Source organism: Streptomyces sp. NPDC099050 (assembly GCF_044759865.1).
Taxonomy (GTDB): Bacteria; Actinomycetota; Actinomycetes; order Streptomycetales; family Streptomycetaceae; genus Streptomyces.
The window spans coordinates 1-54,675 of sequence record NZ_JBIWAE010000037.1 but is presented as its reverse complement, the minus strand read 5'-3'; the positions used below and the strand labels follow the sequence as shown (position 1 = coordinate 54,675).

The 54,675-nt window shown below is 72.2% G+C and carries 57 protein-coding genes and 2 pseudogenes (1 of these 59 only partly in view); 27 read left to right on the top strand and 32 right to left on the bottom strand.

The features are described from left to right. Window positions 1-81: the 3' portion of a geranyl diphosphate 2-C-methyltransferase gene (locus ACIQV3_RS37495; RefSeq protein ID WP_403720923.1), read on the top strand. The gene continues 816 nt to the left of window position 1, outside the view; the window shows 81 of its 897 coding nt (coding positions 817-897); its start codon lies off the left edge, out of view; the stop codon is at window positions 79-81. Window positions 82-154: 73 nt separating this feature from the next. On the opposite strand, the gene ACIQV3_RS37490 is transcribed toward ACIQV3_RS37495, so the two are convergent. From ACIQV3_RS37490 to ACIQV3_RS37465, 6 genes are read right to left on the bottom strand one after another with little or no spacing between them, the layout of a single operon-like run. Beyond that, window positions 155-910 carry a DsbA family protein gene (locus ACIQV3_RS37490; protein WP_403720919.1) on the bottom strand — a complete coding sequence of 252 codons (756 nt, stop codon included), beginning with the start codon at window positions 908-910 and terminating at the stop codon, window positions 155-157. A gap of 4 nt (window positions 911-914) precedes the next feature. Beyond that, window positions 915-2,219, bottom strand: coding sequence for a methyltransferase domain-containing protein (locus ACIQV3_RS37485; RefSeq protein WP_403720917.1), 1,305 nt, complete (start codon window positions 2,217-2,219; stop codon window positions 915-917). Continuing rightward, window positions 2,216-3,055 (bottom strand): iron-containing redox enzyme family protein, encoded by an 840-nt coding sequence (locus ACIQV3_RS37480; RefSeq protein WP_403720915.1) that lies wholly within the window; start codon window positions 3,053-3,055, stop codon window positions 2,216-2,218. Before ACIQV3_RS37480 ends, ACIQV3_RS37485 begins: the two co-directional genes overlap by 4 nt. After that, window positions 3,049-3,828 carry a dihydrodipicolinate synthase family protein gene (locus ACIQV3_RS37475; RefSeq protein WP_403720912.1) on the bottom strand — a complete coding sequence of 260 codons (780 nt, stop codon included), beginning with the start codon at window positions 3,826-3,828 and terminating at the stop codon, window positions 3,049-3,051. The genes ACIQV3_RS37480 and ACIQV3_RS37475 overlap by 7 nt, the downstream gene beginning before the upstream one ends. Before the next feature lie 10 nt (window positions 3,829-3,838). Beyond that, window positions 3,839-4,351: a DUF6190 family protein gene (locus ACIQV3_RS37470; protein ID WP_403720909.1), complete on the bottom strand. Its 513-nt coding sequence runs from the start codon at window positions 4,349-4,351 to the stop codon at window positions 3,839-3,841. Then, window positions 4,341-5,525, bottom strand: a complete 1,185-nt coding sequence (locus tag ACIQV3_RS37465; protein ID WP_403720907.1) for an aminotransferase class I/II-fold pyridoxal phosphate-dependent enzyme — start codon at window positions 5,523-5,525, stop codon at window positions 4,341-4,343. Before ACIQV3_RS37465 ends, ACIQV3_RS37470 begins: the two co-directional genes overlap by 11 nt. A gap of 382 nt (window positions 5,526-5,907) precedes the next feature. Here ACIQV3_RS37465 and ACIQV3_RS37460 point away from each other — a divergent pair, with 382 nt between their 5' ends. Then, window positions 5,908-6,495: a TetR/AcrR family transcriptional regulator gene (locus ACIQV3_RS37460; RefSeq protein WP_403720904.1), complete on the top strand. Its 588-nt coding sequence runs from the start codon at window positions 5,908-5,910 to the stop codon at window positions 6,493-6,495. A gap of 78 nt (window positions 6,496-6,573) precedes the next feature. Here the strand turns inward: ACIQV3_RS37460 and ACIQV3_RS37455 are convergent, their stop codons facing one another. After that, window positions 6,574-7,152 carry a YceI family protein gene (locus tag ACIQV3_RS37455; protein ID WP_403720903.1) on the bottom strand — a complete coding sequence of 193 codons (579 nt, stop codon included), beginning with the start codon at window positions 7,150-7,152 and terminating at the stop codon, window positions 6,574-6,576. Window positions 7,153-7,190: 38 nt separating this feature from the next. Next, complete coding sequence (locus tag ACIQV3_RS37450) at window positions 7,191-7,523, bottom strand: rhodanese-like domain-containing protein (protein WP_403720901.1); 333 nt, start codon at window positions 7,521-7,523, stop codon at window positions 7,191-7,193. Between the two features lie 93 nt (window positions 7,524-7,616). Between ACIQV3_RS37450 and ACIQV3_RS37445 the strand changes: the two genes are divergently transcribed. After that, window positions 7,617-8,072 carry a MarR family winged helix-turn-helix transcriptional regulator gene (locus ACIQV3_RS37445; RefSeq protein WP_403720899.1) on the top strand — a complete coding sequence of 152 codons (456 nt, stop codon included), beginning with the start codon at window positions 7,617-7,619 and terminating at the stop codon, window positions 8,070-8,072. Between the two features lie 99 nt (window positions 8,073-8,171). Here the strand turns inward: ACIQV3_RS37445 and ACIQV3_RS37440 are convergent, their stop codons facing one another. Then, a complete protein-coding gene (locus tag ACIQV3_RS37440; RefSeq protein ID WP_403720897.1) occupies window positions 8,172-8,582 on the bottom strand; it encodes a Fur family transcriptional regulator in 411 nt (136 codons plus the stop codon). A 391-nt stretch (window positions 8,583-8,973) separates the two neighbouring features. Between ACIQV3_RS37440 and katG the strand changes: the two genes are divergently transcribed. From katG to ACIQV3_RS37425, 3 genes are all read left to right on the top strand, one after another. Then, complete coding sequence (gene katG, locus ACIQV3_RS37435) at window positions 8,974-11,205, top strand: catalase/peroxidase HPI (protein WP_403720895.1); 2,232 nt, start codon at window positions 8,974-8,976, stop codon at window positions 11,203-11,205. Between the two features lie 522 nt (window positions 11,206-11,727). After that, window positions 11,728-12,078, top strand: a complete 351-nt coding sequence (locus ACIQV3_RS37430; protein WP_403720893.1) for a hypothetical protein — start codon at window positions 11,728-11,730, stop codon at window positions 12,076-12,078. 121 nt (window positions 12,079-12,199) lie between these two features. After that, window positions 12,200-14,167 carry a potassium channel family protein gene (locus tag ACIQV3_RS37425; protein ID WP_403720935.1) on the top strand — a complete coding sequence of 656 codons (1,968 nt, stop codon included), beginning with the start codon at window positions 12,200-12,202 and terminating at the stop codon, window positions 14,165-14,167. Here the strand turns inward: ACIQV3_RS37425 and ACIQV3_RS37420 are convergent. Further along, the gene (locus ACIQV3_RS37420) at window positions 14,146-14,712 is read right to left on the bottom strand and encodes a hypothetical protein (RefSeq protein WP_403720890.1); all 567 of its coding nucleotides are present in this window, start codon (window positions 14,710-14,712) and stop codon (window positions 14,146-14,148) included. The two genes, ACIQV3_RS37425 and ACIQV3_RS37420, sit on opposite strands and share 22 nt — an antisense overlap. 311 nt (window positions 14,713-15,023) lie before the next feature. Further along, window positions 15,024-15,314, bottom strand: a complete 291-nt coding sequence (locus ACIQV3_RS37415; protein WP_403720889.1) for a hypothetical protein — start codon at window positions 15,312-15,314, stop codon at window positions 15,024-15,026. 208 nt (window positions 15,315-15,522) lie between these two features. On the opposite strand from ACIQV3_RS37415, the gene ACIQV3_RS37410 reads away from it, so the two are divergent. Both ACIQV3_RS37410 and ACIQV3_RS37405 read left to right on the top strand, forming a co-directional pair. Then, window positions 15,523-16,560 (top strand): sulfite exporter TauE/SafE family protein, encoded by a 1,038-nt coding sequence (locus ACIQV3_RS37410; protein WP_403720887.1) that lies wholly within the window; start codon window positions 15,523-15,525, stop codon window positions 16,558-16,560. Beyond that, window positions 16,557-16,772 carry a cation transporter gene (locus ACIQV3_RS37405; RefSeq protein WP_403720885.1) on the top strand — a complete coding sequence of 72 codons (216 nt, stop codon included), beginning with the start codon at window positions 16,557-16,559 and terminating at the stop codon, window positions 16,770-16,772. Before ACIQV3_RS37410 ends, ACIQV3_RS37405 begins: the two co-directional genes overlap by 4 nt. A gap of 12 nt (window positions 16,773-16,784) precedes the next feature. On the opposite strand, the gene ACIQV3_RS37400 is transcribed toward ACIQV3_RS37405, so the two are convergent. From ACIQV3_RS37400 to ACIQV3_RS37350, 11 genes are all read right to left on the bottom strand, one after another. Next, the gene (locus tag ACIQV3_RS37400; RefSeq protein WP_403720882.1) at window positions 16,785-17,819 is read right to left on the bottom strand and encodes an oxidoreductase; all 1,035 of its coding nucleotides are present in this window, start codon (window positions 17,817-17,819) and stop codon (window positions 16,785-16,787) included. Window positions 17,820-17,906: 87 nt separating this feature from the next. Further along, window positions 17,907-19,355 carry an ammonium transporter gene (locus ACIQV3_RS37395; protein ID WP_403720879.1) on the bottom strand — a complete coding sequence of 483 codons (1,449 nt, stop codon included), beginning with the start codon at window positions 19,353-19,355 and terminating at the stop codon, window positions 17,907-17,909. After that, entirely contained in the window at window positions 19,352-20,725 is a 1,374-nt protein-coding gene (locus ACIQV3_RS37390; protein WP_403720876.1) for an ammonium transporter, read from the bottom strand. The genes ACIQV3_RS37395 and ACIQV3_RS37390 overlap by 4 nt, the downstream gene beginning before the upstream one ends. A 48-nt stretch (window positions 20,726-20,773) precedes the next feature. After that, entirely contained in the window at window positions 20,774-21,838 is a 1,065-nt protein-coding gene (locus ACIQV3_RS37385; protein ID WP_403720932.1) for an urease accessory protein UreD, read from the bottom strand. A 5-nt stretch (window positions 21,839-21,843) separates the two neighbouring features. Beyond that, a complete protein-coding gene (ureG, locus tag ACIQV3_RS37380; RefSeq protein WP_403720874.1) occupies window positions 21,844-22,467 on the bottom strand; it encodes an urease accessory protein UreG in 624 nt (207 codons plus the stop codon). Window positions 22,468-22,551: 84 nt separating this feature from the next. After that, on the bottom strand, window positions 22,552-23,277 hold the full coding sequence (locus ACIQV3_RS37375; protein ID WP_403720872.1) for an urease accessory protein UreF: 726 nt from the start codon (window positions 23,275-23,277) through the stop codon (window positions 22,552-22,554). Next, window positions 23,274-24,998, bottom strand: a complete 1,725-nt coding sequence (gene ureC, locus ACIQV3_RS37370; RefSeq protein ID WP_403720869.1) for an urease subunit alpha — start codon at window positions 24,996-24,998, stop codon at window positions 23,274-23,276. Before ureC ends, ACIQV3_RS37375 begins: the two co-directional genes overlap by 4 nt. 2 nt (window positions 24,999-25,000) lie before the next feature. Continuing rightward, complete coding sequence (locus tag ACIQV3_RS37365; protein WP_403720867.1) at window positions 25,001-25,561, bottom strand: urease subunit beta; 561 nt, start codon at window positions 25,559-25,561, stop codon at window positions 25,001-25,003. A gap of 23 nt (window positions 25,562-25,584) precedes the next feature. Then, on the bottom strand, window positions 25,585-26,514 hold the full coding sequence (locus ACIQV3_RS37360) for a sirohydrochlorin chelatase (RefSeq protein WP_403720866.1): 930 nt from the start codon (window positions 26,512-26,514) through the stop codon (window positions 25,585-25,587). Window positions 26,515-26,517: 3 nt separating this feature from the next. Further along, window positions 26,518-26,823: an urease subunit gamma gene (locus ACIQV3_RS37355; RefSeq protein ID WP_243332378.1), complete on the bottom strand. Its 306-nt coding sequence runs from the start codon at window positions 26,821-26,823 to the stop codon at window positions 26,518-26,520. An 80-nt stretch (window positions 26,824-26,903) separates the two neighbouring features. Then, window positions 26,904-27,860 carry an urea transporter gene (locus tag ACIQV3_RS37350; protein WP_403720862.1) on the bottom strand — a complete coding sequence of 319 codons (957 nt, stop codon included), beginning with the start codon at window positions 27,858-27,860 and terminating at the stop codon, window positions 26,904-26,906. Window positions 27,861-28,199: 339 nt separating this feature from the next. Here ACIQV3_RS37350 and ACIQV3_RS37345 point away from each other — a divergent pair, with 339 nt between their 5' ends. Both ACIQV3_RS37345 and ACIQV3_RS37340 read left to right on the top strand, forming a co-directional pair. Then, complete coding sequence (locus ACIQV3_RS37345; protein WP_403720859.1) at window positions 28,200-29,147, top strand: tellurite resistance/C4-dicarboxylate transporter family protein; 948 nt, start codon at window positions 28,200-28,202, stop codon at window positions 29,145-29,147. Between the two features lie 566 nt (window positions 29,148-29,713). Then, window positions 29,714-31,591 carry an APC family permease gene (locus ACIQV3_RS37340; protein ID WP_403720856.1) on the top strand — a complete coding sequence of 626 codons (1,878 nt, stop codon included), beginning with the start codon at window positions 29,714-29,716 and terminating at the stop codon, window positions 31,589-31,591. 136 nt (window positions 31,592-31,727) lie between these two features. On the opposite strand, the gene ACIQV3_RS37335 is transcribed toward ACIQV3_RS37340, so the two are convergent. Then, window positions 31,728-32,039, bottom strand: coding sequence for an EthD family reductase (locus tag ACIQV3_RS37335; RefSeq protein ID WP_403720854.1), 312 nt, complete (start codon window positions 32,037-32,039; stop codon window positions 31,728-31,730). A gap of 217 nt (window positions 32,040-32,256) precedes the next feature. Between ACIQV3_RS37335 and ACIQV3_RS37330 the strand changes: the two genes are divergently transcribed. The 3 genes and pseudogenes from ACIQV3_RS37330 (at window position 32,257) to ACIQV3_RS37320 (ending at window position 33,046) form a co-directional block, all read left to right on the top strand. Continuing rightward, a complete protein-coding gene (locus tag ACIQV3_RS37330; protein WP_403720852.1) occupies window positions 32,257-32,553 on the top strand; it encodes a winged helix-turn-helix transcriptional regulator in 297 nt (98 codons plus the stop codon). 58 nt (window positions 32,554-32,611) lie between these two features. Then, window positions 32,612-32,804: pseudogene (locus ACIQV3_RS37325) on the top strand (hypothetical protein); the annotation flags it as partial. A 65-nt stretch (window positions 32,805-32,869) separates the two neighbouring features. Further along, window positions 32,870-33,046: a hypothetical protein gene (locus tag ACIQV3_RS37320; protein WP_403720850.1), complete on the top strand. Its 177-nt coding sequence runs from the start codon at window positions 32,870-32,872 to the stop codon at window positions 33,044-33,046. Window positions 33,047-33,199: 153 nt separating this feature from the next. Here the strand turns inward: ACIQV3_RS37320 and ACIQV3_RS37315 are convergent, their stop codons facing one another. From ACIQV3_RS37315 to ACIQV3_RS37305, 3 genes are read right to left on the bottom strand one after another with little or no spacing between them, the layout of a single operon-like run. Beyond that, window positions 33,200-33,391, bottom strand: coding sequence for a VOC family protein (locus tag ACIQV3_RS37315; protein ID WP_403720847.1), 192 nt, complete (start codon window positions 33,389-33,391; stop codon window positions 33,200-33,202). Between the two features lie 39 nt (window positions 33,392-33,430). Next, the gene (gene lysA / locus ACIQV3_RS37310; protein WP_403720845.1) at window positions 33,431-34,765 is read right to left on the bottom strand and encodes a diaminopimelate decarboxylase; all 1,335 of its coding nucleotides are present in this window, start codon (window positions 34,763-34,765) and stop codon (window positions 33,431-33,433) included. A 14-nt stretch (window positions 34,766-34,779) separates the two neighbouring features. After that, entirely contained in the window at window positions 34,780-35,169 is a 390-nt protein-coding gene (locus tag ACIQV3_RS37305) for an SAV_915 family protein (protein ID WP_403720843.1), read from the bottom strand. Window positions 35,170-35,594: 425 nt separating this feature from the next. Here ACIQV3_RS37305 and ACIQV3_RS37300 point away from each other — a divergent pair, with 425 nt between their 5' ends. Together ACIQV3_RS37300 and ACIQV3_RS37295 are read left to right on the top strand one after the other, a co-directional pair. Continuing rightward, window positions 35,595-36,236, top strand: a complete 642-nt coding sequence (locus tag ACIQV3_RS37300) for a recombinase family protein (protein WP_403720840.1) — start codon at window positions 35,595-35,597, stop codon at window positions 36,234-36,236. Window positions 36,237-36,581: 345 nt separating this feature from the next. Further along, entirely contained in the window at window positions 36,582-37,142 is a 561-nt protein-coding gene (locus ACIQV3_RS37295) for a hypothetical protein (RefSeq protein ID WP_403720837.1), read from the top strand. Between the two features lie 81 nt (window positions 37,143-37,223). Here ACIQV3_RS37295 and ACIQV3_RS37290 read toward each other — a convergent pair whose 3' ends face one another. Continuing rightward, window positions 37,224-37,937, bottom strand: coding sequence for a YoaK family protein (locus ACIQV3_RS37290; RefSeq protein WP_403720834.1), 714 nt, complete (start codon window positions 37,935-37,937; stop codon window positions 37,224-37,226). A gap of 200 nt (window positions 37,938-38,137) precedes the next feature. Here ACIQV3_RS37290 and ACIQV3_RS37285 point away from each other — a divergent pair, with 200 nt between their 5' ends. From ACIQV3_RS37285 to ACIQV3_RS37265, 5 genes are all read left to right on the top strand, one after another. Beyond that, window positions 38,138-38,572, top strand: a complete 435-nt coding sequence (locus ACIQV3_RS37285; protein ID WP_403720831.1) for a VOC family protein — start codon at window positions 38,138-38,140, stop codon at window positions 38,570-38,572. 61 nt (window positions 38,573-38,633) lie between these two features. After that, window positions 38,634-39,341, top strand: a complete 708-nt coding sequence (locus ACIQV3_RS37280; RefSeq protein ID WP_403720828.1) for an epimerase — start codon at window positions 38,634-38,636, stop codon at window positions 39,339-39,341. A gap of 72 nt (window positions 39,342-39,413) precedes the next feature. Continuing rightward, entirely contained in the window at window positions 39,414-40,628 is a 1,215-nt protein-coding gene (locus ACIQV3_RS37275; RefSeq protein ID WP_403720825.1) for an RNA ligase, read from the top strand. A 4-nt stretch (window positions 40,629-40,632) separates the two neighbouring features. Beyond that, window positions 40,633-41,601 (top strand): AAA family ATPase, encoded by a 969-nt coding sequence (locus ACIQV3_RS37270; protein ID WP_403720822.1) that lies wholly within the window; start codon window positions 40,633-40,635, stop codon window positions 41,599-41,601. Window positions 41,602-41,653: 52 nt separating this feature from the next. After that, window positions 41,654-42,028, top strand: coding sequence for an NTP pyrophosphohydrolase (locus ACIQV3_RS37265; RefSeq protein ID WP_403720819.1), 375 nt, complete (start codon window positions 41,654-41,656; stop codon window positions 42,026-42,028). A 42-nt stretch (window positions 42,029-42,070) separates the two neighbouring features. Here ACIQV3_RS37265 and ACIQV3_RS37260 read toward each other — a convergent pair whose 3' ends face one another. Further along, the gene (locus ACIQV3_RS37260; RefSeq protein WP_403720816.1) at window positions 42,071-42,595 is read right to left on the bottom strand and encodes a hypothetical protein; all 525 of its coding nucleotides are present in this window, start codon (window positions 42,593-42,595) and stop codon (window positions 42,071-42,073) included. 236 nt (window positions 42,596-42,831) lie between these two features. Here ACIQV3_RS37260 and ACIQV3_RS37255 point away from each other — a divergent pair, with 236 nt between their 5' ends. Both ACIQV3_RS37255 and ACIQV3_RS37250 read left to right on the top strand, forming a co-directional pair. Beyond that, on the top strand, window positions 42,832-43,206 hold the full coding sequence (locus ACIQV3_RS37255) for a YbjQ family protein (protein ID WP_112451056.1): 375 nt from the start codon (window positions 42,832-42,834) through the stop codon (window positions 43,204-43,206). A gap of 273 nt (window positions 43,207-43,479) precedes the next feature. Next, on the top strand, window positions 43,480-46,917 hold the full coding sequence (locus ACIQV3_RS37250) for an endo-alpha-N-acetylgalactosaminidase family protein (protein ID WP_403720813.1): 3,438 nt from the start codon (window positions 43,480-43,482) through the stop codon (window positions 46,915-46,917). Here ACIQV3_RS37250 and ACIQV3_RS37245 read toward each other — a convergent pair. Continuing rightward, window positions 46,895-47,860 (bottom strand): helix-turn-helix domain-containing protein, encoded by a 966-nt coding sequence (locus ACIQV3_RS37245; RefSeq protein WP_403720811.1) that lies wholly within the window; start codon window positions 47,858-47,860, stop codon window positions 46,895-46,897. The two genes, ACIQV3_RS37250 and ACIQV3_RS37245, sit on opposite strands and share 23 nt — an antisense overlap. A 32-nt stretch (window positions 47,861-47,892) precedes the next feature. Continuing rightward, window positions 47,893-48,951 carry a DMT family transporter gene (locus tag ACIQV3_RS37240; RefSeq protein ID WP_403720808.1) on the bottom strand — a complete coding sequence of 353 codons (1,059 nt, stop codon included), beginning with the start codon at window positions 48,949-48,951 and terminating at the stop codon, window positions 47,893-47,895. A 29-nt stretch (window positions 48,952-48,980) separates the two neighbouring features. Between ACIQV3_RS37240 and ACIQV3_RS37235 the strand changes: the two genes are divergently transcribed. The 3 genes from ACIQV3_RS37235 to ACIQV3_RS37225 all read left to right on the top strand — a co-directional run bounded on the left by ACIQV3_RS37235 (window position 48,981) and on the right by ACIQV3_RS37225 (window position 51,908). Then, entirely contained in the window at window positions 48,981-50,534 is a 1,554-nt protein-coding gene (locus ACIQV3_RS37235; RefSeq protein ID WP_403720803.1) for a PLP-dependent aminotransferase family protein, read from the top strand. A 181-nt stretch (window positions 50,535-50,715) separates the two neighbouring features. Continuing rightward, window positions 50,716-51,237: an LPXTG cell wall anchor domain-containing protein gene (locus ACIQV3_RS37230; RefSeq protein ID WP_403720801.1), complete on the top strand. Its 522-nt coding sequence runs from the start codon at window positions 50,716-50,718 to the stop codon at window positions 51,235-51,237. An 8-nt stretch (window positions 51,238-51,245) separates the two neighbouring features. Further along, window positions 51,246-51,908: a SigE family RNA polymerase sigma factor gene (locus tag ACIQV3_RS37225; RefSeq protein WP_403720798.1), complete on the top strand. Its 663-nt coding sequence runs from the start codon at window positions 51,246-51,248 to the stop codon at window positions 51,906-51,908. Here ACIQV3_RS37225 and ACIQV3_RS37220 read toward each other — a convergent pair. Next, window positions 51,847-52,608 carry a hypothetical protein gene (locus ACIQV3_RS37220; RefSeq protein ID WP_403720795.1) on the bottom strand — a complete coding sequence of 254 codons (762 nt, stop codon included), beginning with the start codon at window positions 52,606-52,608 and terminating at the stop codon, window positions 51,847-51,849. The two genes, ACIQV3_RS37225 and ACIQV3_RS37220, sit on opposite strands and share 62 nt — an antisense overlap. Window positions 52,609-52,690: 82 nt before the next feature. On the opposite strand from ACIQV3_RS37220, the gene ACIQV3_RS37215 reads away from it, so the two are divergent. Then, a complete protein-coding gene (locus tag ACIQV3_RS37215; RefSeq protein ID WP_403720792.1) occupies window positions 52,691-53,677 on the top strand; it encodes a helix-turn-helix domain-containing protein in 987 nt (328 codons plus the stop codon). Between the two features lie 9 nt (window positions 53,678-53,686). Then, window positions 53,687-54,217 carry a GNAT family N-acetyltransferase gene (locus ACIQV3_RS37210; protein ID WP_403720789.1) on the top strand — a complete coding sequence of 177 codons (531 nt, stop codon included), beginning with the start codon at window positions 53,687-53,689 and terminating at the stop codon, window positions 54,215-54,217. A 263-nt stretch (window positions 54,218-54,480) separates the two neighbouring features. Here ACIQV3_RS37210 and ACIQV3_RS37205 read toward each other — a convergent pair. After that, window positions 54,481-54,675 (bottom strand): annotated as a pseudogene (locus ACIQV3_RS37205) (IS4 family transposase); the annotation flags it as partial.

Genomic DNA, 54,675 nt, shown 5'->3' with positions numbered 1-54,675 from the left:
ACCGGCATCGAGGAGGCGTTCATCGAGTCCTACAAGGACGGCTCCTTCCAGTACGTCCTGATCGCGGCCGACCGCGTCTGACGACACCGACCGCGTCCGACCACACCGCCCGGGTCCGGGCCCGCCCCCGGCGGGCCCGGACCCGGGCGCGGCCTCAGAGCAGCCGGGCGGCGTGCGCGAGGAGTTCCGCGTACACCTGCGGACGGTCCCGGTCGATCACGGGGAAGCCCTCGCCGAAGTCGCCGTTCACCCAGCGCGCCTCGATGCCGGGATTGGCCATGCCGGTGCCGTCGTGGAGGAACACGTGCGGGCTGCAGTTGACCCGGCCCTCGCGCGCCGACTCGTACTGGGCCGTCACGGCGGCCCGCGCCGAGCCGGTGTCCAGGGCGTGCGCGAGTCCGTCCACTTCGACGGCGCCCGTCCCGGCGGCCACGTCCAGGATGACGTGGCGCATCGAGATGCAGCGGCCCTCCGCCCAGAAGGCCCGGCGCAGCGCGCGGTCGAGCCGTTCGCTGGCCTCCATGGACTCGGACTTGGCCGCGTGCACCGCTTCGAGCGCGGGCAGGGTGGTGACCGGGTAGGTCCAGTCGGGCCCTTGCCACAGCCGCCAGCCGGCCTCCGGTTCGAGCGCGCCGAGCACCGAGATCTCGGAGTCGACGCCGGGGCGGGCGTTGACCTCCCGGTTGAACAGTTCCAGGGGGAAGGCCCGGAAGTCGAACCAGATCCGTCCCTCCAGGCCCAGCTCGCGCCGGGTCTCGTGCAGCCGGTGCACGGCCACGTGGGCGAAGGAGCAGTTCAGATCGGTGTAGACACTGATCGTGTCGGGCGTCGCGGGCAGCCGCGGGTCGGCGAGCGGGCCGCCCGCCGTGCCGGCCGTGGTCGCCGGGCTCGCTGCGGTCGTCGTGGTCACGGGTTCAGCCTTCCTGGTCGGGCCGGGTGCTGTGCGCGAACCGGGCCACGGTGACGTCCCCGGAGACGACCGAGCCCTCCCAGCCGTAGACCTGCCCGAAGGATCCGGATCCGGTGTCGGCCGGGTGCCGCCTGGAAAAGGTGAGCGCGATCCGGTCGCCCGGCCGTACCGGCACGGCGTCCCGGACCGGCAGGTAGGCGTGCTTCCAGCTGTCCGAGGTCGTACGGGCCCGCGGATCGTCCGCCGCCACCTCGTCACCGGAGATGTCCAGGGCCACCGTGTCCGAGAGGGTGGCCACGAAGTAGCCCTTGAAGCCGGTGAACAGCCCCGCCCGCTGGACGGTGTACACGAGCGGAACCTCGTACGAGGTCTCGTGCGCGCCGTGCGCCCCCTCGAAGGCGTACCGGCGCACGACCCGCGGTGCCGAGAGCTGGCCGCCGACCGGGATGATCGCGTCGTAGTAGAGGTCGAAGGCGTCCCGTGCCCCGCGGCCCTTCAGCAGCTCGGCGAACTCGGCCGGGCCCCCGGCGTCCTGCGGCGATCCGTCGCGCACCGCTCCGTGCGCCGCCTCCGCGGTGACCGGTACGAGATAGCTCTCCACGGCCACCGGAAGCATCGCGCCGCCCGGCCGCAGGAAGCGGCTGCGGGCGTCGTCCAGGATCGCGACGCAGTTCTCGTTGTCGGCGAGGTTGCCCATGATCTCGGAGATGATCAGGTCCACCCGCTCGGGCAGCTCGATGCCGAAGGAGAACCCGCGCAGCGGATGGAAACGGCTCCCGAACCCGGCTTCGGTGAGCCGCCGCGCCGCGGTTCGGAGGATGTTCTCGTTGAGGTCGATGCCGTAGACCCGGGCCGCTCCCGCCTCCAGAGCCCACTGGGCCAGGATGCCGGTACCGGTGCCCAGGTCCAGGACGGTGGCGCCGGGCCGCACGGCCTCGGTGATCGCCGCCTTGTACGCGGCCATGCGCAGCCGGTCGCCCAGCATCAGGTCGTGGAAGCCGTCGTCCCATTCGAGGAGCCGCTCGGAGGCGGGCAGCCAGACGTCCTGCTGCGCGTACAGCTGCCCGAGCACGCCCGTGTGGTGCACCGTCAGCGGATCCGCGGACGGGCCGGCCACCGGGCAGCCGGTGGCGAGGTCGAAGCCGGTGCCGTGCAGCGGGCACGTGATGCGCAGGGTGCGCGCGTTGACCTGTCCGTGCACGAGCCGGCCGAGCCGGTGCGTACAGGCGGCGTCGATCACGAACTCCCGGCCCGCGACGCGGACCCGTACCCGGTCGCCCGGCAGCTCTTCCAGCACGGCGTCGCTCATGCCACCTCCCGCGCACGCTCGACGGCGGCGTCGAAGGCGCCCCCGATCAGTCCGGACAGCAGCCGCGCCCCGATCCACAGCTTCGTCGCGTCGAGACCGCGCGCCGCTTCGTACTCCTTGATCGCGGTCTGCATCTCCCGCATGTGGAAGGTGTCGATGTGCAGGTGCTCGGTGTAGTACCCGCCCCGCGCGATCCCGAGCCGGGCGCAGGCGCGGGCCTGCACCGTGAAGGCGTCGGGGATGCTCGCCTCCAGGTAGGCGAGTGCGCCGAGGAAGTACTCGACGTCCGCGGCGCGCTGGGTGAGCCAGTAGAAGACGTTGAGGAACGCGTACGTCTCGTCGCCGGTGGTGTCGAGGAAGCTCTCCAGCTCCTGGGGGAGACCCAGTTCGGCGAGCAGGTCGAGGTAGAGCTTGGAGTGGGTCTGCTGGAGGTTGCCGCAGCCGAACTCGTCGATGAGCACCCGCATCACGGCCATCTGCGCGCGGATCGGCAGCCGGGGTATCGCCGGGAAGAAGTTCTGCGCCTCGGTCAGTCCGTCGAGCGCGAACTCCCGCACCACGTGGGCGAACTGTGCCCGGGTGGCCTTCTCGGCGAGATAGCTTCCGGCCGGGCTGCCCGTGCGCTCCAGGGCCAGCAGTCCGGCGAGCCGCTCCTTCCACTCGGCGCGGCCGGCGAGCGGCGGAGTGCGGTCGGTGAGGTCCTCGACGAGGGGATCGATCCAGGCCGCCTCCAGATCCTCGATCCGGGCCAGCACCGTGGAGCTCTGGAGGGCGCGGTTGTGGAGGAACAGCCGTTTGTGCGGGCTGTCGGCGGGCTTCGGTGTCACGTTCAGCACGGGACCTCCCGGTCGGTCTCGATCACGGAGCGCCGTAGCAGTTCGGTCTTCAGCGAGCGGTACCAGTCGTCCCGGTCCAGTCCGTACCGTGCGTACGCGGCGTGCAGCTGCGCCGCCCGCCCCTCGCCGCGGTCGGTCAACAGGGCCTTGCAGAGCTCCGGTTCGACGTTGGCCAGCGCGACGACCCAGCCGTCGACGGGGCCGGACTCCAGCAGCAGGTGTTCGAGCCCCTGGGCCACGGGTACGCCCGGGCCGGCGGCGATCAGCGCGCGGGTGAACTCGGGTTCCCCGGCGGAGTCCTTGACCCCGGCCACCCCCGGCAGGGCGCAGACGCGCAGCAGGGTGCCGAGTTCGAGGACGTTCCCGGAGACGGCCGACTCGTGGTAGACGATCACGGGGAGTCCGGCTGCGGCCACGGCCTCGAAGTGGCGGAACATCTCCTCCTGGGTCACGTCCGCCCCGTACGGGGTGGTGACCACGACCGCGGCGGCGCCGAGCCCGGCCGCGCCGCGGGCGAGGTCCAGGGCCCCGGCCGTGGTGGGCCGCAGGATGCCGGCGAGGACCGGCAATCCGCCGGCGTACCGGACGGCGGCGGTCAGCGCGTCCCGCCACTGACGGTCCGACAGGGAGCCCCCCTCGCCGGTGCTCAGTGCCGGCAGCAGGGCGTCCGCGTAAGGCCGTACGGTCGCGATCAGGCGGGCCGTGCTCTTCTCGTCGATCTCTCCCGCCGCGTCGACCGGGGTGACGAGCGCGGTGGTCAATCCGGTGATCATCGGTCCTCCGTCACAGGGCTTCGGCCGGCACGCGCAGGGCGAGGGACTGCTGGTAGAGGCTTTCCAGCGGCTCGGGGAAGCGGGCTTCCGGCCCGTCGCCGCCGGTCACGGCGCGCAGCGCGAACCCGGTCGTGGCCGCGAGGCGCGGGCTGGCCGTGTGCAGCAGTCCCTTGCGGCACTCGACCATGCCGAGGAGCAGCCGCTCGTGCACCGGCAGGGTCCGGGGCAGCTCCGCGCCGGTGGCGCGCAGCACGTCGGCCTCCTCGTAGCCGAGCCGCCGGATGTCCATCACGGTGTGCAGGTTGTCCATGAAGGGGTAGTAGGCGTCCTGGAGTTCGCGGGAGAAGCCCCAGATGATGTCGTCGCAGCGGCCCACCTGTTCCAGGCTCATGACGATCCGGCCGTCGAGCCGCTCCACGAAGAAGGCCTTGCAGGCGCGGCGTACGTCCTCGTCCTCGCCGTTCATGCCGAGGAAGAGCGCGGCGTCGGCGTACTCCTCACGGACGTGCGTGTCAGAGGGCATGGCGGTCGAGCACCTCGCGCATCCGGGCCATGGCGTCGGAGAACACCTGCGGGTCGCGGGCGAGGGCGAAGCGGACGAAGGCCTCGCCGCGGTCGGGCTGGCTCCAGTAGAAGAACCGGCCGGGCAGGACGTACACCTCGGCCTCGGCCAGGAGCCGCTGCAGTTCGGTCGCGGTCAGCTCCGGGTGGTTGATGCGCGCCCAGGCGACGCTCACTCCGGCGACGGGCTCCTGGTACTCCAGGATCGTGCCGTCGATCGCCTTGCGTATGGCCTCGCGGTTCTGGGTGAGGACCTCGCGGACGGAGGCGAGCCGGTCGCGGGTGGAGTCCTGGACGTACTGGGTCAGCATGTTGAGCACGAAGGGCGAGACGTTGAGGAGCACGCTGGTGTGCAGGTTGTAGACGTCCTCGCGGATGTCGTCGCTGGCCGTGATCATGGCCGCCTTGGCGTCCTGGACCGGCCAGGTCTTGCCCGTGTCCTCGATGGCCAGGTAGGAGATGCCGGAGCCTTCGAGCAGCTCGTAGATGTCGAAGCGGGCCAGCTTCTCGTCGTAGAGCGTGAACGAGGCGAAGCAGAAGTCGATGACCAGCAGCTTGTTGTGGTCCTTGCAGAACCGGACCACCTCTTCGAAGCCCTTGCGGCCGTGCTGGAGCAGCGTGAAGCCGGTGGGGTTGTTCGGGTCGACGAGGAACAGGGCGTCGGTGCGGACCAGGCGCTTGAGCTCGGAGTAGATCCGGTCCGGGTCGTGGAGCGCCGACTCCTCGATCGGGTACATCGGCACGCCCATGTTGTTCAAGACGTCGTAGAGGTTGTCGAAACAGGGCTCGACCAGCGTGACCGACTTGCGCTGCTGCTTGAGGTACATGCCGGCGACCATCGTCGAGATCGACGCGGCGTACGAGAGCAGGGTCTTGTTCTTGGCCAGGGCGGTGTCCTGGCGGTGCAGGGTGAAGAAGGCCTCGATGAAACGCTCCTCGGCTGTCGCCTGCAGGCCGCGCTCCGCCTCGTACCAGAGCTCGGGCAGCCGGGCGACGATCTCGCGCTGGCTGTCCGACTGCTGCTGGTGGGTGTGGGCGTCGGCGAGGTTGAACCTGGTGCGCAGCGCCTGGATCTCGTGCTGGGTCAGGTCGAGGAGCTGGTTGTCCGGGCTGGTCGGGCTGGGATGCGTGGTCATGCTTCCTCCGGTCGGGGCGGGCGTGCCAGGGGGAGTGGTGCGCGCTCGGGCGGGCTGTGCTCGCGGTGGGCGGGATCAGCTGCCGCTCGGGCTGACGGAACTCTCCCGTGGGCGGCCGGCTCCTGAAGGGAACGCAGTGCGGCGGCCCTTGAGCTGTGTCATGGTGGTCCCCCGTAAGCGGACTGCGGTCCGTTTCGGCAACGACCCTGACACATCGTGTTCACGCGGGCAAGCAAACGAACGGCGAAGAACGGCAGTTGGGGGTTAGGTGTGCTCGTCGCCCGCCAGGCGCAGGTGATGTCCGAGATGGGTACACTCGCGACGACCGACGGACCTACGACGTCACGGACGAAGACACCGCATGACCAGAGGGTCACCTGAAGTGACCGAACTCATCCGGAAGCCGGTCCGCGAGCGGGCGGACGCGGCGCGAAACCGTGACCGCATCCTGGCGGTCGCCGCCGAACTCTTCGGGGAGCACGGCGTCGAGAACGTGTCCCTCGACGCCATCGCGGCACGCGCGGGCGTGGGCAAGGGAACGCTGTTCCGCCGGTTCGGAAGCAAGTCCGGGCTCGCCGTGGCCCTGCTCGACGCCCAGGAGAGCGAGCTCCAGGGCAGGATGCTGTTCGGGCCGCCGCCCCTGGGGCCCGGCGCCGACGCGGGCACGCGGATCACCGCCTTCTTCGATACGTATCTGGACCTGCTCGACACGAACCTGGAGCTGGTGCGGCTCTCGGAGACCACCGCGCCCGGCGTCCGGTACCAGATCGGCTCCTACTGCCTGTGGCAGCGCCACCTGTCCGTCCTGCTGGCCGAGGCACGGCCGGAGCTGGACGCCCAGGGCACCTCGCACCTGCTGCTCGCCATGGTCGACGCGGACCTCCAACAGGCGCTGCGCAGCAGCGATTTCACCCCCGGGCGGATCCGGGGGGCACTCGGCGAGATGGTGCGGCGGGTCCTGGAGGCCTGATCGGGACGGAGCCGCGGGCAGGGGTGGTCCCGGCACGGCGGAGGCCGTGCCGGGACCGGCAGGTCGGCGTGCGGGACGTCAGACCTCCCTGACCGCCTCGATCTCCAGCGAGAGCTCGATCTCCTTGGAGACCAGGAAGCCGCCGGTTTCCAGGGCCATGTTCCAGGTCAGGCCCCAGTCCTCACGGTTGATCTTGCCGTGGGCCGAGAAGACCGTGCGGTCGTTGCCCCACGGGTCCTTGGCGTGCCCCAGGTAGTCGACGTCGAGCTCCACGCGACGGGTGAACCCCTTGATCGTGAGATCGCCGGCGAGCGTACCGCTCGTACCGTTCCAGCTCACCGACGTGGAGGTGAACGTGGCCCGGGGGTGCTCGGCCACGTCGAAGAACTCGGCGGACCGCAGGTGGTCGTCCCGGGCCCTGTCTCCGCTGTTGACGCTGGCCATGTCGATCACCGCGGTGACCTTGCTGTCCTCGGGCCGCTCGCCGATGTAGACGGTGGCGTCGACGCCGGTGAACCGGCCGCGCACCTTCGTGAGCATGAAGTGCCGGCCGAGGAAGCCGACCTCGGCGTGCCCCGGGTCGACCTTCCAGTCGCCCACGGCCGGGAGTTCGACCCCGTCCACGGTGCGGGTCGGGGATGTCGCGCTACTGGTCATCGTCCGTTCCTCCTGCTCGTGTGTGGGCGTGCTGCCGCTCAGACGCCGGACTCGGTCGGGAGCCCGCCCCCGATCCAGTCCTCCTTGCCGTCCTTGTAGGTGAAGACCTTCGAGTAGCCGAGCTCCGCGAGGCGCTCGGCCGCGATCCCCGAGTTGGAGCAGGTCGTACCGGTGCAGTAGACGATGACCTCGGCGTCCTTGTCCGGCAGCAGGCCGGGGGCCAGCTGGTCGACGTCGTCGACGGGGAGGAGCAGCGCCCCCGGCAGGTGCGCCTCCTTGTAGTACTGCTCGGGCAGGGCCTCGACGACCGCTGCCCTGCCGCCGTCGAGCTTCTGCTTGACCTCGTCGCGGGAGAGGTTCTGAACCGCCATGTGCCAGCCTCCGAAAATCAAGGATCAATAAGTGCGTACGCACGCACCTTAACAAGTATGTGCGGGCGCACGCAATGGGAGTAGGATCGCGGTGTGACCGAACGGGATGATCGACTCGAGGCGTGGCGGGCGATGCTCCTCGCGCACAACACCGCCGTACGCGCCATCGAGGGCGACGTGCAGCGCGACGGCCGGATCCCCTTGACGTGGTACGACGTACTGCTCGAACTCAAGGCGGCCGGGAAGCACGGGCTGCGCATGCAGGAAGTGGCCAACCGGGTGGTGCTCAGCCGGACCCGGGTCAGCCGCCTGATCGACGAGATGGTGCGCGCCGGCCTCGTGGACAAACTGCCGGACCCGCATGACAAGCGGTCCTCCTGGGCGGTGATCACCCCGGCGGGTGCCGAGGCCCACCGGGCGACGGCCCCGGTCTACATGCGCAGCATCCAGAAGCACTTCTCCGCGCACCTCACCGACGAGGACGCCGCGGTGATCGCACGGGCGCTGTTCAAGGTCGCGCAGCCGGACTCCGACATCCAGCTGGGCTGACGTCCGGCCGGCCGGCGTCCACCTCGTTCACCGTGCGCGGGTACCCGTACGGGCGTCATCGGCCGGGCCCGCCGCATCGCGCGGCGGGCCCGGCCCGTTTCATGCGCAGGAGGAGCAGAGTCCCCGGTAGGTGACCTCGACCCCGGACACCGTGAAGCCGAACCGCTCCTCGGCCGCGAGGCCGGCCAGCGGATCGCCGGTGGGGTGGACGTCGCGGATCAGGCCGCAGCCGGAACACACCAGGTGCTGGTGCGGGTGGTGCGCGTTGGGGTCGTACCGTTTGGCGCGGCCGTCGGTGGTGACCTCCATGACCTCGCCGAGGGAGACCAGCTCGCCCAGGGCGTTGTAGACGGTGGCCCGGGAGATCTCGGGCAGCCGTTCCACGGCGCGGGCGTGCACCTCGTCGGCCGTGAGGTGCACGTGGTCGCCATCGAGCACCTCCGCGACCACGCGCCGCTGGGAGGTCATCCGCCAGCCGCGCTCGCGCAGCCGCTCCAGTAGGTCACTCATATCGGCTCACCACTTTTCATCTTCGGAGGGGCCACGTTCGGTGGGGCCACTTTCGGAGGGGCCGCGGTCGGAGGGGCCGCGTTGGGCGGGGCGGCCCGGCGTGACCCCCGGAATGTACCGCCTGTGGTCCGTGATCCGACTCGATGCGGGCTTGGTGTCGTTCTTGACTTGGATTGAGTCCATCGTAGGATCGGATGCGTTGACAGCCAAGGGACAGGAACGGTTCGGAGCAGCGTGAGACTGGACGTGAGACCGTCCGCGACGGTGACCGCCCCGGCGTCAGGACGACCGTGAAACCGGGGCCCGCCACCGGGTTCCCGTGCCCCAGAAATGTTCCATCACATGCAGTTCCTGATCACCGTGACCCCCGGTCCGGTCCGGAAGGATTCCCATGTCTGAGAACCATGACGCAATCGTCACCGATGCGAAGGCGGAGGGCGGCGGCGGCTGCCCGGTCGCGCACGAGCGGGCCCCGCACCCGACCCAGGGCGGCGGAAACCGCCAGTGGTGGCCGGATCGGCTGAACCTGAAGATCCTCGCCAAGAACCCCGCCGTGGCCAATCCCCTCGGTGAGGAGTTCGACTACGCCGCGGCGTTCGGCACGCTCGACCTCCCGGCGGTCAAGCGGGACATCGCCGAGGTGCTGACCACCTCGCAGGACTGGTGGCCCGCCGATTTCGGCCACTACGGCCCGTTCATGATCCGCATGGCGTGGCACAGCGCCGGCACCTACCGGATCAGCGACGGCCGCGGCGGCGCCGGAGCCGGCCAGCAGCGGTTCGCCCCCCTCAACAGCTGGCCGGACAACGGCAACCTCGACAAGGCGCGCCGCCTGCTGTGGCCGGTCAAGAAGAAGTACGGCCAGAGCCTCTCCTGGGCCGACCTCATGATCCTCACCGGCAACGTCGCGCTGGAGGCGATGGGCTTCGAGACCTTCGGCTTCGCCGGCGGCCGCGCTGACGTCTGGGAGCCGGACGAGGACGTCTACTGGGGTCCCGAGAGCACCTGGCTCGACGACGAGCGCTACACCGGCGACCGCGAGCTGGAGAACCCGCTCGGCGCCGTCCAGATGGGCCTCATCTACGTCAACCCGGAGGGCCCCAACGGCACCCCGGACCCGCTCGCCGCGGCGCGCGACATCCGCGAGACCTTCCGCCGGATGGCGATGAACGACGAGGAGACCGTCGCCCTGATCGCGGGCGGCCACACCTTCGGCAAGACCCACGGCGCGGGTCCGGCGGAGAGCGTCGGCGACGACCCCGAGGCCGCCCCGATCGAGGCGCAGGGCCTGGGCTGGGCCAACTCCTACGGCAGCGGCAAGGGCGGCGACGCCATCACCAGCGGTCTGGAGGGGATCTGGACGAACACCCCGATCGCCTGGGACAACACCTTCTTCGACATCCTCTTCGGCTACGAGTGGGAGCTGTTCAAGAGCCCCGCCGGCGCGCACCAGTGGCGGCCGAAGGCGGGCGCCGGGGCGGGCACCGTACCCGACGCGCACGACCCGTCGAAGACCCACGCCCCGACGATGCTCACGACCGACCTGTCGCTGCGCATCGACCCGGCCTACGAGCAGATCTCGCGGCGTTTCCACGAGAACCCGGCCGAGTTCGCCGACGCCTTCGCCCGCGCCTGGTACAAGCTCACCCACCGCGACATGGGCCCGATCGTCCGCTACCTCGGCCCCGAGGTCCCCTCCGAGGTCCTGCTGTGGCAGGACCCGCTCCCCGCGGTGACCCACTCCCTCGTCGACGACGCCGACGTCGCCGCCCTCAAGGCCAAGGTCCTCGCCTCGGACCTGACGGTGTCCCAGCTCGTCTCCACCGCCTGGGCCGCGGCCTCCTCCTTCCGCGGCAGCGACAAGCGCGGCGGCGCCAACGGCGCGCGCATCCGCCTCCAGCCGCAGAGCGGGTGGGAGGTGAACAACCCCGACGAGCTGGCCACCGTACTGCGCACGCTGGAGGGGATCCGGGAGTCCTTCAACTCGGCTCAGACCGGCGGCAAGGAGGTCTCGCTGGCCGACCTGATCGTCCTCGCGGGCGGCGCGGGCGTCGAGCAGGCCGCCAAGGACGCCGGTGTCGAGATCCGGGTGCCGTTCGCTCCGGGACGCGTGGACGCCTCGCAGGAACAGACCGACGTGGAGTCCTTCGCCGCGCTGGAGCCGCTCGCCGACGGGTTCCGCAACTACCTCGGGAAGGGCAACCGCCTGCCGGCCGAGTACCTGCTGCTCGACAAGGCGAACCTGCTGAACCTCAGCGCCCCCGAGACGACCGTCCTGGTGGGCGGCCTGCGGGTACTCGGGGCGAACCACCAGCAGTCGCCGCTCGGCGTCCTCACCGCGACCCCCGGGTCCCTCACCAACGACTTCTTCGTCAACCTGCTCGACCTGGGGACGACCTGGAAGCCGACCTCCGAGGACGCCAACACCTTCGAGGCCCGTGACGACGCCACGGGCAAGGTCAAGTGGACCGGCAGCCGGGTCGACCTGGTCTTCGGCTCGAACTCCGAGCTGCGCGCGCTCGCGGAGGTCTACGCGAGCGACGACGCGAAGGAGAAGTTCGTCAAGGACTTCGTCGCCGCCTGGGACAAGGTGATGAACCTGGACCGGTTCGACCTCGTCTGACCCCGGCATCCGGCCCGGGCCGGCCGCGCACCCCGCGGCCGGCCCGGGCCGTTCTTTCACGGCTCAGCCGGCGGGCGTTCCCGCCGAGGCGTCCTGCAGCGTGCCGCGCAGCAGGGCGAGAGTGGCGGCGAACCGCTCCAGCGAGCCGGCCGTCAGCGGCCCGGTGAGCCAGGAGCGCAGGCCGTCCTCGAACGTGGGCGTGGCGGCGGCCAGCCGTTCGCGGCCCGGCTCCGGCCGGGGTGGTCGTCACCCCCTCCGTCCTCGGCGGGCGTCCCGCCCTGACCATCGTGCCGCGTGCTGGACGAGGCCGACGCGGCCCTGGACCGCGCCGCACGTTTCGTCACCGCCGCACTGGCCCGCGCCTGAGCCGTTCCCCGGGGAGCCGGGCACCCGGGCGCCCGGGTGAGTGCGCCGCGCCGCGGGCCGCGTTCACCCGGACGGCCGAGCAGCGGGAGCCGCGCGCGCCGCGCCGGGGCAGTCTGTGCGTAGGACCGCCACCACCGCACAGACGAGGACCGCGCCATGTCCCACAGCAGGCGTATCAGCATCATCGCGGGAACGGCAGCGCTGCTGCTGACGGCCACCGCCTGCTCGGGCCTGGGCCGGAGCACCGTCGGGATGCTCGAGTTCCGCGGCCACGACTCGCCGGTCGAGGTGAGCTACATCAACACCTCGGTCAAGGGCTGCCACCGGATCGCCCTGCCGAAGGGGGCGACGCACGTGGAGAACAACACCCTCGTGGACGTGGTCCTGTACCGGACGGAAGACTGCCGCAAGCTCGACCGGGGCGACGGCACCTACGTGGCCACGACCCTCTCGAACGTCACCGCACCCGAGGCCCTGCCCTGGCGCAGCTTCACCGTCATCCACTGACGGATCCCGTCGGCGGACCTCCACCGACGGACCGGCCGCCGGGCCCCGGCGGCCGACACGGCATGCTGGGGCGGTGTCCTCTCCTTCCGCGCATCCCCAACCAGCCGAATCCGCCGACCTGATGGTCGTGTGCGGGGACGACGGGCTCGCCCGCCGGTTGGCCGCCGAGCTCCGCGAGGTGTACGAGGAACGGGTGACGCTGGTCGTGCCGGCCGCCCGCGAGGTGCGCCCCGGAGCGGGGCCCGTGCGGGACCGGACCCGCGCCCGGGTCGGGGCCGGGCGCGCGCTGCTGGGGCGGTTCCCGGCCGCGCGGATCCGTACGGCCGCCGGGGACCGGGCCGCCGCGGGGGAGGACCTCGTACCCGAACTGCGGGTGCTGGAGGCTCCCGCCCCCGACGAAGAGGCCCTGGCCGCCGCCGGGGTCGCCCGGGCGGCCGCGCTGGCGCTCGTCTACGAGGACGACGAGACCAACGTACGGGCCGCCCTCGTGGCCCGGCGGCTGAACCCCAGGCTGCGGCTCGTCATCCGCCTCTACAACCGCAAACTCGGCCAGCACCTCGAGGAGTTGCTCGATCAGGCCGCGCTCGTCGCGGAACCCGGCATCGACCTGCGCGCGCTGGACTCCGCCACGACCGTGCTCTCCGACGCCGATACGGCCGCCCCCGCACTGGCCGCCTCCGCCGTCGCGGGCACCAGCAAGGTGGTCCAGGCCGACGGCCTGCTCCTGCGCGCGGTCGAACGCACGCCCCCCGGCCGGGGCGAGGTCGCCGACCCGGGCCTGTGCACCCTGGCCCTGCTGTCCGCCACCTCCGTCGATCCGGCCGGCGCGGACGGATCGGAGATCGGCGGGGACCTGGGCCCGCAACTGCTCCCGGACGACCGGTCCGTGGCGGCCGCGACCGGGCGGGGGACCGTCGCGCTCGAAGCGGTCTCCCACGCCACGCCGGCGCCGGACGGCCGACGGCTCAACCAGGTCTCGCTGCCAGTCGGTTCACTGTTCTCCCGCAGGCTCCGCTGGTCGCTCGCCGGGATCACGGCAGCCGTCGGCGCCCTCGCCGTGGCCTCCTCCCTGGTCACGGGGGACACCCCGCTGCACGCCGTCTACCTGACCCTGCTCGACGTCTTCGCGATCAACGACCCCGCGCTCGACCAGCCGACCGAGCGTCAACTCCTGCAGATCCTGGCCGGGTTCGTCGGGCTGCTCCTGCTGCCCATCCTGGTCGCGGCGGCCCTCGAAGCCCTGGGCGCCTTCCGCACCGCGACGGCTCTGCGCAGGCCGCCGCGCGGACTCTCCGGCCACGTCGTGCTGCTCGGCCTCGGCAAGGTCGGTACCCGGGTGCTCGCGCGGCTGAGGGAGCTGGGGATCCCCGTGGTGTGCGTGGAGTCCGACCCCCTGGCCCGCGGCATCGCCCTCGCGCGCCGCCTGCACGTGCCCGTCGTGGTCGGCGACGTCACCGACGAAGGGGTCCTGGAGTCCGCCCGGATCCACCGCGCCCACGCCCTGCTGGCGGTGACCAGCTCGGACACCACCAACCTGGAGGCAGCGCTCTACGCCCGCTCGGTGAAGCCCGACGTACGGGTGGTGATGCGGCTGTACGACAACGAGTTCGCCACCGCGGTGTACCGCACCCTGCGCGAGGCCCACCCGGCGGCCCTCACCCGGAGCCGCAGCGTCTCCCATCTGGCCGCGCCCGCCTTCGCCGGGGCGATGATGGGCCGCCGGGTGCTCGGCGCCATCCCGGTGGAGCGCAGGGTGCTCGTGTTCGCGGCCCTGGAGGTGGCCGATCACCCCCTGCTGGAGGGCCGCACCATCGAGGAATCCTTCCGGCCCGGTGCCTGGCGGGTGATCGCCCTGGACACCGCCGCCCCGGGCAACCGCCGCCCCGACCTCCGGACGCAGCCGGGCCACGACGAGGCCCGGAAGCCCGCCCTGGTCTGGGACCTGCGCCCGGGCTACGTCCTGCGGCCGCAGGACCGCGTGGTCGTGGCCGCCACCCGGCGGGGCCTGGCGGAACTGCTCGGCCGCGCGCAGGCCCGTACGGCCGGAGCCGCGGACACCGGAGGGGGTCAGGCGGGCTCGTCCGGCTGAGCCCGGTAGTTCCGGTAGTCCCGGTGGTCCCGGTACTGCTGGTGCTCCTCGTACTCCCGGTGCGCCTGATCGGGGCGATCGGCTTGATCAGCCTCATCCGCCGGCGCCGGCGCCGGCGGCCCGGACGGGGCGGGGTCGGTGCGCAGGAGGACGTGGTGCGAGCCGTGCCCGGTGGCGTCGACGTGCACCACGTGGTTGCCCACCCGCACGGTCTGGGTGCCCGCGGCGAACCAGCAGCCCGTGGGGCCCTGGGCGTACGGCAGGGGGGACCACACCTCCAGGAAGGTGCTGCCGTCGGGGTTGGTGCCCATTTCGACCAGGCGGTTGCCCTCGGGACGCAGGACTCCGACGTCGTGGCCGGGGGCGCCCACGTGGTGGTGGAAGGTGACCCGGCGGCCGTCGTACGAGGTGGTTCCGGCGAACCCGCGGCTGTCCGCGTAGAGGGTGTCGGTCTGGACCCACACGACGTGCTCGGTTTCCCGGAGCGGGCCGCCGTCCCGGCTGATTCCGGTCCGCAGCCAGGCGCCGTGGAGGGGCGCGTCCATGGCGGGGGCCTCAGGCCCGGTCGCCGGGGACGCCGGTGGACTTCACCCGTGCGGTGGTGGAGGTCTCCATGGCGACACAGTAACGGCGCAGCGGCCTGCGCGACGGGTGTCGGAGAGTTTGCGCCGCCCCGGTCCGGGAGGGCGCCGGGCGGCTGTCGTAGCATCGCGGACATGCAGCCCATAGGCCCCCTTCGCCGTGCCTCGGCCGTCGCCGCGGGCGTGGTGGCGGTGCTGCTGCTCGTGTGCGGCGGGCTGTTCACGCATCCCGCTTCGGCGGGGCACGAGGCGGGCATGCGGCCGGCCGGGACGGCTCAGACGGCCGGCACGGCCGGGATGCCTGCGCTGGCGGGGATGGCCGGGATGCCTGCGCCGGCGGGGATGTCTGCGATGGCGGACCCGTCCGCCACGTCTGCCACGGCCGGGCCTCCCGCGATCGCCGGGACGCCCGCGCGGGACAGGGGCCCGGAGCGCGCCTCGGGCAGGGCCACGGGCGCGGGTACCGACTGGGGCTGTTCCGCCTTGGGGCGGGACTGCCCGCTGGCCTCGGCGTACGCGCCCACCGTGCCGGCCGGTCCCGCGGGAGATCTCGCCGGTTCCGCCATATGGGGGACGACGTCCGTGGCTCACGGCCACACGGGCCCCGCGCCGTGCCCGGAACGCTCCCGCCCGAGAGCACCCGATCTCGACTCCCTCTGCGTCAGCCGGACCTGACCGGTCCCGCACCCGTACCCGCCCGCACACCGGGCGACCGGAGTGCTTCGCCGTGTCCTGATCCACTGCCGCACTCGATGTACAGGGAGTCCGTTCCCCATGGCTTCGTCCACCGCGTTGTTCGTCACCGGTGTCTCCACCGGTCTGTTCGCCGGCGGCGCCTCCTGCGCCGCCGTCCAGGGAGGTCTGCTCGCCGGGGCCGTCGGCCGCCGGTCCACGGAGTGGTCCCAGGAGAGGTGGCGGCGCAGCGGCCTCTTCGCCCCCGTCGGGGCCTTCCTCGGCGCCAAGCTCCTGTCCCACACGCTCCTCGGCGCCGCCCTCGGCCTGATCGGAGCCGCGGTCCAGCCCGGTCCGCGCACCCGGGCCGTGCTGATGCTGTGTGCGGGCGTACTGATGCTCCTGTTCGCCCTCGACATGTTCGGGGTGCGCGGGGTACGCCGCTTCGTGCCGCGCACGCCCGCCTCCTGGGGCCGGCGGGTCCGCCGCTCGGCCCGGAGTACGGCCGTCACCACCCCGGCCGTACTCGGCTTCCTGACCGTGCTGATCCCCTGCGGGGTGACCCTGAGCGTCGAGCTCCTCGCCGTCACCTCCGGCGGCCCGCTCGCGGGCGCGGCCGTCATGGCCGGCTTCGTCCTGGGGACCGGCCCGCTCTTCGCCGTCCTCGGCTTCTTCCTGCGCTCCGCGGCCCGGCTGTGGCAGGGGAGGCTTACCCTGGCGACCGCCGTCGTCGTGCTGCTCGTCGCGGTGTGGACCCTCGGCAGCGGGCTGCGGCTCGGCGGCTGGTGGCCCGCCGCGGCCCCGGCGGCGGTCGCCGCCGAGGTGGCGCCCGAGACGGTGGTGCTCCACCCGGACGGCACCCAGACCGTGACCGTCCGGGCCCGTACGAACGCCTACGCCCCGGCCGACGTCACGGCGAAGGCCGGTGTCCCCACCACCCTGGTCGTCGCCACGCAGGGGACGGGCGGTTGCGTCCGCGCCTTCGTCATCCCGGACCTCGGCATCCAGAAGATCCTCCCCACGACCGGGACCACCGGCATCGACCTGGGGGCCCGGCAGCCGGGGACGCTGGAGTACAGCTGCGGCATGGGCATGTACGGCGGCCGGATCACCTTCGAGAGCCAGGAGGCCACCTCGTGAAGGAACGCATGGAGTTCACCGTGACCGGCATGCACTGCGACAGCTGCGGCCTGCTGATCGACGACGAGGTGGAGGAGCTGGCGGGAGTGGTCGCCAGCGCGACCAGCGTCCGCAGGGGCCGCACCGTCGTCGACGCGGACCGGCCCCTCGACCCGGCCGCCGTCATCGCGGCCATCGCCTCCGCGGGCTACCGGGCGGAACGAGCACGGTAGCCCGAACGGGCCTCAGCCGGCATCGGCCCCTGCCCCTGCCCCTACGCCTGCCCCTGCCCCGGCCGCGAGCGCGTCGAGCAGTTCGCGTTCGCGGCCGGGGCCGAGGCCGGCGCGCCTGGTCCGGTCCAGGCCCTGGGCGCGCTCCCAGCGCAGCGTGTCGGCCAGCAGTTCGGCGCGCGGGCGGTGGCGCAGGCCCGCCGCGCGCGCCGCCGCCCCGCTGCGTGCCGCCCAGCTTTCCCAGCCCTTCTCGATCACCCACATCGGCAGCGAGCCGGGGCCCATGTACTCGGCCACGCCGTGGGCGAGCAGCCACTCGGAGCCGGCGCGGACCACCGGACCGGTGTGGCCTCCGGCCGCGCGGGACAGTTCGATCCACCGCGCGAAGGGAACCACAGGGCCGACCGCGTCGTAGGTGCCGGTGGTTCCCTTCGCCGCGCAGTCGAGGAGCCAGCCGGTGAGGTCCCGTACGTCGACGGCCTGGGTGGCGAGGTCCGGTTCGTCGGGGACCAGCATCGGCCCCACCGGATCGGCGGCCGCGCGGGCCGCCCAGTAGCCGGAGCGGTCACTGTGATCGCCGGGGCCGCCGATCAGGCCGGCGCGGGCGATCAGCAGCCGGTCGCCGACGGCGGCCGCGGAGGCCAGTTCGCAGGCGACCTTGGCCTCGCCGTACACCGGGCGGTCGGCCTCGCTCGTTTCGATCGGGGTCAGCAGGGCCGCGGACTCGTCGGCGTCCGGGACCCCGTGGGAGGCGTAGGCGCTGACGGAGGAGACGTAGGTCCAGTGCCCCGCCCGGTCCGCGAGCGCGGCCAGCGCCCCGCGTACGAAACCGGGCTGCCAGGACACCTCGACGACCGCGTCCCACGCGCGGTCCAGGAGGGGTTCGTACGCCGAAGGGGCGCGCCGGTCGGCCACCACGAGCCTCGCCCCGTCCGCGACGGGGCCGCTCTCGCCGCGTGCCAGGCAGGTCACCCGGTGACCGCGCTCGATCGCCTGCAGGGACAACTCCCGGCCCAGCCATGCCGTTCCGCCCAGAATGAGGATCTCCATGGCGCCAGCCAAGCACCGCCCGCGCCGTTTGCCGAGGCCGGTTCGCCGACAGCGGAGCGGGGGCCGGGGCCCTCCGTACGGCCGTTCTCAGCCGCGGTGGCCGCCGCCCGGCCGGTCGCCGCCGCCCGGCCGGTCGCCGCCGTCCGGCCGGTCGCCGCCGCCCTGCGGGGCGGTGAGCAGGACCTCGCGCAGCCGGGCGACCAGGGCGGAGGCGCTCTCCGGCTCCTCACCGACTGCCTCGGCGCGGGAGTCGCCGGTCGACAGCTGCTCCAGGTTGTCGGAGAGGGCGTCGGCGTAGGCCTGCTCCTTCTCCACCATTCCGCCGGGCTGGCGCAGCCCGATGGTGACCTCGATGGCCTTGCCGATCAGTGCGGTCATCACGAACGAGAACAGGCCGAGCACCACCGTGGCGGTGAGCTGCCTGCTCAGCAGGTCCCAGGAGCCGCCGTAGAACAGGCCCTTGTGGCCGGTCAGGGTGCCGGTCGCGCAGAGGCCGGCCATGACCATGCCGACGATGCCGCCCCAGCCGTGGATGCCCACCACGTCCAGGGTGTCGTCCACGCCCAGCCGGTACTTCCAGCTGATCGCGAACGCGCAGGTCAGCCCGGCGAGGAAGCCGATGACGGTGGCCCAGACCGGACTCACCCCGCCGGCCAGCGGGGTCATGGCGACCAGTCCGGTGACGGCGCCCATGCACATGTCGAGCAGGCCGACCTGCCGGGTGCGCCACCAACTGGTCACCGCCCAGCCGGCCATCGCGGCGCCCGCCGCGAGCTGGCTGTTGAGGAAGGCCATCGCCGCGCCGCCCGGGGTTTCCAGGGAGGAACCGGTGTTGAAGCCGAACCAGCCGAACCACATGAGCGAGAGCCCGATGACCACGAGCGGCAGGTTGTGCGGCCGGATGCCCTGGCGGTCGAAGTCGGCCCGCTTGCCGGCGACGATGGCGAGGGCGAGTCCGGCGGCCCCCGATCCGATCTCCACGACGGTGCCGCCGGAGAAGTCGACGGCGCGGAGCTGCTTGGCGACCCAGCCATCCGGATCGAACACCCAGTGGGCCATGGGGATGTAGACCAGCAGGGTCCACGCGATGACGAAGGCGATCCAGCCGCCCATCTTCGCGCGGCCCGCGATGGAACCGGCGATCAGTGCCACGGTGACCACCGCGAAGGACAGGTGGAACACCACGAAGGTGACCGTGGGCACCGAGCCGGTCAGCGAATCGGCGTCGATCCCGCGCAGGAAGGCGTGGTCGAGCGTTCCGATGACCCCGAGCCCGCCGGCGTCGGGGCCGAAGGCCAGGGAGTAACCGATCGCGAACCAGAGGACCGTGACGATCACCATGCAGAAGAAGATCATCTTGAGCATGGCGACGATCTGGCCGGTGCGGACCATGCCGCCGTAGAAGAAGGCCACTCCGGGAGCCATCAGCAGCACCAGGGCCGTGGCCATCATCAGCCAGGACGCGTTGCCGGAGTCGGCGACGGCGGGTGCGGCGGAGACCGTGGAGACGGTCGCGGCAATCGTGTGCGCGGTCACTTGTCACGCTCTCGTCGGTCCAGTACGGATACGATTTCGGCGAGCAGCGCGGCGTCCCGCTGCTCCGCCCCGTCTTTGGAAGCTCCCACCGCGGCGGGCTCGCGCGGAGAGGTCGCGGCTCCGCCGATCCGGTCGCGGATCTCGTCCAGGGTCGCGTTGTCGTAGGCGACCTCCTCCTCCCGGCCGGGTACGTTCTCGTACTCCTCCGAGGCGCGGAAGCCGACGGCCTTGTCGATGGCCTTGGCGATGAGCCAGGTCATCGCGAAGGCGAAGGACCCCACCGCCAGGACGCCGACGGCCTGACGCCAGAGCTGGTCCAGGCCGCCCCCGTAGAAGAGGCCCTTCTTCCCGCTCATCGCGGCCGTCGCGAAGAAGCCGATGGAGAGGACGCCGACGATGCCGCCCCAGCCGTGCACGCCGACCACGTCCAGGGTGTCGTCGACACCGATCTTGAACTTCATGTTGATGGCGAAGCAGCAGACCACACCGGCGGTGAAGCCGATGATCAGCGCGCCGAGCGGGGAGACCTCGCCGCAGGCCGGGGTGATGGCCACCATGCCGGCGACCGCGGCCGAGGCCACGCCCAGCATCTCCACGTGCCCCAGGCGCCACTTCTCGATGATCGGCCAGCCGATCATCGCGCCCGCGGCGGCCAGTTGCGTGTTGAGGAAGGTGGTCGGTGCGCTGCCCTCGACCTGGAGCGCGGAGCCCGCGTTGAAACCGAACCAGCCGAACCACAGCAGTGCCAGACCGATGACGACCAGGGGCAGGTTGTGGGGGCGGATCGTCTCGCGCTCGAAGTCCTTGCGCTTGCGCAGCACGATGGCCACCGCGAGCCCCGAGGCGCCCGAGCTGAGCTCGACCGGCAGGCCGCCGGCGTAGTCGAGCGCGCCCAGGGACTTCTGGATCCAGCCGTCGGGGGCGAACACCCAGTGCGCGGTGGGCACGTAGACCAGCATGGTCCAGGCGACGACGAAGACCAGCCACCCCTTCATGGTGGCGCGGCCCGCGATCGAGCCGCTGATCAGGGCCACCGTGATGATCGCGAAGGACATCTGGAAGCAGGCGAAGATCACGGTGGGGATGGATCCGTGCAGGGAGTCCATTCCGATGCCACGGAAGAAGGCGTAGTCGAGATTGCCGATCAGGCCGCCGCCGGAGTCCTTGCCGAACGCGAGGGAGTAACCGACCGCGACCCACAGGATGGTCACCAGCGACAGGCAGGCGAAGCTCATCTTGAGCATCACCAGCACATGCTTGGTTTGGACCATGCCCCCGTAGAAGAAGGCGAGGCCGGGGGTCATCAGCAGCACCATGGCGGTGCTCGCCATCATCCAGGCGGTATTACCCGTATCGTAGCCACTGGGCATCTGGTGGAGCTCTCTCTGGTCGTGAACAGCCGGAAGAGGGTGGGGAGTTCAGGTCTTGCGCAGGTCCGGGGCGGGTACGCCGATCAGCCTGCGCCGCACCGCGTCCCAGACGGCCCCGAGCGCCCGGGTCACGGCCTCGGTGTGCTCCCCGAGCACCCGCACCCAGGCCCCGCAGTCCTGCGGCAGCACGCTGACCCCGTACGACAGCCCGCGGCCGGCCAGGGGCGCGTGCAGCAGGTCGGCGAGCTCGCGGGCGGGGGCGAGCGGGCTGACCGCGAAGAAACAGGCCATCACCGAACGGCCGGCCAGCACGGCGGGCCCGTCGACGGAGCCGAAGGCGCAGCCGGAGCCCGAGCCCGAGCCGGAGCGGCCGGTGGAACCCGCGGCCCCGCCCGGCTCCAGTCGTACGGTGTCCAGTGCGACCAACTCACCGTCCGGTCGGCGCAGTTCGAAGTCGGAGGCGAAGACCTGGTAGGCGTTGCGCTCCCCGCGCGCGAGCCGGCCGGACAGGACGGTCTCGCTCACCAGGACGGTGGCCGTGGGGTCGGCGGTGATCACCGTGCGCTGGTAGAAGCGCGAGTCGACGTACGGGATGACCGGGTCCGGCAGGTATTCGACGTACGCGTCCGGGCCGGCGGTCAGCAGGGTCTGGGCGACGGCGTAGTCGTGTTCCATCCGGTAGACCTTGGTCGCCGCCTGGGTGGTGACGTGCGCAGAAGTACCGGGGCCGAAGGACAGGTCGGTGCGCAGCCGGTCGGCCTGGATGACCCCGCCGCCCGTGGACATCAGGAAGGTGATGGGCAGGTCCGGGCGGTACGGGTCGAAGTAGAGCGGCCGCATGATCTGGAGCGGGGACTTCTGGTAGTGCCGCACCAGCTCGGTGCGCCCGCCGACCCGCTCGAAGGCCAGCTCCAGCAGGCCGACCTTGCCGGGGCGCCCGACACCGAGGGTGTCGGGCACCGAGGAGTGCCGCAGAACCTCCAGGGGGACGCGCGGCGGTTCGTAGTGCGCGGCCTCCAGGCGCGCCGGCGGCAGGAGGGCGCGGGGCGGAGTGTGGGGCGCCGCCGGGTCCGCCGCCGGGGTCGCCGCCGGGGTCGCCGCCGGTTCCGCCACGACGCTCACGCCGGTACTCGGCGGAAGGACTCGATGAAGTTGGCCACGTCCTCCAGGCCCTGCCCGGTCAGGCAGTTGGTCAGGACCACGGGGCGGCCCTCGCGCACGCGGTGCGCGTCGGACTCCATGACGCCGATGTCGCAGCGGACGTACTGGGCGATGTCGATCTTGTTGATCACGAGCATGTCGGACTCGGTGATGCCCGGACCGCGCTTGCGGGGCATCTTCTCGCCCTCGGCGGTGTCCAGGACGAAGAGGAACAGGTCGACCAGGACCGGGCTGAACGTGAGGGTGAGGTTGTCGCCGCCCGACTCGTAGAGCAGGGTGTCGACATCGGGGAACCGCTCCAGCATCTCCGCGCCCGCGGCCAGGTTCATCGTCGGGTCGTCGCGCACGGCGGTGTGCGGGCAGGCGCCGGTCTCCACGCCCACGACGCGCTCGGGGTCGAGCACCCCGGCCAGGGTGCGGCGGACCTGGCGGGCGTCCTCCTGGGTGTAGATGTCGTTCGTGATCACGGCCGGCCGGTGGCCGCGCGCGATGAGCACGGGCACCAGAGCCTCGATCAGTGCCGTCTTGCCGGAGCCGACGGGGCCGCCGACGCCGACGCGCAGGACGTTGTCCTCGGTCATCAGAATCACACACCTCAAGTAGGAGACAGCTTGATAAACGGGCGGGGGAAGGAGTGAGGAGGAGGGGAGGAGGAGGGCCGGTCGTTACGTCGCGAACAGGCGTGCCTCTGCCCGCTCGTGACGGCCCGACATCACATCGGCCATCGGAACGCACCCGCCGAGGTCGGCGAGTTCGCGGCGCAGGGCCGCCCCCGCCACCTCCTCGATGACGGGCGCGATCCCGCGCAGCACCACCTGCGCCTTGCGGTGGTCCGTGAGGCGCAGCCGCAGCGCGGCCCCGGTGAAGCTGGCCGCGTAGGCGAACAGATCGCTGACGACGGCCTGTTGGGCCGGGACGCCGGCGGCCGCGTACGCGACCCCGGCGGCCACGGCCTGCGAGCCGGGGGCCCGCTTGGCGGCCACGAGCTCCGCGTACCGCTCCAACGGCTCCCCGCCGACGCACTCGCGGGCCATGTCCAGCAGCTGGCGGCCGGTACGGGTGGCGGCGCGGCGCAGCCCCTCGTTCAGCTTGGCCGCGTTCAGCCGCCGGTCGGTCTCGGCCAGTGCCTCCCAGTCACCGGCCAGCGCGGCCCGGTGGGCCAGCGCCAGCGCGGTGGCGTCGGACGGCCCCACCGCATGCCGCAGCAGGTCGGCCAGCAGCCCCGGTACGCCCTCCGGGGTCACGGCCTTGGCCTGGGCGTAGCCCTCCAGGCCGTGGGAGAGGGTGTAGAAGCCGCTGGGGAAGGCCGAGTCGGTGAGCTGGAGGCTGACCAGCAGGGCCTGCACCGGCGTCACGGCCGCGGGGTTCACGGCCTGATCGGCTGCGCTCATGCCAGGTAGAACAGGTGGTTCAGGGGCAGCTCGCGGGCCGGCTCGATGGTGGCCGGAACCCCGTCGAGGGTGACCTTGTAGGTCTCCGGGTCGACGGTGATGACCGGGAGGGCGTCGTTGCGGACCATGTGCTGCTTGCCGACGGTGCGGCAGTGCCGCACCGGCAGGACCCTGCTGTCCAGGCCCAGCTTCTGCGGAACGCCCAGATCGATCGCGGCCTGCGACATGAAGGAGACCCGGGTGGCCTGCTTGGCCTTGCCGTACGCGCCGAACATCGGCCGGTAGTAGACCGGTTGCGGGGTCGGGAGCGAGGCGTTCGGGTCGCCCATCAGCGCCCAGTTGATCAGCCCGCCCTTGATGACCATCTTCGGCTTGGCGGCGAAGGAGCCGATGGGCCACAGCACGATGTCGGCGAGCTTGCCCGTCTCCAGGGATCCGATGTGCTCGGCGGTGCCGGTGGCGACCGCCGGGTTGATCGTGATCTTGGCGAGGTAGCGCAGGGCGCGGAAGTTGTCGTTGCGCTCGGTGTCGCCGTCGAGCTTGCCGCGCTGGTCCTTGCAGTGGTGCGCGGTCTGGAAGGCGCGGGTCCAGGACTCGCCGATGCGGCCCATGGCCTGGGAGTCGGAGGAGAAGATCGAGATGACCCCCTCGTCGTGCAGCACGGTCTCGGCGGCGATCGTCTCGGCGCGCACGCGCGAGTCCGCGAAGGAGACGTCCTCCGGGATGTCGTGCGACAGGTGGTGACAGACCATCACCATGTCGAGGAGCTCGTCGACCGAGTTCACCGTGTACGGCAGCGTCGGGTTCGTCGAGGACGGAAGGACGTTGGGCTCGCCGGCCACCCGCATGATGTCGGGGGCGTGGCCACCGCCCGCACCCTCGGTGTGGAAGGTGTGGATGGTGCGCCCGTCGATGGCCGAGCGGGTGTCCTCGAAGAAGCCGGACTCGTTCAGGGTGTCCGTGTGCACCGCGACCTGTACGTCGTAGGCGTCGGCCACGTCCAGGGCCCGGCTCAGCGCGGCCGGGGTGGTGCCCCAGTCCTCGTGCACCTTCAGGCCGCAGACACCCGCCTCGACCTGCTCGATGAGGGCCTCCGGCAGCGAGCCGTTGCCCTTGCCCAGCAGGCCGACGTTGACCGGCAGGTCCTCGGACGCCTGGTACATGCGGCCGATGTTCCACGGACCCGGGGTGCAGGTGGTGCCGTTGGTGCCGTCGGAGGGGCCGGTGCCGCCGCCGATCAGGGTGGTGATGCCGTTGGACAGGCCGTGCTCGGCCTGCTGCGGGGAGATGAAGTGGATGTGGCTGTCGATGCCGCCGGCCGTGGCGATCATGTGCTCGCCGGAGATGACCTCGGTGCCGGGCCCGATGACCAGCTTGGGGTGGACCCCGGACTGGGTGTGCGGGTTGCCGGACTTGCCGAGGCCCGCGATGAACCCGTCCTTGATGCCGAGGTCGCCCTTGACGACCCCGAGGATCGCGTCCATGACGACGACGTTGGTGATGACCAGGTCGAGGGCCCCCTGCAGGCTGGTGGCCTGCGGGTCCTGCGCCATGCCGTCGCGGATGCCCTTGCCACCGCCGTAGACGGCCTCGTCGCCGTAATGGCCCTCGTTGTGGTCCTTCTCGACCTCGATGACCAGGTTGGTGTCCGCCAGGTGGAAGCGGTCGCCGACGGTCGGCCCGAACAGGTCGGTGTACTGCTTGCGGCTCAGGACAGCCATCGCTACTTGTCGCCCTTCTTGGAGGTCTTGGCCTTCTTGGCGGCCGCGGCCTCGGCGGGTGCCTTGGCGGCGGGCTTCGCCTCGGTCTTCGAGTCCGGCTTCGCGCCGGCCTTCGGGTTCTTCGCGGTCCTCGGGGCCTCCACGGCCGGCGAAGCCGCCTGTGCGGCCGCGGCCTGCTGGGCCGATTCCGCCCGGGCCCCCAGGAATCCGAGCTCGACGGCCCGGTTCATCGCGCGGACGCGGGTGTCGGTGGAGCCGAGGCCGCCGTTGGTGAGCGAGCTGAAGCCGATGAGGCGTCCGTGGCCGCTGTACGCCGTGAGTTCGACCTCGCGGGTGCCGCCCGGCTCGAAGCGGACGCCGGTGCCCGCCGGGAGGTCGAGGTGCATGCCGTAGGCGGCGTTGCGGTCGAAGTCGAGGGCTCGGTTGACCTCGAAGAAGTGGTAGTGCGAGCCGACCTGGACCGCGCGGTCACCGGTGTTCGACACGGTGACCTTGGCCTTGCGGCGGCCGGCGTTGATCTCTACGGTGCCTTCGCCGTAAAGGTATGTGGCGCCACCAGACATGGTGGTACTTCCCTTCCTTCGGATCAGTGCGGGGTGTGGCCGTGCGGGTGGCCGTGACCCCGGCCGTCCGCGCGACGGTGGCTCTCGCCGTGCGCGTGAGGGTGCGCGTGAGTGTGGCGCTCGTCCGGGTGGCGCTCGTCCGGGTCCGGGTCCGGGTCCGGGTGGGTGTCGGGGCCGTGGCCGTGGTGGCCGTGGCCGTGGTCGTCGCCCGGGCCGTGGGAGTGCGCGTACCCGCGCCCGTGTTCGGCGTCGAGCCCCTCGGCCACACCGTCGTGCCCGTGGGCCAGCCGGTGCAGCGCCTCCTGCGCGCGGGCCCGTACGACCTGGGCGATCGCCGCGTCGGAGAGCAGCGGACCGGTGTCCAGGACCCCGGCCGGGAGCTGGGCCGGCGGCGCGAACGCGGCCCGGACCAGGGCGACGTGGCCGGCGCCCAGACGCCGGCAGCGCTCCGCGCCCTCCGCCAGGTCGGGATCGCCGCCGTCGAACGCGACCTCGACCCAGCGGTGGTGCCCGTACTGGCGGACCAGCCGGGCCACCCGGAACAGATCGGCGTCCTCGAAGGGACCCGCGACGGGTGCGGTGACCAGCACGGCGGAGGTGTCGGGTGCCTCGCGCACCGCCTTGAGGGCGGCGGTACGCAGCCACGCGGTCAGGTGGTCCACCGTGGCGAAGGGAGGCGCCAGCACGAGCCGCCCGGGTCCCTCCTCCCGGCTCAGCCAGCGCAGGGCGCGCGCGCAGTCGGCGATCAGCCCGGGGTCGCGCCCCAGGGTCATCGGGACCACGCACACCGGCTCGGGCGAGGCGGCGAGCGCCGCGCGCACCGCTTCGGACAGCGGCCGGCCGGGGTGCACGCCGCCTGCCGCGGCGCCGCGCTCGTGACCGCCAGCCAGGATGACCGAGGCCGCCGATTCCGTGGCACGGTCGGGCCGTTCGGGTGCGATGACCGCCTTCACCGCTCAGGCGCCGACGGGGTCGTGGCAGGAGACGAGCTTGGTGCCGTCCACGAAGGCGGCCTCGACCTGGAGCAGCGGGAGCATCTCCCGTACGCCCTTCATGACATCGGCGGCGGAGACGATCTGCTTGCCGAGCTCCATGCACTCGGCGACGGTCCTGCCGTCGCGGGCTCCTTCGAGGATGCCCTCGCTGATGAGGGCACAGGCCTCGCTGTAGTTGAGCTTGACGCCCCGGTCCCGCCGCTTGCGGGCCAGGTCGGCCACGACGTAGATCCAGAGCTTGTCCATCTCACGGGGAGCGAGATTCATCGGTCACTCACTTTCGGCTCTCAAGGTGGTTCAGGTACCGCTGGTGCTGCGCATGTGGTGCTGGTGTTGCCGCGACGGCGTCAGGTCCGGTGCAGCCGGGGGATCTGGGGGACGGCGGCGACGAAGACGACCGTGGTCAGGACGAACGGCCAGGTGAAGGTGTGGCCGCCGAAGGGGGCGAAGAAGGCGGTCATCGCGGCCGTGAGTCCGGTCGCGGCAGCGGCGCCGAGGACGGCGAACGCGAAGCTCCAGTTGGAGCGCACGAGGAAGACGCCGCACAGGGCCATCGCGACGAGCACGCTGCTGTAGCCCATGAGCCCCTGCGAGACGCCTTCGGACGGCGAACCCATCGCCCAGGCCACGAAGATGGCCGTGAGGCTGCCGACGCAGGCCATCACCCCGGCGACCCGGCTGGCCACGAAGATGCCGGCGAGGAAGATCAGGCCGACGTACCACTGCGGCATGAAGAAGATCTGGCCGACGTTGGCGAAGAAGGCCCGCCAGAGCTGGCCCCAGTCCAGCGCGGTGGTCCCGGCGGCGGCCCCGGGCAGCGCCGCCAGATCGGGGCCGGTGTGCCACACCCGGGAGAAGCTCGGTGCGGCGATGGTCATGACGCTCGCGATGATGCAGAACGGCGCCGTGAACGTGGGGATGTTCCAGGTGCCGAGGATGGTGGCCAGCGCCGAGGTGACGACCACCACGGTGATACTGCCGCCGATCGCGAGCAGCAGGGTGGACAGGTGGTCCCACCCGAGGAAGACGGCGAACGAGAGCGAGACCAGGGTGCCGTTGAAGCCCCGCAGTCCGGCCGAGACGATCTCGCGGTCGATGCCGAACGCGTAGGCGGTGGCGGTCCCGACGACGGCGCCGAGGAGTCCGTAGAGGGCGTACTGCCAGCCGGCGGCGGCGAGGGCGGCGAGGAAGAAGATGCCCGTGATCGCGCTCGGCATGAAATCGACCTGGGCGACGCCGCGCAGGACTTCCTGGATGAAGCTCGCGGGTTGAGCGGGAGCCTGGCGTGCGGGCTCTGTTGCCAAGGCCTGCATTTCATTCTCCAATGTGGAAAAAGAGAGGGCCCATAAGGGCCCTTGAATCGGCGGTGCGTTGACGACGACAGTACCGGCAAATCTGAGCAATTCCCCCTGGATGTGGGCGTGTCGGGGCAAGCCGGAGAATGCGGCAGGGTTGTCGTAAGTGTGCTCTTCATTTCCGTTCCGGACAAAGAAAATAGGATCGGAATACCGGATACCGGATACCAGATACCGGATACCAAATGGCGGGGGGAGGGTCGTCGGCCGAGCCCGGAAGGGCTATCGCGGCCGACGCGATGGCGCGCCGCAGCGGCCTGACCGCCTGTGGTGGTGTCCCTTGGCAGGGTGCGATTCCTTGCGGGTGCCCGGTGGTGGGCCGAGCTGTCGCCGGCCGCCGGCGCCGCCGTCATGGCGGCCGGGATCATCTCGGCCGGGCTGCACCTCATCGGCCGGGACGCGCTGTCGATCGCCGCGCTGGCCGTCTGCGCCGCGCTGTGGCTCGTCCTCGCCGCCGACTTCGCCGCCCGGCTCATGGGCGACCGGCGGCGGTTCCGCGCCGAGGCCGACACCCCGGCGGCCCTCACCGCCGTGGCCGCCACGGCCGTGCTCGGCAACCGGATCTCCCTCCTCGGGTGGCAGCCCGTGGCCCTCGGGCTGCTGGCGCTGGCCGCCGCGCTCTGGCCGGGGCTGCTGGTCGCCGTACTGCGGCACTGGGGCTACCGGATGCCCGGTGCGGTCTTCCTCGTCTGCGTGGCCACCCAGGGGCTCGCCGTCCTGGCGGGCACCCTGGCCGCCCCCACCGGCCATGCCTGGCTCGGCCGGGCCGCGCTGGCCGCCTTCTGCCTGGGGCTGCTGCTCTACGCCGAGGCGCTCGCGCGCTTCGACTTCCGCCAGGTGGCCTCGGGCGCGGGTGACCACTGGGTGGCCGGCGGAGCGCTCTCCATCACCGCCCTGGCCGGATCCGGGCTGACAGCGTCACCGCTGTGGACGGGGTGGGTGCACGCGGGGCTGCGTACCGTCACCCTGGTGACCCTCGGCCTCTCCCTGGCCTGGTACGCCGTGCTGTTCGCCGCCGAAGCGGTCCGGCCGCGCCCCCGCTACGACGTCCGGCGCTGGGCGAGCGTCTTCCCGCTCGGCATGACGGCGACCGCCTGCCTCTCGGCGGCCGCCCCGACGGGGGTGGAGTGGCTGCGGCCCCTCGGCGCGGTGCTGCTCTGGGTGGCGGTCGGGGCGTGGGTGCTGACTTTCGCGGCGCTCCTCATGGAACGCGGGCGGACCCGTCCGCGGAACTGAGCGGGCGGGCGGCGGCGGCATTCGGCCGTGTTCCCGACGGGGCGGGGGCGGGGAGGGGGAGGGATACGGGGTGGGATCGGACCGGAATGCCCGATCGGAAGGACACTGCGGGAACGCTGCTCTGGAAACACGGCTCTGGAAACACAGCTCTGGAAGCACTGCTCCGGAAACGCTGCTCCGGAAACATCTGCCGCCAAAACTCCGACCCCCGGAATTCCGGCGAGCACGGCCGGAAAGGGAATGAGGGCATGGGGGGCGGGCCGAAAGAAGCCTCGGGCGACGCTCAGGGCCGTGTTCTCGCCGATGGGCATGTCGACGGCGATGGTGAGCTCGTGCAGCGGCGGGGTGAACAGGGCGGGGCCGGCCACGCCGATGAGCCGGCCCCAGGCGATGCGGGAGCGGCCGAGCCGCGCTCTTTGCCGGCCTTCATGCGTCGCCGCCACCTGCGCGTATGGAACGCGTGAAGAGAGCCGGGGGAGCCGTATGGATAGCGCCAAGAGTGCTGGCGGCCGTCCGGCGGGCCTCCGACGCTGTCCTGACTTTGCTCATTCGGAGGGAACGGCTACATGGCCATACACATGGGAAAACCGACCGCGACTGTTCAGGGGACGGGCCGGGAGGAGCCTCCTGATACGGGCGCGGGCGGGGCGGGGGACCGGCACAAGCTGACTGCCCTCCAGGGCCTGGCCGCGCTGTCGCTCGACGCGATGGCGTCTGTCGCGTACGGGCCCGAGTCGATCGTGCTGGTGCTGGCCGCGGCCGGAGCGTACGGCCTCGGTTTCACCCTTCCCGTCACTCTGGCGATCGCTGCGCTGCTCGCCGTACTGGTGGCCTCGTACCGGCAGGTGATCGCCGCTTTCCCCGACGGCGGCGGCTCGTACGCCGTGGCGAAGAGGCACCTGGGCCGGCGTACGAGCCTGGTGGCCGCGGCCTCGCTGATCCTCGACTACGTGCTGAACGTCGCGGTGTCGGTCACCGCCGGCGTGGCCGCCCTGACGTCCGCGTTCCCGGGCCTGCACGGTGAGCGGGTCTGGATCTGCCTGGCCGTGCTGGTGCTGGTCACCGCCGTGAACCTGCGCGGGATCGTCGACTCCGCCAAGGCCTTCCTCCTACCGACCGCGCTCTTCGTAGGCTCGATCCTCACGATGATCACCGTCGGGCTCTTCCGCGACGGCCCGGTCAGTACCGGCTCCGCCACCGGGCACGCTTCCGCGCTCGGCGGGGGTGCCACGACCGTAGGCGTCCTCCTGCTGCTCAAGGCCTTCGCGGCCGGCTGCTCGGCCCTGACCGGTGTCGAGGCCGTCGCCAACGCGGTCCCCTCCTTCCGGGCCCCGGCCGCCCGCCGGGCCCAGCGCACCGAGGTCGCCCTCGGCGCCCTCCTCGGCGTGATGCTGATCGGCCTGTCGATCCTCATCGGCCGCTTCCACCTCCAGCCCGTCGAAGGCGTCACCGTCCTGGCTCAGCTCGCGGACGCCTCCTTCGGTCACAACGCGGCTTTCTACGTAGTCCAGTTCGCCACCATGGTGCTCCTCGCGCTCGCCGCGAACACCTCCTTCGGCGGCCTGCCCGTGCTGATGAGCCTGCTCGCCCGCGACAACCACCTGCCGCACTTCTTCGCCCTCAAGGCCGACCGCCAGGTACACCGCCACGGCGTCATCTGGCTGGCCCTCGTCTCGGCCGTCCTGCTCGTCTTCTCGGGCGGCGACACCAACACCCTCGTCCCGCTCTTCGCCATCGGTGTGTTCGTCGGCTTCACCATCTGCCAGATCGGCATGGTCCTGCACTGGCGCGGCGAGCGTCCGAAGGGCTGGCCGGGCAAGGCCGCCCTCAACGGATTCGGCGCACTCCTGACGGGCGTCGCGGCGGTCGTCGTCACCGCGACCAAGTTCACCGAGGGCGCCTGGCTGATCGTCCTGGCCCTGCCGCTGATCGTCCTCGGATTCGGACGCGTCAACCGTGCCTACGCCGCGATCGGGCAACGCCTCGAACTCGGCCGAATCCCGCAGCCGCCGCACCGGGCACGGTCGCTCGTCGTGGTTCCCGTCTCCGGGCTCTCGAAGCTGACCTGCCAGGCCCTCACCGCAGCCCGCTCCCTCGGCGACGAAGTACACGCCGTGACCGTCACCCACCCGGCCCCCGAGGATCGGGAGACAGCCGAAGCGCTGCGCCGGGACTGGGAGTTGTGGAAGCCCGGAGTCGAACTGACCGAGCTCGCCTCCGACACCCGGTCACTGGGCCGGCCCCTGTCCGGCTACGTGCGCGAGCTCGCGCTGACGCACCCGGACGCCCAGGTGACCGTACTGATCCCGGAGACCGAACCCGCCCACCTGTGGCAGCGAATGCTCCAGAACCAGCGAGGCTCCGTCGTCGCCCACGCCATGCGCCGCGACACCAACGCCGTCATCTGCCGACTGCGTTTCCGGATCACCGACGGCGCACGCTGACGCCCCCCTGACGGCGGCCTGACGCATCTCGTGCACCGCCGTCAGGAAAGTGCCAATTCCCTCTGCTGCTGGAGTATTAGCCGGACCTGGCGTTGAGCGGCCGACCTAACGCGTTCCGGGAGCGTACCGGCCTGCCTCAGCCGGTGCCGTCCTGCACCGGATAGCGGATGATGACCGTCCCGCCGGTGGCGTAGTTGGCGACATCGGCGGCCAGCCGCCGGCCGTGCGGCGACGCCAGCGCCGCGTCCATGGCCGCGGCGCTGGCGAAGTCGGCTTCGAAGACCGCGAAGTACGGGGCTTCTCCCTCGAGCGCCGCCACGTCGAAGCTGTAGCGCCACGCAAGTGGGCCGGGCCAATTCACGACCAGGGGCAGGTGGTTGGTCACGTAGTAGTCGCGGAAGTGGTCAGGGTCGGCGGGCTCGGAGTACAGGACGACAAGCTTATGCATGATGGCCTCCGCCCAGAGACGTCGGCTGGCTGCCCACGTCGTAGTACGGCGGGTCCAGCAGGGCTGTCCGCGACATCGGCTCTCCCGTCGGGTTCGTTTCGAAATCAGAAACACCTGGGGTGGATGGTAATGTTTCGAATAACGAAACGCAAGGAGGGTCATGCCGACACCGCGCCCAGGAACACCGGTTCGTGGATCGACTACCGGCCGTCCCCTCATGGCCGCGATGGACCTGTTCGGCCGTCGGTGGGCGCTGCGCATTCTCTGGGAACTGCGTGCGGGTCCGCTCGGCGCCCGCGCGCTGCTGGCACGGTGCGAAGGGCTGTCGTCCAGCGTCCTCTACCAGCGGCTCCGCGAACTCACATCGAGCGGGATCATCGCCCCCTCGGCCGATGGCTACGAGCTCACTCGACTGGGGACAGCACTCCGTGATGCCCTCCATCCGCTCGACGAATGGGCGATCACCTGGGCGCAGGAGCAAGAACACGCCGATCAGGCGCCCACGGAGACGTGAAGATCCCGCCCGACCAGGTGGAGCGGTGATCTGACGGACGCCGACTCGGGACACGGATGTCGAGCGCCCTGACGGCGTGAAGATCGGCGCCTGCTTCAACGCCTGCTTCAACGCCGGCATCATGGCGCACTCCCTCCCTCCTTGCGCGCGTCTTCGAGTTGCGCGTCACGGACTTCGAATCGGGCATGCGGGTCCGCGGCGAAGTGCTCCACGGCCGATTCCGGGTTCTGACCCTGGAGAGCTCCGGCGTCAAGAAGCCGACAGGAATGCCGTCGGCTCCTCGACGCGCGGGGGATCCGGCGGGATTCCCGCTGCTGTGACCATCGACTGGCGTCCCGACCGCGGCATCCACCGGACCGTACTCGCCCTCGGGGCGGGCGGCCTGGTGGTCGTCACCACCGGCGCGGCCCTCGACGTGATGTGGCTCTTGGGAGTCGGCGTCTGGGGGCTCATCGCGGCGATGGTGATCGAGCTCGTCTACCGGCCCGAGTGAATGCCCCGTTCTGCGCGAATGAGCGTGTCGAGTCGCTGCCGTGCGGGGGACGAGGAGTCGACCGTGCGGGGGACGAGGCGTCGACCGTGCCCTGTCGGCAACGCGTTCTGCGTCTCCGGCTGACCGGTCCGGGACAGGGTCCTGCGGGGTGGTTCATTCGAAGCCGGGAGCAGAGTGCTCACCGACGACCTTCGGCCCCGTCTTCACGAGCCGGCCGACCTCGCCCCTGCGGTCCGGAGAGCCGAAGTCGACGTGGACACGGTTCTTGCCCGCCTTCGTCTCGGGCACGCGCTGGAACCCCAGGACGAGCGGCCGGGCCGCGAGGATGACGACCTCGCCGGGCAAGAGCCCTGGTCCAGCCGGCGAATGCCGCCCGGGACGGTATCAGCCCCCGATGTCGCGCATCCGTACGTCGTCCAGTGTTTCGCGCCGTATGAGCGTCCGGGCCGTGCCTTCGTGGACCGCGATCACCGGGGGCCGGCCGACCATGTTGTAGCCGGAGGCCATGGACAGCTGGTACGCGCCCGCCACGGGGACGGCGAGCAGATCTCCGGGACGGACGTCGCCCGGCAGTTCCACACCGCCGGCGAGGACGTCGCCGGCCTCGCAGTGCCGGCCGACGACCGTCGTCGTACGCGGGGCGGCCGTCGAGTGGCGGCCGATGAGGCGGGGCGCGTAGCGCACCCCGTACAGGGCGGGCCTCGGGTTGTCGCTCATGCCGCCGTCGACGGCGACGAAGACGGTGTCACCCGTGTGTTTGACGGCGAGTACGCGGTAGAGGGCGACTCCGGCCGGTCCGACGACGGCTCGCCCCGGTTCGATGACCAGTCGGGGTACGGGCATGCCCGCGGCGGCGCAGGATTCGCCGAGCTCGGCGCGCATTCGGCGGGCGAGCGCGGTGAGATCGAGGGCGGGTTCGCCGGGCCGGTAGGCGATGCCGTGGCCGCCGCCCATGTCCAGCTCGGGCAGGACGACGCCGTGCGCGTCACGGACCCGGGCCATCAGCCCCACCATGCGGCGCAGTGCCACCAGGTACGGCTTCACTTCGGTGATCTGCGAGCCGATGTGGCAGTGCAGGCCGGTCAGTTCGAGCTGCGGCTGGTCGAGCACGCGCGCGATGGCGTGCTGCGCCGACCCGTCGGCGAGCGAGAGCCCGAACTTCTGGGCCTCCGTACCCGTACGGATCTTGGCGTGTCCCCCGGCGGAGACGCCCGGCACGACGCGCACCAGCACCTTTTGATGCCCGTCAGGTCCGACGGCGGCCGCGATCCGGGCTATCTCGGACGGACTGTCGATGACGATCCGCCCCACGCCGAGCCGCAGCGCCGCCTCCAGGTCCCGGGGCGACTTCGCGTTGCCGTGGAGCACGATGCGCGCGGCGGGGAAACCGGCGGTCACGGCGAGCTCCAACTCCCCGGCGGAGCACACGTCCAAGCCCAGCCCCTCCTCCTCCACCCAGCGCACCATCGCGCGGGAGAGGAACGCCTTGGCTGCGTAGAGAACTTCGGCCTCGGGGAGGGCGGCACGGTAGGCGCGGCAGCGCTCGCGTACCTCGCGCTCGTCCAGGACGTAGACCGGTGTGTCGAACCGGTCGGCGACCTCTGTCAAGGACACGCCGCCGACGGCAAGGTCGCCGTGCGGCAGTGGGGTGGTGGACGCGGGCCACACGGACAGTTCGCCGGCGGCGGTCAGAGCATCGGGGAGGTCGGTGATGGTCATGGTGCGGTTCCCCTTCAGACGGTTCGGGCAGTGACGTCGGGGTCCCGCGGCACTGGTGCGGTGACCGGACTGGTCGCCGTCGCCGTCGCCGTCGCCGTCGCCAACACCGCCAGGGTGGCCGCCGGAGCGGTCAGCGTCGGATCGACGGTCAGCAGCGAGGCTCCGACCGGCCCGGCCATCGCGCGGAGCGCGGACTCGGAGAGCCGGATCCAGGGCCGGCCGGCGCCGAGCGTGGCCGCCAGCCGCTCCGCACTCGTGAAGCCCACGGCGGTACGGGCGCCCAGCGGGGTGCGGAACAGGTGCACCACCACCTCCGCCCTTCCCGGCAGGACCGGCACGTACAGCGGTCCGGCCGGGACGCGTTCTTCGGGCTCCGGGTCGTCGTCGTACTGGAACAAACACATGGGGCCCTCCCAGAGGAACCACGAGTGGCAGGTGAGGCCCCGGGACGCGGGGAGGCGCTCCGGGGCACGACACCGAAGCTATCCCCGCGTCCCCACGCCTACGGTCACCCCATGACGGGACCTTGACGACGGACGGCCAAGTCCATACGGATCACTGACGCCCAGGGCAGTCCGCTTCCTTTGAGCGCATTTGCGCATGTCTGGATGTGTGCATGTGCGCAACTTTGTGGGCAACCACCTCGAACTCCGTACGCCCGTCGCTCGCCCGTACGTCCCGGAATCGGTCGTTTCCGGGACGGTCGCCCGCCGCGGCGGACGGAGCCCGGGAGGCGTCCCGAAAGGCGTCCCGAAATCGGCGGGCGCGGCGGAGAAGGGGACGGGTATTCGGGACGGTCGCATCGAGCGGCTGGGCGGGAGGGGAACACATGAACGGCGACCTGGACGAGATCGCCCGCGCTGAGCTCGTCGAGCGCGAACCGTGCCCGCGCTGCGGGGCGGCGCCCGGATCGGCCTACCGGGCCAACTCCGGCGTCGTCGCCGTCGACTACCACACCGGCCGGTACGCGAAGGTCCCCGGACTGAAGACCGGGCCCGCGATCCGCATCCCGGCCGCCCGCGGGCCCGGCCGGCCCTGGCAGCCCGGCCCCGAACCCGACCCGGGCCTGCTCGCCGCGCTGGAGCGCACCGGCGACCGGATCGGCTACGCGCGCGTCTCCAGCAAGGGCCAGGACCTCACCGGACAGGTCCGCGCCCTCAAGGAAGCCGAGTGCGTGCGCATCTACGTCGAGAAGGTCGGCACGCGGGAGAAGATCCGGCCCGAGTACAACGCCGCCCTCGCCGAACTGCGCCCGGCCGACACCCTCACCGTCACCATGCTCGACCGGCTCGGCCGCAACATGGTCGAGCTGATCACCAGCGCACAGGATGTCGCCGAGCGCGGCCAGCGGCGCCGCGACGCGCAGGAGTCCGTCACAGCCATCGCCTCGCACCTCGGCGTCGGCCGCTCCACCCTGTACCGGACGCTGTCCGCGTACGACGAAGCCACCGCCACCACCGGCCGTGGGTGACCGCCCGCTACGCCGCCATCAAGATGACTCCGTACGGCTGGGCGCTATTGGCGAACCCAGTGCCGGAACCCTGGTGATGGAGACGCCTCCCTAGCCTCTAAGGGCCACACCAGGGCGCAGCCTCAGACGCTGAGGGCGTCTGCTTTGATCAGCCCTATGACGGAATGGTCCCAGCTCACCCATGCATACGGAACTGCCGAAGACGTGCCTGGCCTCCTAGAGACAGCCGGGCCCGACCCGGAGAGTCCCGCCTGGGACGAGCTCTGGTCCCGCCTGTGTCACCAGGGGACGGTCTACCCCGCGAGCTACGCTGCCCTGCCGGCGCTGGTTGGCAAGGCGCGCCAGTTGACTGCGACAGACCGAACCATGCCCCTGCTCCTGGCCGCTTCCATCCTCGCCAGCACCGACCGGCCCTACGGGACACCTGATCCCAAAGACGCCTACGCCGCGGAGACCTCCGAGCTGATCGAGCTGGCTGAGGAGGCTCTGAGCCATCCGTCACTGGCCGACAGTCCAGAGCGCTATGTGGAACTCCTGGAAGCCCTGCTCGCCTTCGAGGGAGTCGAGGTGTGGGGGGAGCAGCTGCACGGTCTCAGCGGTGAGGAGTACGAAGTCCCCTGCCCCGCGTGCGAGGCGGAGAACTTCGTCGTCTTCGGCGAGTGCGGCTACTTCTCTACGACCGACAGCCTGTACATGAACGAGGCCACTGGGCACCGCAGGGAGTTGCAGGCTGCAGCCATCTCCTCCCTGGAAGGGCTGGCCAAGCGGCTCCACGCTCGTGCTCTCACCGACGGTCAGCACAAGGTCGCGGACGCATTGACCTACATCTTCGGAAGCGCGCACTGCGCCGAGTGCGACGCGCTCTTCCAGGTCGATCAGGCCATCGTGGCCCGCTGGAGCAACTGAGAGCCGGCGCGCTACTGACAAAACCCTGCGCCGCACTGACATCTACTCTGCGCCCGACAGCGGTGGAGAGGCGGTCCGACCCTACGGCCGCCGTCCCGTGCCGTCCCACCGGGGAGAGAGGGCTACGCAGCCCAGCAGGACCACGGCCAAGGCCAGTGCCCACAGCGCTCCGTGACGGAGCGTCAGCAGCCCGCCGGCGAGGGCTCCGAGGAGCAGGGCCGCGACCGTCACGAGGCGGCGGAGCGGTCCCGGCCCCCACGGGTCGGCCGCCAGTCCGGTCAGGGCCCTGGTGGCGACGGTGGTGGTGAGATCGGGGACGGCGAGCCGGTGCACGACGGCGTTCTGCAGGCCCATGCCGAGGGCGAGCAGGGCGATGACGCCCGGCGGCCCCGCCCCGAGCGCGGTCAGGGCGAGCGCGCCGCCCACCAGGACGGTCTGCGCCGCCACCAGCGGCGCGAACATCACGGCCGCCCCGGTGGTCCGGCGCAGCCGCCCGGCGGCCGCCGCCCCGGCCAGGAACGCGCCGACGGCGAGGAGCGAGTCCGGGGCGGACAGGGAACGGTCCCCGGCGATCGCGAAGCCGAGGAAGACCACATTGCCCGTCATATTGGCCACGAAGACGTGGCCGAGGCCCAGGTAACTCACCGCGTCGACCACACCGCTGACGAAGGTGAGGACGATCAGCAGAGGAGGCAGCACCCCGTGGGGAGATTCGGCGCCCTCCGCCTCCGGCGGGAACAGCCGCGCGGCCAGGGGGCGCAGGATCCCGCGCGACCGGGGCGGGGTGGAGGTCATGGAGTACCTCTGGTCATCGCGCGGGGCCGGTGCGGGGACCGGCGGAAGCGGAGGAGACTCGTCCCGGACCTGCTGGGGGACTCGTCCCGGACATGCTAGCCGTGGCCGGCGCACGCGCGGCGGAGCGACCCGCAGGGCGTCGGCGGACCCACGGCGCCTCCTTCCCGGGATCGGCGGGGCGTCACGGGTAGGGTCGCCGCATGGCTTACACATTCCAGGTCACGGTGGACTCCGCCACACCGCACGCGCTCGCCGACTGGTGGGCCGAGGCCCTCGGATGGCAAGTCGAGCCCAGTGACGAGGAGTTCATCCGCGAGATGATCGCCGCCGGGCGGGCGACCGCGGAGGACACCACCACCTACCGGGGCGTCCTCGTCTGGAAGACCGGCCAGGGGATCCGCCACCCCGAGGGCCTCGAACAGGCGCCCCGCATCCTCTTCCAGTTCATCGAGGAGCCCAAGACCGTCAAGAACCGCGTGCACCTCGACGTCCGCACCGGCGAGGACGACCCGCGGGCCCTGGTCGAGCGCCTCCTCGCCAAGGGGGCCGTGCACCTGCACGAAGGCAACCAGGGCCCCTCCACCTGGACCACCCTCGCCGACCCCGAGGGCAACGAGCTGTGCGTCTCCCACTGATCCGCACGACAGCTGTGCGTCTCCCACTCATCCGCACGGCATCCCGACCTAGGCTGGCCCCGTGAACGTCATCCTCTTCGGCGCGACCGGCATGATCGGCCGGGGCGTGCTCCGCGAGTGCCTGCGCGAGGAGTCCGTCGACAGCGTGCTCGCCGTCGGCCGCAGTCCCCTCGCCGTCTCCCACCCCAAACTGAGTCAGCTCGTCCGGGCCGATCCGACCGACCTGTCGCTGCCCGGCGGGCCGGACCTCGCCTCGTACGACGCGTGCTTCTTCTGCCTGGGCACCTCCTCCTTCCGCATGAAGGAGGAGGAGTACTGGCTGATCACCCACGACCTGACGCTCGCCGCCGCCCGCCCCCTCGCCGCCGCCAACCCGCGGCTGACCTTCGCCTACGTGTCCGGCGAGGGCACCGACAGCACCGAGAGCGGCCGCTCCATGTGGGCCCGGGTCAAGGGGAAGACCGAGAACGACCTGCTGAAGCTCCCCTTCGAGGCGTACATGTTCCGGCCGGGAATCGTGCAGCCGGACCGCGGCATTCCCTCCAAGACCCCGCTCTACCGCGCCGGGTACGCCGTCACCGCGCCGCTCTTCCCGCTCCTGCGGCGCTTCGCACCCGACCTGGTGACCACCACCGGGGCCCTGGGCCGCGCCATGATCGCCGTCGCCGCGGCCGGGCCCGGCGACGCGGACACCCGGCGGATCCTGCGCCCGGCGGACATCAACCGGCTGGGCGGCGAGAACCCGAACAGGGCGAAGGACCTGCGATAACGAGCCGATATTCGGTTTCGGCCAGGGCCTCCCGCACCCGAGAATGAGGCATCTCGAACCGGGAGGCACCCCATGAGCCAGGACCGCCTGACTCTGCACGACCTGATGCCCGCGCAGGCGCTGACCGAGGCCATCGACGCCGGATACGTGGCCCGCAAGGCCCACCCCGAGCTGCCGCTGTCCCTGTACAGCTACACCCGGACCGCCCAGTACGAGCAGGTCTGGAACCAGGCCACCACGCGCTGCCGCGGGCTCGTCGCCGACGACGTCACCGGCGCGGTCGTCGCGCTGCCGCTGCCCAAGTTCTTCAACGTCGGCGAGCACGGGTCCGGCCGGCCGTACGCCCCGGCCCTGCCGGAGGACGAGCCGTTCGAGGTGTACGACAAGGTCGACGGCAGTCTCGGGGTGTTCTTCCACTACGCCGGGAAATGGCGGGCCGCCACCAGGGGTTCCTTCATCAGCACGCAGGCCGTCTGGGCGCAGCGCCGCCTCGACGGACGCGACACCTCGGCGCTGGTCCCGGGTACCACCTACCTCGCGGAGATCGTGTACCCGCAGAACCGGATCGTCGTGGACTACGGGGAGCGCCGCGACCTGGTCCTGCTCGCCGCGTACGGAGCGGACGGCGCCGAGGTGCCGCTCGCCGAAGCCGCCGGGCACTGGCAGGGCATCGGCTCCGTGGTCACCGTATGGCCCGCCATGCCGCTCGGCGAACTGCTCGCGCTGACCGGGTCCAGCACCCTGCCGGGCGGCTCTCCCGCGACCGGTACCGACGCGGAGGGCTTCGTCCTGCGCTTCGCCTCGGGAGTCCGGGCCAAGGCCAAGATCGCCGAGTACGTACGCCTCCACAAGCTACTCACCGGGGCGACCGAGCGGGACATCTGGCGCGGCCACGGCATCCAGCGGTTCGCCGGCCTGCCCCTCAAGCAGCTCGCCCAGGGGCTGAACTGCACCGTCGCCGACATCGAGGCCTCCGGCGGCAAGCCGCTCGACGCCCTGCTGGAGCAGGTGCCGGACGAGTTCGACCACTGGGTGCGCTCGGTGATCGAACGCCTCGAGACCGAGGCCGCGCTCCGCGAGCGCGCCATCGACGAGGCGTACGCCTCGCTGGCCCATCTGGCCGGCGACCGGGGCGCGTTCGCCCGCGCTGCGAAGACGACGATCCGGGACAGCGGGGTCCGCGGCGCGCTCTTCCAGCGCCTCGACGGCAGGACGACCGAGCTCGTCACCTGGCGGCAGGTGCGGCCCGAGAACGCCGATCCCTTCACGAACGACGAGGAGAACTGAACCCGTGTCCGAAGCACCCGAAACCGAGACCCCCGCGCCCCCGGCCGCGTCCCCCGCGCTCCCGGTGGTCCACATCATGACGGGGTTGCCGGCCTCCGGGAAGACCACCGCCGCGCGCGCCCTCCAGGCGGAGTCCGGCGGCCGGATGCGCCGCGTCAACCTCGACGACCTGCGGGCCATGCTCGACGTGCCGGACCCGGAGCGCGCGCGCTCGTACAAGCACGAGCAGACCGTACTGGACATCCAGGACGCGGCCGTCAGCGCGGCCGTCGAGGGCGGCTTCGACGTGGTCGTCGACAACACCCACCTGACCTCGTACATCCCCAAGCGGCTGAAGGCGGCCGTCGCGGGACGGGCCACCTTCGTGGTGCACGACCACACCGACGTGCCCGTGGAGGAGTGCCTGCGGCGCGACGCCGCGCGCGAGCGCCAGGTCGGCGAGGAGATCATCCGGATACTCGCGGACAAGCACGCGAAGGCGAAGAAGGGCGGCTGGCGGCTCACCGAGGACTGGCTCAACGACCAGCCGGACGTGTCCCCGTACGTCCCCGACCCGGCGCTGCCCACGGCGGTGATGTGCGATATCGACGGCACGCTCGCGATGACCGGCGACCGCAATCCGTACGACTTCTCGCGCTGCGGCCTCGACACGCTGAACACCCCGGTGCGCGACGCGCTCGGCTCCTTCCGGCGGGCCGACGGCGACACCATCGTGCTGCTGTCCGGGCGGGGCGAGGAGCACCGGGAGCCGACCGAGGCCTGGCTGCGGGAGCACGAAGTCCCGTACGACGAGCTGTGGATGCGGGCGGCGGGCGACACGCGCCGCGACGACATCGTCAAGGCGGAGCTGTTCAACGCGCACGTGCGCGAGCGGTACGCGGTCCGGGTCTCCCTGGACGACAGGGACCGCGTGGTGGCCATCTGGCGCCGGATGGGGCTGGCGACCTGGCAGGTCAACTACGGCGACTTCTAGGACGGCCGACGGCCGGCACGGCGGCTTCCGGCCGGCTCGCCATACTGGAGGCGTGGACGAGCCGAACGTACTGATCGTGGACGGTGCCAACGTCGTGGGGTCCGTCCCGGACGGCTGGTGGCGCGACCGGCGCGGCGCCGCCGAGCGGCTGCGCGACCGGCTGGCGCTGCGCGACGAGGGCGAGGAGATCGTCCTCGTCCTCGAAGGAGCGGCCCGGGGCGTCGCCTCGGTGCCCGGCGTACGGGTGGACGAGGCCCCGGGCAGCGGCGATGACCGCATCGTGGAGCTGGCGGCCGCCTTCGCTGAGCGCGGCGGGTGCGGCGGGTGCGTCGTGGTCACGGCGGACCGGGAACTGCGGGAACGGGTACGGGCGTACGGCGCGCGGTGCGTGGGACCGCGCACGGTACGCCCGGAGGCGGCGCCTTGAGCCACCCCTGGGAGCCACCCCCTGGGCGCCACCCCTGGCCGGCTACGAGCGGCAGTAGCGGACCTCACCGAGGTTCTTGACGTAGCGGGCGGAGACCCATTGGTCGTCGCGGTCCATGGCGGCCGCGGACTTGGCCGACTTCGGGGTCATCGGCGACTTCGGGGTCATCGCGCCCTTGCGGTCCTCGTCCAGGGGCTCCCGCTCGTCCCGCTCCTCCAGCAGGTACCAGAGGTTGTTGCCGTCGACCCGCTCGCCGCGCGTCTTGCACTCGATGGCGAGCTTCTCGTGCGGGTGCACCCGGCCCACCTTGTGGGAGTGGGTGGTCGGACGGCTGCGGACGGTCAGCGGGCCGCGCGAGATGACGACGCCGCGGGCGTGCTTGCGGTCGCCGTACTCGTCGTCCCGGCCGAAGCCGTCCTCCTCGTCGGCGTCCCGGTCGGCCGGCGTCGTCAGGACCGGGCCACGGGGCGCCGAGTGGTCGGCCGCGACGGCCGTGCCCGCCCCGACCAGGCCGAGCACCAGGCTTCCGGCGGTGAGGGCGAGGATGGTCCTGGTGGGCTTCAGCATGAGCCGGCTCCTCCGAGAAACGTCTGCCCGGCCGCGTCACGCGGCACGGGGCGGCAACCGGGCGGTCGCCACCGACGACTATGGCGACGGCGGACAGGTAGGTCCCGCTGACGCACCGTGACGTAGCCCGATATGCCCAATGCGCGGGGCGGGCAGGGGCCACGCCCGCCCGGACCGCGCGACCCGGTGCCCGCCTCCGGATGCGGGTACCGGGCGGCGCCGCCAGAGTGGATGCCATGGGTATCGAGGATTACGGCGGCGGCCCCGGCGCGCAGCAGACCGGTGTCATGGTGGTGACGACGAACGACGTCCCCGGCTACCGGGTCGAGCAGGTCATCGGGGAGGTCTTCGGCCTCACCGTGCGCTCCCGCCATCTGGGCAGCCAGATCGGCGCGGGCCTGAAATCGATGATCGGCGGCGAGCTGAAGGGCCTCACCAAGACCCTGGTGGAGACCCGAAACCAGGCCATGGAACGCCTCATCGAGCAGGCGAAGGCGCGCGGCGCGAACGCCGTCCTGATGATGCGCTTCGACGTGACCGACGCGGCCGACGTCGGCACCGAGGTGTGCGCGTACGGGACGGCCGTCGTCCTGGTGCCGGCGAGCACCTGACGAGTAGCTGACGAGCACCTGACGAGCACCTGACCCCGTCGCCCGCCGGCGGCGGTTCGTGGGGGAGCGCGAGCCGAAGATCCCCATACGGCCGTGAAGGGGAGGTTTCTCCGCCCTTCGGCGAGCGGTCATTCAAATAAGTCCAGGACGGGGCGCGGCTTTGTCCATGGGCCTCCCGGTGTGCGGTCCGCAGGCTGTCAGGTCAGTGAGCGGACCGCCGGCCTCCACGGTGGGCGGTCTTCCGCCCAGGAAGCGCCGACTCCCGGAGGTCCGATGCGAACCCCCCTCTGGCCGGCCGCAGCCGCGGTGGCCGGTCTCGTGGCCACCTTGGTCGTGGCCGTGCCCGCCGCCCCCGCCGTGGCGGCCGGCCCCGTGACGATCACCTCGCCCGAGCTGTCCGTCAGCGTGGACAGCGCCTTCCCCCGCGTCATCAGCTACACCCGCACCGCCACCGGCGACGTGCTGAACGGCAACGAGGACACCATCGGCGCGATCGTCGTCAACGGAACCACCTACACCCCCACCGTCACCTCCACCCCCTCCGCCTCCGGCGTGGACTACGCGCTGGCCTTCTCCGGCGTGACCATCAAGTCCCGTCTCTCGGTGGCCGGTTCGGTGGTGGAGTTCAAGGTCACGGCGATCGAGGACACGGCCGCCCTGCGCGTACGCAGCTTCGCCATCCCCCACCACAACCTCGTCAGCGTCCGCAGCAGCCAGGCGGGCGCCGCGCTTTCCACGGCGAAGATGCACACCGCCACCACCGGCACCGGGGACACCTTCACCCCGGTCACCGCGAGCACCCCGGTCGACGCCTCCGCGACGACCGTGATGTACGGGCTGGCCAACACCGGCAAGCTGGCCGCGGCCATCGACTCCAACTCGTACTACGACGCCCCCTCCGGCGGCACCGCCAACGAGAACGGCCGGATCAGCAAGCAGGTCACCGACAAGGGCGCCTACCGCCGGGCCGGCCTGTGGAGCGGATCCTGGCTCTACCGGTCCACGGGCGCCGCCGACACCGACACCGAGCCGCTGCCCTACGTCCGCGTCGCGATCACCGCCGACCGCAACGCCGACTCCACCGTGGACTGGCAGGACGCGGCGGTCGCCTACCGCGACATCTGGACCGCTCCCACCGGCTGGCAGCAGACCGCCGACCGGGTCGTGCAGCGCATCCCCTTCAACTTCGCCTCCGCGGCCACCCACCCCTTCTCCCAGACCCTCGACGAGACCAAGCGGGTCAACCTCGCCACCGATGGCCTCGGCCAGTTCGTCCTGCTCAAGGGGTACGCCTCCGAGGGCCACGACTCGGCCCACATGGACTACAAGAACATCGGCTCCAAGCTCGGCGGCGCCACCGACCTGAACACCCTCACCACCGTCGGTCACACCTACAACGCCGACTTCGGCGTCCACGTCAACGCCACCGAGGAGTACCCGGTCTCGGCCACCTTCGACCCGGCGCACCAGACCGGCGGTCTCGGCTGGGACTGGCTGGACCAGTCGTACTACGTGGACACCCGCAAGGACGGTCAGTCCGGCGAGCGCCTCAAGCGGTTCCAGGACCTCAAGGCGGCCGCACCCGGCCTGGACTTCCTCTACGTGGACGTCTGGTACGGAGACGGCTACCTCTCGCGCAAGCTCGAACGCGAGATCGGCGGCCTCGGCTTCCAGCTCGCCACCGAGTTCCCCGCCTCCCTGACCGGACAGTCCCTCTGGCACCACTGGGCCACCGACGTCAACTACGGCGGCAGCGAACTCAAGGGCATCAACTCGAACATCGCCCGCTTCATCGCCAACCACACCAAGGACGACTGGATCGCCGCGAACCCGCTGCTCGGTGGCGCGGAGATCACCGCCTACGAGGGCTGGCAGGGCAAGCGGGACTTCACGGCCTTCCTCACCACCACCTTCGGGACCAACCTGCCGACCAAGTACCTCCAGGAATCCCCGGTCGTGAAGTGGACCGCGAACGCGGTCACCCTCGCCAACGGCACCACCGTCACCACCTCGGGCAACACCCGCAAGATCACCACGGCCGGCCGCACCGTCCTCGACGGCTCCGCCTACCTGCTCCCGCGCGACGGCAAGCTCTACCACTGGAACGACAAGGCCGCCTCCACCACCTGGACCCTGCCGGCCGGCTGGTCCTCGCCCAAGCTGTACAAGCTGACCGACACCGGCCGCCAGCTGGTCGGCGACCTGGCCGTCACCGGCGGGCAGGTCACCATCAGCGCCGCCGCGAAGACCGCCTACGTCGTGACCAACGGCGCCGCCCCCGCCCAGGCCGACCCGAACTGGGGCGAGGGCGCCCCCGTCAAGGACCCCTCCTTCTTCTCCGGCAACCTGAACGCCTGGTCCGTCACCGGGACCGGCGCCGCCGTCACCCGCAACGCCCAGGGCCAGAACGAGCTCACCATGGCCGCGAGCACCGCGCCCGCCGTCTCCCAGCAGCTCACCGGCCTCATCCCCGGCACCTACGCCGCCTCCGTCTGGGTCTCCACCCCGGCCGGACGCGCCGCCACCCTGACCGTGACCCCGGCCGGAGGCACGGCCGCCTCCGTCTACGCCGATTCCTCCACGCTGACCAACAGCCTCGGCGGCAGCGAGAAGAACGGCACCAAGATGCAGCGCATGAAGGTGCTCTTCGACGTCCCCGCGGGGCAGTCGACGGCCGCCCTCAAGCTGTCCGCGGCCTCCGGCTCCGGCACCGTCCACCTGGACGACGTACGGGTCGTCCGCTCCGCCCGCACCCCGCTGAACGGCCACTGGTTCACCGAGGACTTCGAGAACGTCGACGCGGGCTGGGGCCCCTTCGCCTTCGGCGGCGCCGGCGGCTCCGCGACCGACCCGCGCACCCACATCGCCCAGCGCAATGCCCCGTACACCCAGGCGGGCTGGAGCGGAAAGCTGGTCGACGACGTGATCAGCGGGCAGAACTCGCTGAAGTCGCACGAGGAACGGCAGGGCCTCGTCTACCGCACCCTCCCGCAGACCCTGCGGCTGATGCCCGGCCGCTCGTACAAGGTCACCTTCAGCTACGAGAACGGTTTCAGCGGCGACTATCAGTTCATCACCGGCTCCGGCAGCACCGAGACGGCCACCGCGCTGAACCAGGCCCGCACGGCGACCACCTTCACCAAGACCTTCACCGCGGGCACCGACGCCTGGATCGGCGTACGGAAGGTGACCGGCGAAGGCTCCCACAACGAGGCCGACTTCATCCTCGACGACCTCGCCGTCGACGACCTCGGCTCCGGGACCGGGGGCGAACTCCTCGTCCCCCAGACGCAGATGAGCGTCAAGGCCGTCGACAGCCAGGAGACCGCCGGCGAGAACGGCGCCGCGGCCAACGTGCTCGACGGGGACGGCGCCACCATCTGGCACACCCAGTGGTACCAGGCCACCGCGCCGATGCCGCACGAGATCACCCTCGACCTCGGAGCCTCGTACAACGTCTCCGCCCTGCACTACCTGCCCCGGCAGACGCAGAGCAACGGGCGCATCGCCGACTACCAGGTGCTCACCTCCACGGACGGGATCACCTGGGGCACCGCGGCCGCGTCCGGCACCTTCGCCAACACCACGGCCCAGCAGGACGTGGCCTTCACGGCGCGCACCGCGCGCTACGTCAAGCTCAAGGCCACGAGGGAGGTTTCGGGCAATCCGTGGACGGCGGTCGCGGAACTCAACATCGGCTACCTGCCGTGACGCCTTCCCACGGTGCCGGGGCCGGCGGCGAGGGCTCCTGGGGCTGCGGCTCCCGGGTCTGTGGGTCCTGGGTCTGTGACTCCCGGGGGGAGAGGAGCCATCGTGCCGACTGCTGTTGCACCGCCTGCTGTTGGCGGAACCGGACGGGTGCCATGCCCACCCGGCGGCTGAACAGCCTGCTGAAGTAGGCGGCATCCTCGTAACCGACCCGCCGGGCGACCCCGGCGACCGGCAGGTCGGTCCGGGCCAGCAACTCCTTCGCCCGGCTCAGGCGGATGCCGAGGAGGTACTCCTTGACCCCCTCCCCGGTACTGCCCCGCACCGCCCCGCGCAGTTCGGGGAGGCTCATCCCGAGCCGGGCGGCGTGCTCGGCCACCGAGATCGGCAGCAGGGCGTCCCGGGCCAGGGTGTCCATCACGGTGTCCCCCTGCCGCGACACCCCGGCCCGGGCGTAGCGCAGCGCGACGAGCAGCCCGTGCACGGCCGCGGCGGCCTCCACCTCCAGCAGGGGGCCGCCGAGCCGGGCCGCCCGGAGGATCCCGTCGACCACGTGCCGCACCCCGGCCGTGTCGCTGAGCGGGACCAGCGGCCGGTCGGGGCTGAGATAGCCGAGGTCGGTGTACGCCTCCACGCTGTGGCCGGTGAAATCCACGAAGCACTCGTCCCAGCCGGTCCGCGGATCGGGGCCGTAGTGGTGCTCCACCCCGGGCACGAGCCACAGCAGCGCCGGGGCCGTCACCGGCTGCGGGGCCCGCCCGCCGTGGCTGAACCAGCCCCGGCCGGCGCAGACCACCACCGCGACGTGGTGGTCGAGCACGCGCGGGCCGACCACCGGCAGCTCGCCCTGCTGCACCCCCACGCCCAGGCACACCAGCCCGAGCCGGCGGTGGTTGGCGGTCGGCGAGAAGTACCGCATCCAGCTGCTGTACGGAGGCGTTGCCATCTGCGGATTGTGATCCACAAGGCGGGGGGCGCTCAAGGGGCCGTGGACTCATGGGCGTTACGAGGCTTTCGCGTGACGGGGGTGAGGGGAGGGGCGGAAGTGACGGAAGCGAGGGGAACGGGGGACGTGACCGGTGTGACCAGTGCGCCCGCCGGCCCGTCCGGTGCCCGCTCCGGCCGGAGTCCGGCCGCCAGCCCGGCGACCACCACGGCCAGGCCCAGCCACACCGCCGGCTCCGGTACCCCGCCGCCGGTGACGGCTCCCGCGCCCGCCGCCGCGAGCGGGGCCACGCCGGTCAGCAGCCCGGCCCGGCCGGAACCCACCGCGGCCACCGTGCGGTACCAGAGGAGGAAGGCCACCGCGGTCACCATCACGGCGAGGTAGCCGGCGACGGCCCACTGGCGCGGGCTCACGGACACGAGCTCGGCGGGCCCCTCCACGCACACCGTGAGCACCGCCAGCATCACCGCGCCCATCCACACCGCGTGCAACGACACCCCCCACGCCCCGTGGCGGCGCAGCACCGGCACCGCGAGCAGGGTGAACCCCGCCTCGCAGCCCAGCGCGAGCGCGGCCCACCCGACCCCGGCCGCGTCCGTCCGGCCCGTTCCCTCCACCAGCACCGCCCCGGCGACGACCACCGGAGCGGCCAGCAGCACCCGGCGGCTGGGCCCGCGGCCCTCCAGCAGCGGACCGATCACCCCGAGCAGGACCGGCGCGCAGGCCACGGCGACCGCGATGACGGCCGGCTCCGCGTGCGCGACGCCCCGTACGACGGCCACGTTGAACAGCACCAGCCCGGTCGCGGCGACCCCCGCCAGCCACAGCCACTCCCGGCCGCGCGGGGCCCTGATCGCCACCCGGGCGACGCGGGCCAAGCCGAACAGGAGCAGCGCGGCCACCGCGTACCGGACGGCCTGCACGCCGAAGAGCGGGGCGTCCACCAGGGAGCGGGAGAGGGTGACGCTGCTGCCGACGAGGACCATGCCGGCGATGCCGGGGGCGAGGTCGCGCAGCTGCCGGGGCGAAGGGTGCGAAGGGTGGGAAGGGTTGGAAGGGTGCGCGGGGCGGGGAGGAGGTGAGTTGCTCATACCGTCGAGCCTGGCGCCACAATGGACCCATGGACAGGTCCAAAGGAAGCGCCATCCAGGGGTCCGAAACAGCCGGGTCGGACTTCCTCCAGCTCGACATCGGCCGGGCACCCGCGGGCGGCCGTACCGACTGGCTGGCCGACCGGCTGCGTGCCGCCATCGCCGACGGCACGCTCGCCGTCGGCAGCCGGCTCCCGGCCAGCCGAGTCCTCGCCGCCGAACTCCGGGTCTCCCGGGGGCTGGTCACCGAGGCGTACCAGCGGCTGGCGGAGACCGGCCAGGTGGCCGGCCGCGGCCGCGCGGGGACCGTCGTGGTGGCCGCCCCGGTGACCGGGCGGCAGCCCCGGCCCGGGCCCGCCGGGCCCGGAGCCCCCGATCCGGCGGGCCCGTTCGCCCCGGGGCCGCGGGGCGGCCCCGTCTTCGCGCTGCGCGCCGCCCCGTGCCGGATCGACCTCGCGCCGGGGGCGCCCGATCTGACCGCGTTCCCGCGTACGGCCTGGCTCCAGGCGGAGCGCCGGGTCCTGGCCGAGCTCACCCCAGCCGACTTCGGCTACGGCAACCCGCAGGGCGCCCCCGCGCTGCGCGAGGCGATCGTCGGCTGGCTCGCCCTGAACCGCGGGATCCGGGCCGCCCCCGACGAGGTGGTCGTGGTGGCGGGCGTGGCCCAGGCGCTCGGGCTGCTGGCCCAGGTGCTGCGCGCGGAGGGCGTACGGCGCGTCGCCGTGGAGGATCCCGGTTCGCTGGGGGCGCGGCTGCAACTGGAGCACGGGGGCATGCGGGTCCTGCCCGTACCGGTGGACGAGAGCGGCATCGACACCGCGGCCCTGGCGGCCGGCCCGGCCCAGGCGGTGGTGCTGACACCGGCGCACCAGTTCCCGACCGGGGTCGTCCTCGACGGGGAACGGCGCCGCGAGCTGCTCGGCTGGGCGGCGGCCGGGGGAGTCGTCATCGAGGACGACTACGACGCCGAACACCGCTACGACCGCGCCCCCGTCCCCGCGCTGCGGGCCCTGCTCCCGGAGGCCGTCTGCTACACCGGAAGCGTCTCCAAACTCCTCGCCCCCGCCCTGCGTCTGGGCTGGCTGCTGGTCCCGCCGCGCCGGCTGGACGCCGTCATCGAGGCCAAGCGCTACGCCGACCTCGGCAATCCCGTCCTCGCCCAGCTGGTGCTGGCCCGGCTGATGGCCTCGGGCGAACTGGAGCGCCACCTGCGCTTCGTGCGCCGCCGCCACCGGGCCCGCCGGGACGCGATGCTCCGGGCGATCGCCGCCGAACTGCCCGGCGCGCGGGTGCACGGGGCGGCGGCGGGGCTGCACCTGATGGTCACCTTCGAGGGAGCGGGCGGCCTCGGCGCCCCGGCGGGCTTCGACGACACCGCTCTCGCCGCCGCGGCCCTGGACCTCGGGGTCAAGGCGCACCCCCTGTCCTGGCACCGGATGACTCCGGGGGCTCCGGGCCTGGTCCTCGGCTACGCGGCGGGCACGGCGGGGGAGATCGAGGAAGGCGTCGCCGTCATCGGCGCGGCCCTGCGGGGGCTGCGGGGCCGACGTGGGGCGGGGCCGGCGGGCGCACGCCGGTCCTGAGCGGGCGGCGCCGGAGGCCGTGCGGGGGCGTGGCGGGGGCTGTGGCGGGGGCTGCGGCCGGGCCGTTCCGGAGGGCCGCGAAAAGTTTTTCGGAATCGGCGGCAACCTCCCGGGCACTCGCGCGTCGTGCGGGGGTGAAGGGCGTGATCCCGCGCCCCGCAGCCGACCGTGGAGAACCACCGTGAAGAACCTGAAGCGCGCCCCGCTGTCCGTCCGCAGGGCGGCCGGCCTCGCCGTCGCCGCCGCCGGCGCGGCCCTCGCGCTGGCCGGGCCGGCCTCCGCAGCAGCAGGGGCGTCCGCATCGCCGACCGTGGCCGTTCCCGCACCGGCGACGACCGCGCCGAGCGTGGCCCCCTCGGCCCCCACGCCCTCGGCGAGCCGGCCCCCGAGCGCGACGCCGAGCACGGCCCCCAGCGTCCGCCCGAGCTCGTCGCCGAGCACGGCTCCCAGCGCCCGCCCGAGCTCGTCGCCGAGCACGGCCCCTAGCGTCCGCCCGAGCGCGTCCCCGACCGTCGCCCCGGGCGGGACGCCGACGGCCGTCCCGAGCGCGGCTCCGAGCGGGGCCCCCGCCTCGCCCGGCCCGTCCGAGCTCGCGCATACTGGCTCCTCCGCCACCACGGCCGCACTCGGCGCCGGGGCCGCCGTGCTGATCACCGCCGGGGCCGCGACCCTGTACACCATGCGGCGCCGCGCCAACGGCTGAGGACCACCGTGCTCCACCTCGCACCTTCCCTGGGCCCCGCCACGACCGGTTTCGACCGGCCGCGGCGGGGCTTGTGGTCGTTCCTGCTGCGCCGGGAGCGCTCCTTCGCGCAGGCCCCGACCGCGCCGCCGGAGCCGTACCGGCACGGGTACACGTACGGCCATCCCTCCGAGGCGGGCGGCCCGCCGCCCACCGTGACCGAGCTCTACCACGCCCACCGGCTGCGGATGGTCCGGCTGGCGGTGCTGCTGGTGGACGATCTCGGTACGGCCGAGGACGTGGTGCAGGACGCCTTCACGGCGTTGTACCGGCGCCACGGCGAGCGGATCACGGAGGTGGACAACGCGCTGGGCTACCTGCGCACCGCCGTGGTCAACACGGCCCGGTCCGTGCTGCGCCGGCGCCGGACCGCCCGCGCGTGGACCCCGCAGGCACCCGCCGACGTCCCCTCCGCCGAAGCCTCCGTGGTCCTCGACGAGGCACACCGCGAGGTCCTCGCCGCGCTGGGTCGGCTGACGCCCAGGCGGCGGCAGGTCCTCGTGCTGCGCTACTGGGCGGACCTCAGCGAGGCGGAGATCGCCGAGACGCTGGGGATCAGCCGGGGGGCGGTCAAATCGAACGCGAGCCGTGGGCTGGACGCGCTGGAGCGGATTCTGGAGGGTCGGATATGACGCGTGGACAGGAGCCGCCTTCCGGGCCGTCAGGGACGGACGAGCGCTTCGGGGCGCCGGCCGGGCGGCCGGTCGAGCACCGGCTGCGGCAGGCCCTGGACGCCCGCGCGGCCGGGATCACCGTGCGCGAACTGCGCCCGGCGCAGCCGCCCGGGCCCGGGGCGCGGCGTCTGCAGTGGGCCTGGCCGCGCGGGTTCGCGCTGCCCCTGGCGGGGCTGGCGGCGGCCGCCGCGGTGGTGGGGTACGCCGTACTGGCGCCCGACGCTCCGGTCCGCCCGGGGCCGGTACCGGTGCCGCCGGCCGCGCCGGCGTCGCCCACGCCGACCGGCCCGACTCCCGGACCGGTCCCGGCCGATCCGTCGCCGTCGCCGTCCCCGTCGCCGTCCCCGTCACGGTCGCGGCTTTCGCCTTCGGCCGCGCCCGCGAACTCGTACAGGCCCACGGTGAGCCCGTCGCGGGTGCCGGAGGCCGGTACGGGTACGCCACGGCCCAGTTCCTCCGCCTCGGCTCCGCCGGCCCCGTCCTCGTCCCCGTCCCCGTCGCGGGCCTCGCCCTCGGCCTCGGGCCCGCCACCCACGGCCTCGCCGGGCCGCCGCTGACGGGCGGGGACGGGGACGGGCGGGTAGGGGGCGGGCGTGGACGGGGGCGGGGACGGGAACGGGGCCGGGTGCGGTGGCCGTTCGGGCCGCGCGAGTGCCACGCCGACCCCAACCATGCGCCGAAGCCGCTCCGTTGGCCGCATCCTTGGATCCTGCCGATGAGTTCGAGCGTGGGGGCGCGGGATGTGGTCAGTGGTGTCGTCGGGCGGGGTGCCCGCGGGGGAGCGGTTCGACTGGTACGCCGACATCATCTCGCGCGAGGTGATGCCGGCCGCCCTCAGCAGCGAGCGGCCGGCCGAGTTCCAGGGCGAGGCCGCCGTCGTGGACCTGGGGCCCCTGCGCGCCTCCAAGTTCACCCTGTCGCCGCTGCGTTCGCGGCGCACCCCCGCGCTGATCCGGCGCGGCGATCCGGAGCAGTACCAACTGGCCCTGCTGCGCAAGGGCGTCACGTCGATGTCCCAGCACCGCAACGCGTGCACGGCCGGGGCCGGTGACCTCATGCTGTGGGACACCTCGCGCCCCTCCGACAACGCGATGCACGCGGACGCCGGCCAGGTGCGGGCGACGATCCTGATGCTCCCCCGGGACGTACTGCCCCTGCGCCCCGAGCGGCTGGAGCGGTTGCTGGCCCGCCGCATACCGGGTGACCGCGGCATCGCGGCGATCCTGGCCTCCTTCATGACCGCCCTGGAGGACCACGCCGCCGAATGCGAGCCGCGGGAGCTGGCCAGGCTCGGCGTGGTCGCCATCGACCTCGCCACGGCCTGCCTGGCCCAGCACCTGGACGCCGAGGAGCGGATCCCCGCCGAAGCCCGGGCGGAGGTCCTCCTGCGGCGGATCCACGCCTTCATCGAGCACAACCTCGGGGACCCGGAGCTGGCACCGCCCGCCATCGCGGCCCGTCACACCATCTCCGTGCGCGCTCTCCACCAGCTCTTCCAGGGGCAGGGGGAGAGCGTCCGGGCCCGGATCCGGCGGCGCCGTCTGGAACGGTGCCGCACCGACCTGGGCCGGCCCGAACTCGCCGCCCACCGGGTGCAGTCCATCGCCGCCCGCTGGGGCTTCAGCGGGCCCGAGGTCTTCAGCCGCTCGTTCCGCGAGGCGTACGGGGTCACGCCCACGGAGTACCGCGCGCTGAGCACCGGGAGGCCGCACCGTGACACGGCATAGGCTCGCGTCATGAACGACAGCACACACGGCATACGGATCCGGCCGGGCGGCCCGGCGGACGCACAGGCAGTTCTGGACATGCTCGACTCGGCGGTGGCCTGGATGAACGCCCGCGGGAACACCGAGCAGTGGGGCACGACCCCGTACTCGCTCGTCCCCGGCGGGGTGGAGCGCGTCCAGGGGTACACGACCGAGAACGCCCCGTACATCGCCGAGCGGGACGGCGTGCCCGTCGGAGCCCTCGTCCTGGACACCGGGCCCAGCTCGAAGATGCCGATGATCCCACCGGCCGGGGAGCCCGAGCGGTACGTCCGCCTGCTGGTCTCCGACCGTCGGTACGCGGGCCTGGGCATCGGCGCGGCCCTGCTGGCCCGGGCCGTGGAGGAGACCAGGCGGGCCGGTGTGGAACTGCTGCGGGTCGACTGCTGGGCGGGCGGTACGGGCCAACTGGTCGCGTACTACGAGCGCAACGGCTTCACCCGCACCGACCCGTTCCTCTCCGGCACCTGGCCGGGCCAGGTACTGGAGCAGCGGGTCTAGGCTCAATACCAGTGACTTAGGAATCCCAGACGCGTGGGACCTTCACTGGTGGGTTGATCGGGGCCGTTTTGTGGTGCGGGGCGATGGCTACGGCATCGACTGGATCGAGTGTGGGCTGCGGCCAGAGCCGGTGCTCTGCTCGTCTGACGCCGAAGTTGGACATCTTGCGTTTGACGACGCGGGCGTTCGAGCGCCGGCGGCGCAAGGGCAGCAGGTGGCGGGCTATCTCGCGCAACCCGTCTGTGAGGGCTGTGGCCAGGCGGTCAGGGGGAAAAGGCCGCCTGCGCGGTGACTTGACGTCGGGCGAGGCGGAGGGTGCGGGTGAAAGAGAGCCGGTCGGTATCGGTGCCGGCGCCTTCGGCGGCGGTGTGCATGAGCTGGCGGATCGCATGGTGGACGAGCAGGTGGCCCCAGACCTCCTGCTCGACGCCGTCGGGCGAACGGGAGCGCAGGACCTG

Coding starts and splice junctions, on each gene's coding strand:
- ACIQV3_RS37485 (WP_403720917.1), bottom strand. CDS start 2,219: ATGAGCGACGCCGTGCTGGAAGAGCTGCCGGGCGACCGGGTACGGGTC.
- ACIQV3_RS37475 (WP_403720912.1), bottom strand. CDS start 3,828: ATGATCACCGGATTGACCACCGCGCTCGTCACCCCGGTCGACGCGGCG.
- ACIQV3_RS37470 (WP_403720909.1), bottom strand. CDS start 4,351: ATGCCCTCTGACACGCACGTCCGTGAGGAGTACGCCGACGCCGCGCTC.
- ACIQV3_RS37465 (WP_403720907.1), bottom strand. CDS start 5,525: ATGACCACGCATCCCAGCCCGACCAGCCCGGACAACCAGCTCCTCGAC.
- ACIQV3_RS37455 (WP_403720903.1), bottom strand. CDS start 7,152: ATGACCAGTAGCGCGACATCCCCGACCCGCACCGTGGACGGGGTCGAA.
- ACIQV3_RS37450 (WP_403720901.1), bottom strand. CDS start 7,523: ATGGCGGTTCAGAACCTCTCCCGCGACGAGGTCAAGCAGAAGCTCGAC.
- ACIQV3_RS37440 (WP_403720897.1), bottom strand. CDS start 8,582: ATGAGTGACCTACTGGAGCGGCTGCGCGAGCGCGGCTGGCGGATGACC.
- katG (WP_403720895.1), top strand. CDS start 8,974: ATGTCTGAGAACCATGACGCAATCGTCACCGATGCGAAGGCGGAGGGC.
- ACIQV3_RS37430 (WP_403720893.1), top strand. CDS start 11,728: ATGTCCCACAGCAGGCGTATCAGCATCATCGCGGGAACGGCAGCGCTG.
- ACIQV3_RS37425 (WP_403720935.1), top strand. CDS start 12,200: ATGGTCGTGTGCGGGGACGACGGGCTCGCCCGCCGGTTGGCCGCCGAG.
- ACIQV3_RS37420 (WP_403720890.1), bottom strand. CDS start 14,712: ATGGACGCGCCCCTCCACGGCGCCTGGCTGCGGACCGGAATCAGCCGG.
- ACIQV3_RS37415 (WP_403720889.1), bottom strand. CDS start 15,314: ATGGCGGAACCGGCGAGATCTCCCGCGGGACCGGCCGGCACGGTGGGC.
- ACIQV3_RS37410 (WP_403720887.1), top strand. CDS start 15,523: ATGGCTTCGTCCACCGCGTTGTTCGTCACCGGTGTCTCCACCGGTCTG.
- ACIQV3_RS37400 (WP_403720882.1), bottom strand. CDS start 17,819: ATGGAGATCCTCATTCTGGGCGGAACGGCATGGCTGGGCCGGGAGTTG.
- ACIQV3_RS37390 (WP_403720876.1), bottom strand. CDS start 20,725: ATGCCCAGTGGCTACGATACGGGTAATACCGCCTGGATGATGGCGAGC.
- ureG (WP_403720874.1), bottom strand. CDS start 22,467: ATGACCGAGGACAACGTCCTGCGCGTCGGCGTCGGCGGCCCCGTCGGC.
- ACIQV3_RS37375 (WP_403720872.1), bottom strand. CDS start 23,277: ATGAGCGCAGCCGATCAGGCCGTGAACCCCGCGGCCGTGACGCCGGTG.
- ureC (WP_403720869.1), bottom strand. CDS start 24,998: ATGGCTGTCCTGAGCCGCAAGCAGTACACCGACCTGTTCGGGCCGACC.
- ACIQV3_RS37365 (WP_403720867.1), bottom strand. CDS start 25,561: ATGTCTGGTGGCGCCACATACCTTTACGGCGAAGGCACCGTAGAGATC.
- ACIQV3_RS37355 (WP_243332378.1), bottom strand. CDS start 26,823: ATGAATCTCGCTCCCCGTGAGATGGACAAGCTCTGGATCTACGTCGTG.
- ACIQV3_RS37340 (WP_403720856.1), top strand. CDS start 29,714: ATGGCCATACACATGGGAAAACCGACCGCGACTGTTCAGGGGACGGGC.
- ACIQV3_RS37335 (WP_403720854.1), bottom strand. CDS start 32,039: ATGCATAAGCTTGTCGTCCTGTACTCCGAGCCCGCCGACCCTGACCAC.
- ACIQV3_RS37330 (WP_403720852.1), top strand. CDS start 32,257: ATGGCCGCGATGGACCTGTTCGGCCGTCGGTGGGCGCTGCGCATTCTC.
- lysA (WP_403720845.1), bottom strand. CDS start 34,765: ATGACCATCACCGACCTCCCCGATGCTCTGACCGCCGCCGGCGAACTG.
- ACIQV3_RS37305 (WP_403720843.1), bottom strand. CDS start 35,169: ATGTGTTTGTTCCAGTACGACGACGACCCGGAGCCCGAAGAACGCGTC.
- ACIQV3_RS37300 (WP_403720840.1), top strand. CDS start 35,595: ATGAACGGCGACCTGGACGAGATCGCCCGCGCTGAGCTCGTCGAGCGC.
- ACIQV3_RS37290 (WP_403720834.1), bottom strand. CDS start 37,937: ATGACCTCCACCCCGCCCCGGTCGCGCGGGATCCTGCGCCCCCTGGCC.
- ACIQV3_RS37285 (WP_403720831.1), top strand. CDS start 38,138: ATGGCTTACACATTCCAGGTCACGGTGGACTCCGCCACACCGCACGCG.
- ACIQV3_RS37275 (WP_403720825.1), top strand. CDS start 39,414: ATGAGCCAGGACCGCCTGACTCTGCACGACCTGATGCCCGCGCAGGCG.
- ACIQV3_RS37260 (WP_403720816.1), bottom strand. CDS start 42,595: ATGCTGAAGCCCACCAGGACCATCCTCGCCCTCACCGCCGGAAGCCTG.
- ACIQV3_RS37255 (WP_112451056.1), top strand. CDS start 42,832: ATGGGTATCGAGGATTACGGCGGCGGCCCCGGCGCGCAGCAGACCGGT.
- ACIQV3_RS37250 (WP_403720813.1), top strand. CDS start 43,480: ATGCGAACCCCCCTCTGGCCGGCCGCAGCCGCGGTGGCCGGTCTCGTG.
- ACIQV3_RS37245 (WP_403720811.1), bottom strand. CDS start 47,860: ATGGCAACGCCTCCGTACAGCAGCTGGATGCGGTACTTCTCGCCGACC.
- ACIQV3_RS37240 (WP_403720808.1), bottom strand. CDS start 48,951: ATGAGCAACTCACCTCCTCCCCGCCCCGCGCACCCTTCCAACCCTTCC.
- ACIQV3_RS37235 (WP_403720803.1), top strand. CDS start 48,981: ATGGACAGGTCCAAAGGAAGCGCCATCCAGGGGTCCGAAACAGCCGGG.
- ACIQV3_RS37215 (WP_403720792.1), top strand. CDS start 52,691: ATGTGGTCAGTGGTGTCGTCGGGCGGGGTGCCCGCGGGGGAGCGGTTC.
- ACIQV3_RS37210 (WP_403720789.1), top strand. CDS start 53,687: ATGAACGACAGCACACACGGCATACGGATCCGGCCGGGCGGCCCGGCG.